Raw genomic sequence first — 56,493 nt, 5'->3', positions numbered from 1 at the left:
GCGCAAACAGCAGCACCCGCAACTCCTCCACCTCCCAGCGCAATGACTGCCAGCCCGGCTGGTCGGCCACGCCGCGCGCGGCGGCCGCGGCCAGGGCATCGGTGAACGGCTTCAGCTCCAGCATGCGCGCCTGGTCGCGCGCCGGATCACGCAGGGCGCGCTCGGCGCGCAGGCTCATGCCCTTGAGCCAGCGCGGGAACTGCGCCAGTGCCTCGGCCGGGGTGTGGCGCAGGAAGCCCGGATGCACCAGGCCGTCCAGTTGCGCGCGCAGGTCGTCGAGGTTGGCGCCGGCCCAGCCCATCAGCGGGGCTTCCAGCTTCGGCTTGAGCGCGGCCACCGCGGCCAGGATCTGCTCGGCCAGCTGCAGGCGCTGCATGGCCTCGGCGAACAGCTGGCGGCCGGCGGCCTCGGCGCGCTTCTGGAATGCGGCGTGGTCGCGGATTTCGCCGAGCCCGTCGGCCAGCACCGCGTTGAGCGCGGCCTCGACCAGGTCGGCGCGCAACTGTTCCTTTTCCTGCGCCTTGTCCTGCGGCGATCCGCCGAACTGCTCGATCGCCGCGTAGAGCAGGCCCAGCTTGGGCGAGACCGGCAGCTGCTTGCGCGCCTGCCTGGCCTTGTCGGCCAGGGCGATGCGCAGCAGGCGGTCGACGCCGCGCGGGTGTGCGGCCTCGGCCTGGGCGCGGTCGGCGAACACCCGCAGCACCGCATGCGTGCCTTCGTCCACCAGCGCCGGGAAACCGGGCACGCCGGCCTCGCCGGTGACCTGCAGCGGCAGCGGCTCCCCGGGGAACTCGCGCAGCTCGCGGGTGCTGGTGGCCAGCGCGTTGGCGGCGCGGGCGGCAAAGGCGCGCGCGGCGCGTTCGCCGAAGCGCGCGCGCAGGTCGTCCAGGTCGCGCGACTCGGCCAGCACCTTGCCGCCGCGGTCCGGCAGCTCGCGCAGGCGCAGGTTCATGCGCAGGTGCGGTTCCAGCGCGGCCTCGTCGAAGTCCAGCGCCGACACCGGGCTGCCGGTGGTACGGGTGAGGAAGCGCGCCAGCTCGCCGGCAATGGAGTCGGCGCTGGGTTGCGGGAAAGCCTCGGCGAAGGCGCGGCCGAAGTCCGGCGCCGGCACGTAGTTGCGGCGCATGGCCTTGGGCAGGGTGCGGATCAGGCCGGCGGCCTTGTCGGCGACGAAGCCTGGCGCCAGCCACGACAGCCGCGCCGGATCCAGCGCGTTGAGCAGCGGCAGCGGCACCTCCAGGGTGACGCCGTCGTCGGCCGCGCCCGGCTCGAACCTGTAGTGCAGCGGCAGGCGCGCGTCGCCCAGCGCGAAGTACTTCGGATACAGGTCGCCCTGCTGGCCCTCGCCGGGCAGCAGGTCGGCCAGCGACCAGCGCAGGGCCTGCTTCTTCTCCTGCTCCAGCTTGCGGTACCAGGCGTCCAGCGCGGTGGCCGAGTGGATCTCGGCCGGGATCCGGTCCAGGTACCAGCGCGCCTGCCAGTCCTCGTCGGCGACCAGGCCGGCGCGGCGCAGCTTGGCCTCTTCCTCGCGCGCCTGCTCCAGGGTCTTGAGGTTGGCGGCCACGAACGAGGCCCTGGTGTCGATCTCGCCGGTGACCAGGCCCTGGCGCACGAACAGGTCGTGGGCGCCGGCCGGGTCGATGCGGCCGTAGTGGACCGGGCGCTTGGGCGCCAGCACCAGCCCGAACAGGCTGATCTGCTCGGAGGCCAGCACGTTGCCCTGGGCGCGCGACCAGCGCGGGTCGAAGTGCTTGCGCGCCAGCAGGTGCGGCAGCTCGGCGATCGCCCAGTCCGGCTCGACCGCCGCCGCGGTCAGGCCCCAGACCTTCTGCGTGTCCAGCAGGGTCGCGACCAGCACCCACGGCGGCGGCTTCTTGGCCAGCGGCGAGGCGGGGAACAGCTGGAAGCGGCGCTGGCGCGGGGCCTGGAAGTCGCCCTTCTCGGTGCGGTGGCCGAGCTGGGTGGGCAGGCCGGCGATCAGGGCGCGGTGCAGCGCCTGGTAGGCGGCGGCACGCTCGCGCGCGCCGAAGCGGCCTTCCCCGGAAATGGGGTCAGAGCCACTTTCCGAGCGGGGAGGCGGCGATGGCGAGCGTGAAGCGGGGGAAAGCGGCTCCGACTCCGTTTTCCCCTCGCGCGCAAGGCGCGCGGCGCGGTGCAGCTCGCCGCGGCTGGGGCGGTTGCCCTGGCGGGCCTCGCCCGGGGCCGGCGCGCCGGCCAGCAACGGCAGCAGGGAGCGTTCCGGCTCCTCCTCGCTCCAGCCCAGCTCGTTGCACAGCAGCCTGAGCTGGCGGTGCAGTTCGCGCCATTCACGCATGCGCAGGAAGCCGAGGAAGCGCTTGGTGCACCAGTCGCGCAGTTTCGACTGGGTCAGCTCGCCATGGGCGTCGTCGTAGGCCTGCCACAGGCGCAGGATGCCGACGAACTCCGAGCGCGGATCGGCGAACTGGGCATGGGCGTTGTCGGCGGCCTCGCGCGCGTCGGCCGGGCGCTCGCGCGGGTCCTGCACGCCGAGGAAGGCGGCGATCGGCAGCATCGCGCGCAGGCAGCCATGGGCCTGTGCCGCCACCAGCATGCGCGACAGCTTCACGTCCACCGGCAGGCGCGCCATCTGCCGGCCGATCGCGGTCAGCCGGCGCTGGCCGTTGCCGGCGTCCTCGACCGCGCCCAGCTCGATCAGCTGCTGCCAGCCGTCGGCGATGGCGCGTTCGTCCGGCGGCTCCAGGAACGGGAAGTCCTCGATCCGGCCCAGGCCCAGCTGCAGCATGCGCAGGATCACCCCGGCCAGGCTGGAACGGCGGATCTCCGGGTCGGTGAATTCCGGGCGGGAGAGGAAGTCGGCCTCCGAATACAGGCGGTAGCACACGCCCTCGGACACGCGGCCGCAGCGGCCCTTGCGCTGGTTGGCGCTGGCCTGGCTGATCGGCTCCACGTGCAGGCGGTCGATCTTCGAGCGCGGGCTGTAGCGCTTGACCCGGGCATCGCCGGGGTCGATCACGTAGCGGATCCGCGGCACCGTCAGCGAGGTCTCGGCGACGTTGGTCGCCAGCACGATGCGCCGCTGCGGGCCGGGGTTGAACACCCGGTCCTGGTCCCTGGCCGACAGCCGCGCGTACAGCGGCAGCACCTCGGTGGAACGGTACTGGCGTTTCTCCAGGGCGCGGTGCACGTCGCGGATCTCGCGCTCGCCGGGCAGGAACACCAGCACGTCGCCGCGCGGGTCCTCGGCGGTGATCTCGTCGACCACGGCGGTGATCGCCGCCACCGGGTCGGCCTCGCGCTCGTGCCGCGCCGGCTTGCGGCCGGTCTGCGCCGGCGGTTCCTCCAGCGGGCCGTCCGGCGGCCGGTAGCGCACTTCCACCGGGTAGGTGCGGCCGGCGACCTCGACCACCGGCGCGTCGTCGAAGTGGCGGGCGAAGCGCGCGGTGTCGATCGTCGCCGAGGTGACGATCAGCTTCAGGTCCGGGCGCTTGCGCAGCAGCTGCTTGAGGTAGCCCAGCAGGAAGTCGATGTTGAGGCTGCGTTCGTGGGCCTCGTCGACGATGATCGTGTCGTAGGCCGACAGCCAGCGGTCGGAGGCGATCTCCGCCAGCAGGATGCCGTCGGTCATGAACTTGACCCGGGTATCGGGGCCGACGTTGTCGGTGAAGCGCACCTGGTAGCCGACCATCCCGCCCAGCGGGGTCTTCAGCTCCTCGGCCACGCGCGCGGCCACCGCACGGGCGGCGATCCGGCGCGGCTGGGTGCAGCCGATGGTCCCGGCCACGCCGCGCCCGGCGGCCAGGCACAGCTTGGGCAGCTGGGTGGTCTTGCCGGAGCCCGTCTCGCCCGCCACCACCACCACCTGGTGGGTGCGCACCAGTTCGACGATGCGTTCGGCCTCGGCGGTGATCGGCAGCGCCGGATCCAGGGTGATGGGCGGCAGGCCTTCGGCGCGCGCCTGGCAGGCCGCGACCGAGGCCGCCAGCGCCTGTTCGAAGCGTGCGCGCAGTTCGGCGTCGGCCGGCTTCCCGCGCCAGCGCGACCACAGCCCGTGCAGCCGGCCGCGGTCGCGGCTCAGGGCGCCGGAAATCGCAACCCGGCCATCGTCGAGGGCCTGGCGCAGGTCGTCGGGGATCGATTCCATCTATGGGGCCGTGTGAAACTTTGCATAACGCGGGCGGAGTTAGTGTGTATTCTGACAGTCCCCACCAGTTCCGTGGACCCAAAGCCCCAGGAGTGCAACATGGCAAAGGCCAAGCCCGCCACGAAATCCGCTTCTTCCACCAAGCCGCGCAAGGCCTCCGGCCTCAACCCGGTCGCGTCCTCCTCGCGCATCGAGATCGGCATCGACGCCAGCGACCGCAAGGAGATCGCGGAAGGCCTGGCGCGTTACCTCGCCGACGCTTTCACCCTCTACCTGAAGACCCACAACTTCCACTGGAACGTGACCGGTCCGATGTTCAACTCGCTGCATGCGATGTTCATGGACCAGTACACCGAGCAGTGGAACGCGCTGGACGAGGTCGCCGAGCGCACCCGCGCGCTGGGCTTCAACGCCCCCGGTTCCTATGCCGAGTTCACCCGCCTGACCTCGATCCGCGAGGAGCAGGGCGCCGACGGCGTTCCGGACTGGAAGGGCATGGTCCAGCAGCTGGTCGAGGGCAACGAGGCGGTGTGCCGCACCGCGCGCAGCGTGCTCAAGATCGCCGACGACGCCGGCGACGATCCGACCGTGGACCTGCTGACCCAGCGCCTGCAGACCCACGAGAAGTACGCCTGGATGCTGCGCTCGCTGCTGGAATAAGCGGCCGCCGCGGTACCCCCTCTTGCGGCCGCCCCAGGGCGGCCGCATCTGTTTTGGCGTACGCAGCGCCCCGGCGTCCGTCCATGGCGGGGCCGGCTTGTTGGCGCGGTGCATTGATCGATAGTGTAGGCACAACCCCACGCGCCGGAATGGCCTTGTCGCGCCCCTCCATCGACGGATTGCATGCCCTGCTGCGGGACCCGGCCGCGTCCCGGTTGCCGGCCAGCCTGCGCGAGCTGCTGCTGCAGGCATGGGACGCCGAGGGCACCGGGCACCAGGCCTCGCTGCCGTGGCCGGTGATCGCCGATACCCTGCGCAACCTGGTCGCCCTGGACGCCGACGAGCCGGCGCTGGCCGCCGCCCTGCTGTACGACCTGCCGGGGCTGCGTGCGGTGGTGGCCGCCAGGGTATGCGCGCAGTGGCCGGCGGTGACCGGCCTGCTCGACGGCCAGGACGCGGCCGACCAGGTCTGGGCCCTGCACGCCGGGCGCGAGGCCGGGCGCAACGGCGAGGGCCTGCGCCGGCTGCTGCTGGCGATCATCCAGGACCTGCGCGTGGTGCCGGTGCTGCTGTCGCGGCAGCTGGCGCGGATGCGCGCCGCCCAGGACCTGCCGGGCGAGGAGCAGCGCGCGCTGGCGCAGCTGACCCGCGACATCCACGCCCCCCTGGCCAACCGCCTGGGCATCTGGCAACTGAAGTGGGAACTGGAGGACCTGGCGTTCCGGGCGCTGGAGCCGGACACCTACCGCCGCATCGCCCACGAGCTGGACGAAAGCCGCGCCGACCGCGAGCGCTACATCGAATCGGTCAAGGCCCAGCTGGGCCGGGCCCTGGCCGTGCACGGGCTGGCCGCGGAGATCAGCGGCCGGCCCAAGCACATCTACAGCATCTGGCGGAAGATGCAGAAGAAGCAGCTGCCGCTGGACAAGCTCTACGACCTGCGCGCGGTGCGGGTGATGGTGGCCGACGTGGCCGCCTGCTACGCCGCCCTGGGCGTGGTCCATTCGCTGTGGGTGCCGGTGCCGGGGGAGTTCGACGACTACATCGCCCGGCCCAAGCCCAACGGCTACAGTTCGCTGCACACCGCGGTGGTCGGTCCGGAGGGACGCACGCTGGAGGTGCAGATCCGCACCCGCGAGATGCACGAGCAGGCCGAGCTGGGCGTGGCCGCGCACTGGCGCTACAAGGAGACCGGCGGCAGCGCGGCCGGCAAGGGCGCCGGCCGCGCGTTCGAGCGCAAGATCGCGTGGATGCGGCAGCTGCTGGAGCAGGCCTCGGAGAACCGCGACGAGGGCCTGGCCGTGGCGCTGGACGCCGAGCTGGTGGAGGAGCGGGTCTACGCGCTGACCCCCAAGGGCGAGGTGATCGACCTGCCGCGCGGCTCCACCCCGCTGGACTTCGCCTACCACGTGCACACCATGGTCGGGCACCGCTACCGCGGGGCCAAGGTCAACGGCCGCATCGTGCCGCTGGGCTACCGCCTGCGCAGCGGCGACAAGGTCGAGATCCTGACCGGCAAGGAGCCGGACCCCAAGCGCGACTGGCTGCTGCCGGCCAACGGCTACCTGGCCAGCGGCCGCTCGCGCGACAAGGTCCGCGCCTGGTTCCACAAGCTGGACCGCTCGCGCAACGTCCAGGCTGGCCGCGAGATGCTCGAGCGCGAGCTCAAGCGCCTGGGCCTGCAGTCCGCCGACTTGGCCCCGGTGGCGAAGAAGTTCCACGCCGAGACGGTCGACGACCTGTACATCCAGGTCGCTCTTGGCGACGTCGGCCCGCACCAGATCGGGCGCGCGCTGCACGAACTGGAGCGCGCGGCCGAAGCCGCCGCCAGCCAGGCCGCGCCGGCGCTGCCGCCGCGCCCGGCCAGCCGCCAGGCGCGCGCCAGGCCACGCCCGGGCTTCACCGTGGAGGGCGTGGGCAACCTGCTGGTGCAGCTGGCGCGCTGCTGCCAGCCGGTGCCGGGCGAGCCGATCACCGGCTACCTCACCCGCAGCCGTGGCGTGACCGTGCACCGCGCCGAATGCGCTTCCTTCGCCCGCCTGGCCGCGGCCCAGCCGCAGCGGGTGCTGCCGGTGGAATGGGGCTCCGGCGGCAGCGGCTACGAGGTCGACGTGGCGGTGCGGGCGGTGGACCGCAAGTGGCTGCTGAAGGACGTGACCACCCTGATCGCCCAGGAGGACGCGCACGTGGCCGACATCCGCTCGGACCTGCACGCCGACGGCCGCCTGCAGCTGCGCCTGCGCCTGCGGGTGAACGATTACGGCCAGCTGGCCACCCTGCTGGGCAAGCTGGACGCGCTGCCGGGCGTGGAGCGGGCGTGGAGGCTCGGTTGAGGCGCGGAAACGGGGCGGATGCACGTCGCCGCGGGCGCCGCAAGGTTTGCCGCCGACAGCCCGCTGGCATAGGCTTTTGCGCATGAACCCAGGCACTTCAGCACAGGCAGTCGCGGGCGCGCCGCCGGCCACCGGCGAGCCGGTCCCCGACTACGTCCTCGAGCTGGAGCGCGCCGCTTCCTACCTGCCGGTCGAGCAGCTGCCGCTGCTGCGCGAGGCCTGGCGGGTGGGCGCCGCGGCCCATGCCGGGCAGACCCGCAAGTCCGGCGAGCCCTACATCACCCATCCGGTGGCGGTGGCCACGGTCCTGGCCGAGCTCGGCCTGGACGTGGAGACCCTGGTCGCGGCGATCCTGCACGACACCATCGAGGACACGCCGCTGACCCGCGAGGAGCTGGCGGCGCAGTTCGGCGAGGACGTGGCCGAGCTGGTCGACGGCGTCACCAAGCTGGACAAGCTCAAGTTCCGCGACCGCCAGGAGGCGGCGGCCGAGAGTTTCCGCAAGATGCTGCTGGCCATGTCGCGCGACCTGCGCGTGATCATGATCAAGCTGGCCGACCGCCTGCACAACATGCGCACCCTGGGCGCGCAGAGCCGCGAGGCGCGGGCGCGGATCGCGCGCGAGACCCTGGAGATCTACGCCCCGATCGCGCAGCGCCTGGGCATGAGCCTGGTCAAGTCCGAGCTGCAGAACCTCGGCTTCCGCGCCCTGCATCCGTGGCGCCACGCGATCATCGAGAAGCACATCCGCAGCCAGCCGGTGGTGCGCCGCGAGTCGATGGCCCAGGTCGAGGTGCAGCTGTCGCAGGGCCTGGCCCGCGAAGGCCTGGAGCACCGCCTGGTCAGCCGGATCAAGACCCCCTGGAGCATCTACAACAAGATGCGCAGCGAGGGCAAAAGCTTCGACCAGGTGATGGACGTGTTCGGCTTCCGCGTGGTGGTGCGCTCGGTGGCCGACTGCTACCACGCCCTCGGCGCGGTGCACGCCCAGTTCAAGCCGCTGGACGGGCGCTTCCGCGACTTCATCGCCATCCCCAAGGCCAACGGCTACCAGTCGCTGCACACGGTGCTGTTCGGCCCCTACGGCTCGCCGATCGAGGTGCAGATCCGCACCGAGGAGATGGACCTGATCGCCGAGCGCGGCATCGCCGCGCACTGGACCTACAAGCACGGCGGCGACAGCCCCAACAGCGCGCAGAGCCGCGCCCACGCATGGATCGTGGAGCTGATCGAGTCGCAGCGCGCCGCCGGCTCGTCGCTGGAGTTCCTGGAGAACGTCAAGATCGACCTGTTCCCGGACGAGGTCTACCTGTTCACCCCCAAGGGCCGGATCCTGGCCCTGCCGCGCAACTCCACCGCCCTGGACTTCGCCTACGCGGTGCACACCGACGTCGGCAACCAGGCCGTGGCCGCACGCGTGGACAAGAAGCTGGTGCCGCTGAAGACCAAGCTCTCCAGCGGCCAGACCGTGGAGATCATCACCGCCAAGTCGGCCGCGCCCAAGCCGCAGTGGCTGGAGTTCGTGGTCACCAGCAAGGCGCGCACCTCCATCCGCCACCAGCTCAAGCAGCTGGAGCACGAGGACGCGGTGCAGCTGGGCCACCGCATGCTCGACCGCGCGCTGGAGGCGATGGGCAGCTCGCTGGAGCGCCTGCCGGCCAAGCGCCTGGAGTCGTTCCTGGCCGAGCACCGCTTCCCGCGCCTGGAGGCGTTCCTGGCCGAGGTGGCGCTGGGCAACTGGATGCCCAGCCAGGCGGCGCAGGCGCTGATGGCCTATGCCGAGCTGCGCGGCGGCGCCCAGTCCAAGCACTCGCAGGAGAAGATCCTGATCAACGGCACCGAGGGCGGGGTGGTCAGCTTCGCCAACTGCTGCCAGCCGATACCCGGCGACGAGATCATGGGCTACCACACCTCCGGCAAGGGCGTGGTGGTGCACCGCCTGGACTGCCCGAACCTGGCCGAGTTCCGCAAGTCGCCCGAACGCTGGGTGCCGATCGACTGGGACCCGAACGTCACCGGCGACTACGACACCTCGCTGATCGTGGACGTGGAGAACCACACCGGCGTGCTGGCGCAGCTGGCCGCGGCGGTGGCGCAGAGCCAGTCCAACATCGAGCGGGTGGACTACCTGGACCGCGACATGAACGCCGCGCAGCTGCGCTTCGCCATCCAGGTGCGCGACCGCACCCACCTGGCCGAGGTCATCCGCCGCCTGCGCCGGCTCAACGTCGTCCAGGGCGTGCGCCGCCAGTAGCGGCCGCCGCCACCCCGGGCCGGCGGCGGCGCGGGACGCTAGAATCCGCCCCTGTCCTACACCACCCGGGAATCCGCCCCCATGCTGCAGATCGTCCACACCGACCACGCCCCGGCCGCCATCGGCCCCTACTCGCAGGCCGTGCGCAGCGGCAACACGGTGTATTTCTCCGGCCAGATCCCGCTGGTGCCGGCCACCGGCGAGGTGGTCGAGGGCGGCATCGAGGCACAGGCGCGGCAGGTGTTCGAGAACCTCAAGGCGGTGGCCGAGGCGGCCGGCGGTTCGCTGGACCGGATCGTGCGCCTGGGCCTGTACCTGACCGACTTGTCCCAGTTCGCCGCGGTCAACGCGGTGATGCAGCAGTACTTCACCGCGCCGTACCCGGCCCGTTCCACCATCGGCGTGGCCGCGCTGCCCAAGGGCGTGGCGTTCGAGGCCGACGCGGTGATGGTGCTGGACTGACCGCGCAGGCGTGGCACCCCGGGTCCCCGCGCCAGCGCTGGCAGGGCAGGGCGCCACGCCGCTGGCGTCCCTGCGCGGCGTAGGCGCCCGGCTCGCCGGGAGCCTGGCCGCGCGCGGGCTGGCCACGGTCCAGGACCTGTGGTTCTGGCTGCCGCTGCGCTACGAGGACCGTACCCGCCTGACCGGGATCGCCGACCTGCGTCCCGGCGAGCCGGCCCAGGTCGAAGGCACGGTCGAGGCGGTCGAGCGCGGCTTCCGCTACCGTCCGGTGCTGCGGGTGGCGGTGGGCGACGGCTCGCGCCGCACCCTGGTGCTGCGCTTCTTCCATTTCCGCGCCGCGCAGGTGGCGCAGTTCCGCCCGGGCGTGCGCCTGCGCTGCTTCGGCACGCCGCGGCCCGGCCAGCACGGGCTGGAGATGGTCCATCCCAGCTACCGGATCCTGGCGCCGGACGAGGATCCGGGCCTGGGCGACACCCTGGACCCGGTCTATCCCGCGATCGAGGGCGTGGGGCCGGCAACCCTTCGCAAGCTGATCGCGCAGGCGCTGGAGCGGTTGCCGCCGGCCGAGGCGCTGGAACTGCTGCCGCCGGGCATGCCCGGCCTGGCCGGCCTGCCGGGGTTGCGTGAATCGCTGTTGGTGCTGCACCGGCCGGCGCCCGGCGAGGACCTGGCGGCGCTGGCCGCCGGAACCCATCCGGCGCAGCGCCGGTTGGCGCTGGAGGAGCTGCTGGCCCACCACCTGGGCCTGCGCCGGCAGCGGCTGGCGCAGCAGCAGCTGCGCGCCCGCGCCCTGGACGGCCCCGGCGAGCTGGCGCGGCGGCTGCAGGCAAGCCTGCCGTTCGCCCTGACCGGGGCACAGCGCCGGGTGTTCGAACAGATCCGCGCCGACCTGGCCGGCCCCAGCCCGATGCAGCGGCTGGTGCAGGGCGACGTCGGCTCGGGCAAGACCGTGGTCGCGGCGCTGGCCGCGACCCTGGCGGTGGAGCGTGGCGGCCAGGTCGCGCTGGCCGCGCCTACCGAGCTGCTGGCCGAGCAGCACCTGGCCAACCTGCGCGCCTGGCTGGAGCCGCTGGGCATCCGCGTCGCCTGGCTGGCAGGCAAGGTCACCGGCAAGGCGCGCGCGGCGGCGCTGGCCGACGTAGCCTCAGGCGCCGCCCAGGTGGTGGTCGGTACCCATGCGCTGATGCAGGAGGGCGTGGCCTTCCACGACCTGGTGCTGGTGATCGTGGACGAGCAGCACCGCTTCGGCGTGCAGCAGCGCCTGGCGCTGCGCGACAAGGGCCCGGCCCACGGCCACGTGCCGCACCAGCTGGTGATGACCGCCACTCCGATCCCGCGCACCCTGGCGATGACCGCCTACGCCGACCTGGATGTGTCGGCGATCGACGAATTGCCGCCCGGCCGCACCCCGGTGCAGACCGTGGCGGTCAGTGCCGACCGCCGCCCGGAACTGGTCGAGCGCATCCGCGTGGCCTGCACCGAGGGCCGCCAGGTGTACTGGGTCTGCACCCTGATCGAGGAGGCCGAGGACGCCGGCAACGGCCAGGGCCCGGGGCTGCAGGCGCAGGCGGCCGAGCGCACCTTCGAGCAGTTGACCGCGCAGCTGCCGGGCGTGCGCGTGGGCCTGGTCCACGGCCGCATGAAGGCCTCGCAGAAGCAGGCGGCGATGCGCGCGTTCAAGGACGGCCAGACCGACCTGCTGGTGGCCACCACCGTGATCGAGGTCGGCGTGGACGTGCCCAATGCCTCGCTGATGATCATCGAGAACGCCGAGCGCCTGGGCCTGGCCCAGCTGCACCAGCTGCGCGGCCGGGTGGGGCGCGGCGCGGCGGCCTCGACCTGCGTGCTGCTGTACCAGCCGCCGCTGTCGGCGATGGCGCGCCAGCGCCTGGACGTGCTGCGCCGGACCGGCGACGGCTTCGTGATCGCCGAGGAAGACCTGAAGCTGCGCGGCCCCGGCGAACTGCTGGGCACGCGCCAGACCGGCCTGGCCGCGTTCCGCATCGCCGACCTGGCGCGCGACGCCGACCTGCTGCCGAAGGTCCACCAGCTCGCCGACCGCCTGCTTGCCTCCGCGCCGGAGACCGCCGACCGCGTGATCGCGCGCTGGGTCGGCGGAGCGGCGCGCTACGCCGGCGCCTGACATCGCACGCGTGTTCCCCCGGCATTGCCCTGCGCGCGCGGCGGCGCGACACTGCGCGGCCCTCTCATGGAGAACACGATGAGCGACCGTATCCCGCTGCTGATCGACACCGACCCCGGCGTCGACGACGCGCTTGCCCTGCTGATGGCCTTCAACGACCCGCGCCACGAGGTAGTGGGCCTGACCATCGCCGCCGGCAACGTCGGCCTGCAGCACACGGTGCGCAACGCGTTGAAGCTGCGCGAGGTCGCCGGCCAGCTGCAGGTGCCGGTGTTCGCCGGCTGCGACCGCCCGCTGGTGCACGCCCCGCGCGAGGACGCGGCCCATGTGCACGGCCGCGATGGCTTCGGCGACGTCGGCTATCCCGACCCGGCCGGCCAGGCCGAGGACGAGCACGCGGCGCTGGCGATCCTGCGCCTGTCGCACGAGCACGCCGGGCGCCTGGTGCTGGTCGCGCTCGGGCCGCTGACCAACCTGGCCCTGGCCCTGCGCCTGGACCCGACCCTGCCGCAGCGCGTGGCGCGGCTGGTGGTGATGGGCGGCGCGGTCAGCGCCCACGGCAACATCACCCCGGTGGCCGAGTTCAACGTCGGCTTCGACCCGGAGGCCGCGCACGTGGTGTTGTCCGGTTTCCCGAAGTACGACCTGGCCGACTGGGAGGCCACCCTGGCCCATGGCTTCCACCACCGCGAGGTGGAGAAGTGGCTGGCCGCCGACTCCCCGCGCGCGAGGTTCTACGACGCGATCTCGCGCCAGACCCGGCTCTGGTCCGAGGACCGCCGCGGCGACCACTGGCATTCGGCCGACGCGCTGGCCATGGCCTGGGCCCTGGAGCCGGACGGTGCGCTGGAGACGGCCGAGCGTCCGGTGGCGGTGGAGACCGAAGGCCGGTTGACCCGCGGCCTGACCGCGGTGGACTGGAACCGCCAGACCGGCGCCCCGGACAATGCGCGGATCCTGCTGCGTTACGACCAGGCCCGGTTCGACGCCCGGGTGCGGGCGGCCCTGGCCGCCGGCTGAGCCGGGCGGGTTCCGCGACCTTCCCCCGGCTTGCACCAGCCGGGGGCGAGCCGCTAGAATACCGGGCTCAGTCCGCTACAGCCTACGGTGCGCCGCCATGAAGGCCGACATCCATCCCGAGTACCGCGAAGTCGTCTTCCACGACGTCACCTCCGACTTCAAGTTCCTGACCCGTTCGACCCTGGCCGCCACCGCCAAGGAGTCGGTCAAGTGGGAAGATGGTAACGAGTACCCGCTGGTCAAGATCGAAATCTCCTCGGCCTCGCACCCGTTCTACACCGGCAAGCACAAGGTCGTGGACACCAGCGGCCGCATCGACAAGTTCCAGCGCCGCTACGCGCGCTGATCCCGGGCGCGCCGCCACCGGCGGCGACCCGGCCGATGTGATGCAGATGGAGCGGCCGCACTCGTGCGGCCGCTTCGTCGTGCGCGCGTTTTGCCGCGATGGGACGGAGCGTGCCGCCTGCGCCCGGCTTCTACGACTTCCGTCCAGCGGACCGGGGCGTATGGGTATGCGATAATCCCGGCGTTCCGCGGCGTGCCGCCACGGACCCCCCTACCGCGACCCTTGCGCTCCCGCGCGAAGGATCGCGCTTACCCCAAAGAGGAGCGCACACCGTGTCCAATCTCGACCAGGTCACGTTGAATGCCGGCGACAAGTCGGTGACCCTGCCGGTGCTCAAGCCGACCCTGGGCAACGGCTGCATCGACATCTCGAAGCTGACGAAGGAAACCGGCCTTTTCACCTACGACTCCGGTTTCACCGCCACTGCCAGCTGCAAGTCGGCCATCACCTACATCGATGGCGACAAGGGCGTGCTGCTGTACCGCGGCTACCCGATCGAGCAGCTGGCCGAGCACTCCAGCTTCCTGGAGGTGGCCTACCTGCTGATGAACGGCGAGCTGCCGACCGAGGCCGAGTTCAAGAAGTTCGAGCACGAGGTCACGCATCACACGATGATGCATGAGTCGCTGAAGAACTTCCTGCAGGGCTTCAACTACGACGCGCACCCGATGGCCATGCTGGCCGGCACCGTGGCGTCGCTGTCGGCGTTCTACCACGACACCCTGGACCTGAACGATCCGGAGCAGCGCCGCCTGGCCGCCATCCGCCTGCTGGCGAAGATGCCGACCCTGGCCGCCGCCGCCTACCGCTACTCGATCGGCTGGCCGATCCGCTACCCGCGCAACAACCTCGACTACGTCAGCCGCTTCCTGCACATGATGTTCGAGGTGCCGAGCGAGCCGCTGGAGCTGAACCCGGTCGTGGCCAAGGCGCTGGACCTGCTGTTCATCCTGCACGCCGACCACGAGCAGAACGCCTCGACCTCGACCGTGCGCCTGGTCGGCTCGACCGGCGCCAACCCGTACGCCTCGGTGGCGGCGGGCATCACCGCGCTGTGGGGCCCCGCGCACGGCGGCGCCAACGAGGCGGTGCTGAAGATGCTCGAGGAGATCGGTACCCCGGACAAGGTCGACACCGCCATCGCCAAGGCGAAGGACAAGAACTCGGGCTTCCGCCTGATGGGCTTCGGCCACCGCGTGTACAAGAACTTCGACCCGCGCGCCAAGATCATCCGCGAGATGACCCACAAGGTGCTGGGCGAGCTGGGCGTCAACGACCCGCTGCTGGAAGTGGCCATGAAGCTGGAAGAGGCCGCGCTGAAGGACGAGTACTTCATCCAGCGCAAGCTGTACCCGAACGTCGACTTCTACAGCGGCATCATCTACAAGGCGCTGAAGATCCCGACCGAGATGTTCACCGTCATGTTCGCCATCGGCCGCACCGCCGGCTGGGTGTCGCACTGGCTGGAGCAGCAGGTCGACCCGGAGGCGAAGATCGGCCGTCCGCGCCAGATCTACACCGGTTCGGACGTGCGCGACTACAAGCCGTTCGCCCAGCGCTGAGCGGCGCCGTAGCGCGACCAGGAACGCCCCGCACCCGCGGGGCGTTTCCTTTTGCGCGGCCGCCGGCTCAGCCGCCGGCCAGCAGGCCGCGCACCTGGGCCAGCGAGGCGCGCGGCATCGGCCGCTCGTCCAGCGCCGACAGCGGCGCCTGGCGCAGCACCGCGCCAGGCAGCACGGTCAGCTCGAAGGCCAGGTCCTCGGCCTCGAACAGCCAGGCGGTGACCTGCAGCTCGCGGCGGCGGTCCAGGCGCACGCGGCGCCCGCGCGGCTCGGCCGGGATCCGGTGCTCGGCCAGGAAGCGGGCCACCGCCTCCGGGTCGTCCGCGTGCAGGTGCAGGGCCACCGGCGAGCCGGCGTCGGCGGTGCCGTCCAGCACCGGGCCCACCAGGCGCGGCTGGAAGGCGGCGAAGAACTCCATGGCGCGGGCCGCGGCCTCGCGCCGCACCCGCACCGCGTCGGCCTGCGCCGGGCCGAGGAAGATGCGCTGGTACTCGCGCAGCGCCTCCTCGATCTCCTGGTTGCGCGGCAGCGAGGCCTCGTCGTGGATGCCCAGGCGGCTGGCGGCCTTGCGCCGGGCCTGGTTGTAGTCGCGGATGCCGCTCTCGGCCATCAGCCGCGCCGCCTCGTTGGCGAGCCGGCGGCGGCGTTCGCCCTGCCTGGCTTCCGCATGCTGGCGCGCGCGGCCCATGGCGATTCCCCCGTCAGAACCTGGGAACGACTGTAGCGCAGCGCGGTGACGGTGCGGTCACGGCGCCGCGCGGGCGTTCAGAAGATGTCGAACGCCTCTTCGTCCATGTGCTCCGGCGCCAGGTAGTCGAGGTTGTTCTGCAACCGCTCCAGGTCCTCGACCTTGATGTACTCGGCCAGGCCTTCGCCGAAGGTCGAAACCCGCCCGGAGCCGTCGACATGGACCTTGACCATGCCCTCCGGCGGCTCGTTCGGCGTCACCGGCTGGCCCTCCAGCGCCACCTTCATGTAGTCGATCCAGATCGGCAGCGCGGCCTTGCCGCCATACTCGCGGTAGCCCAGTGACTTGAAGTCGTCGCGGCCGACCCAGACCGTGGTGGCCAGGTTGCCGCCGAAGCCGGAGAACCAGGCGTCGCGGTGGTCGTTGGTGGAGCCGGTCTTGCCGCCGACGTCCTCGCGGCCCAGCACCCGGGCCGCGGTGCCGGTGCCGCGCAGGACCACGTCGCGCATCATCGACACCAGCTGGTAGGCGGTGCGCTCGTCGATCGCCCGCGGCGCGATCTTGCCGGCCGGCGGCTGCGGCAGGGCCTCGCGCGCCGGCGCCGGCTGCGCCTGTGCCTGGCCCGGCGCGGGCAGCGCGCCGAAGTTGAAGCCGTCCACCACCTGCGGCGCCGCGGCGGAGGCCGAACCGCCGCCGCAGCCGCGGCAGGCCACCGCCGGCTCGGCCTTGAAGATGACCTTGCCGTCGCGGTCGCGGACCTCGTCGATGAACCACGGATCCACCCGCGAGCCGCCGTTGGCGAACACCGCGTAGCCGCGCGCCACCGACAGCGGGGTCAGCGAGGCGGTGCCCAGCGACATCGACAGGTTGGGCGGCAGTTCCGCCTCGTCGAAGCCGAACTGGGTGATGTAGGTGCGGGCGAAGTCCACGCCGATGGCGTCGAGCATGCGCACCGAGACCAGGTTGCGCGACTGCACCAGGGCCTCGCGCAGGCGCATTGGGCCGCGGAAGCCGCCGTCGTCGTTCTGCGGCGACCAGGTCTTGCCGCGGCGGTCGCGGAACACGACCGGGGCGTCGAGCACGATCGAGGCCGGGTTGAAGCCCTTCTCGAACGCGGCCGCGTACACGAACGGCTTGAAGCTGGAGCCGGGCTGGCGCCGGGCCTGGGTGGCGCGGTTGAACTTGTTGCCGGAGAAGCTGTAGCCGCCGACCAGGGCGCGCAACGCGCCGGTGTTGGCGTCCAGCGACACCAGCGCGGCCTGGCCGCGCGGCACCTGGTCCAGGACCAGGCCGGCGTCGCCGTCCTGGCGTACCCGCACCACGTCGCCGCGCTTGAGCAGGGCGGCCGGGTTCTTGTTCGTCCAGCGCGCCGAACCGGCGGCCAGGGTGGCGCGGCTGCCATCGGCCAGCACCACCTCGGCGCTGCCGTCGGCGGCGGTGGCGGCCACGATCGCAGGCAGCAGGTCGGCCTGCGCCGCGGTGCCGCGCAGCTCGCGCGCCAGCGCCGCGTCGTCGGCATCGGCGGGGAGCTCGACGTGGCGCTCCACCCCGTGCCAGCCGTGGCGGTGGTCGTACAGGCGCAGGCCGTCGCGCACCGCCTTGTCCGCCGCCGCCTGGAACGCGGAGTCGATGGTGGTGGTGACGCGGTAGCCCTGGGTCAGGGCCTCCGGGCCGTAGCGCTCGATCATCTCCTGGCGGACCATCTCGGCCACGTACGGCGCCGAGGCCTCCAGCGGCGGCTCGTGGGCGCCGGCGTGCATCGGCACGGCCTTGGCCTGGGCGGCCTCGGCCGCGCTGACGAAGCCCAGCTCGGCCATGCGGTCGAGGATGTAGTCGCGGCGGATCTTCGCGCGCTCGGGGTTGTTGAGCGGGTTGCCGGAGGAGGGGAACTTGGGGATGCCGGCCAGCGAGGCCATCTCGTCCAGGTCCAGCTCGTCCAGCTTCTTGCCGTAGTAGAACTCGGCGGCCGCGGCCACGCCGTAGGCGCGGTTGCCGAAGAAGCTCTTGTTGAGGTACAGGGCCAGGATCTCGTCCTTGCTCAGCTCCCGCTCCATGCGCATGGCCAACAGCATTTCCGCGGCCTTGCGCTTGAGCTTGACCTCCGGGCTCAGGTAGACCTGGCGCGCCACCTGCTGGGTGATGGTGGAGCCGCCGGGGACCTTGAGGCTGCGGGTGGTGAGCATCAGCCAGATGGCGCGCGCGGTGCCCTTGTAGTCGACGCCGCCGTGCTCGTAGAAGCGCGCGTCCTCGATCGCCAGGAACGCCTGGCGCAGGCGCAGCGGCACCTGGTCGATGGTCACCGGGTAGCGCCGGGCCTCGCCGAACACCGCCATCAGCTTGCCGTCGGCGGTATGCACGTACAGCGGCTCCTGCAGCTCGATCTGGCGCAGGGCGGAGACGTCGGGCAGGTCGGCCGCGATGCTCCGGTAGAGCAGGGCCAGGACGACAAGCCCGGCCAGGGCCAGGCCGGCGGTGGCGACCAGGGCCCAGCGGAGCACGCGGCGGAGACGGGGCATCACGGTTCCGATTGCAGATTTCGCGGCCGCAGAGTATAGATGAGCGCAGGATGCCGCCGGGGGGGCATCCTTGGGGAACCAGGTCAGGCAGCCAGACAGCCGGTAGCGGGTCGAGCGACCCATTGCCGCGGGAGGGTTGCCAAGCCTGAAAAGGCCATTTTTAATGCGCGGGCACAGCAGTTGCGTCCAAGTGCCCGTCGGCAGGGGAGAAACCGTGGGGCTCATCCCGAAAAGCCAGTCGCCGCTGATCGGCGTCGACATCAGCTCGACTGCGGTCAAGCTGCTGCAGCTGTCGCGCAGCGGCAACCGTTACCGCGTCGAACACTACGCAGTCGAACCGCTGCCACCGAACGCGGTGGTGGAGAAGAACATCGTCGAGGTCGAGGCGGTGGGCGAGGCCATCCGGCGCGCCGTCACCCGTTCCGGCACCAAGGCCAGGAACGCCGCCGCGGCGGTCGCCGGCGCGGCGGTGATCACCAAGGTGATCCCGATGCCGGCCGACCTTGACGAGGACGAACTGGAGGCCCAGGTCGAGTTCGAGGCGGTCAACTACATCCCGTACCCGATCGAGGAAGTGAACCTGGACTTCGAGGTGCTCGGCCCGATGCCGAACAACCCCGAGACCGTCCAGGTCCTGCTGGCCGCCTCGCGCTCGGAGAACGTCGAGCTGCGCCAGTCGGCGCTGGAGCTCGGTGGGCTGACCGCCAAGGTGATGGACGTGGAGGCCTTCGCGGTCGAGAACGCGTTCGCCCTGATCGCCGACGACCTGCCGGTCGGCCGCGACGGCGTGGTCGCCCTGATCGACATCGGCGCGACCATGACCACGCTCAACGTCCTGCGCGGCGGCCGCAGCCTGTACAGCCGCGAACAACTGTTCGGCGGCAAGCAGCTCACCGACGAGGTGATGCGCCGCTACGGCCTGACCTACGAGGAAGCCGGCCAGGCCAAGCGCCAGGGCGGGCTGCCGGAGACCTACGAGCTGGAGGTCCTGGAGCCGTTCAAGGAAGCGGCCGTGCAGCAGGTCAGCCGCCTGCTGCAGTTCTTCTACGCCGGCAGCGAGTTCAACCGCGTCGACCAGATCGTGCTGGCCGGCGGCTGCGCCTCCATCGCCGGGCTGCCGGAGATGGTCGAGGAGCAGCTGGGCGTGCCGACCCAGGTCGCCAACCCGTTGGCGCAGATGACCCTCGGGCCGCGCGTGCAGGCGCACGCGCTGGCCCAGGACGCGCCGGCACTGATGATCGCCACCGGCCTGGCCCTGAGGAGCTTCGACTGATGGCACGCATCAACCTCTTGCCGTGGCGCGCCGAGCGCCGCAAGCAGCGCCAGCGCGAGTTCCAGGCCATGCTCGGCGCCGCCGCCCTGGGCGGCATCCTGCTGTCGATCCTGGTGTGGTTCCACTACGACATGGAAGTCAGCGGCCAGCACCAGCGCAACGACTTCCTGCGCGCCGAGATCGGGAAGGTCAAGGAGCAGAACAAGGAAATCGCCGAGCTCGACAAGAAGAAGAAGCGGCTGCTGGACCGCAAGGCCGTGATCGAGGAGCTGCAGGCCAACCGCTCGCAGATGGTCCACCTGTTCGATTCGCTGGTGCGCACCATCCCCGACGGCGTGGTCCTGACCGCGCTCAAGCAGGAAGGCAACATCCTGACCCTGCAGGGCACCGCGCAGTCCAACGCGCGCGTCTCCAACTACATGCGCAACCTCGAGACCTCCGGCTGGATGACCAAGCCGGACCTGTCGATCATCGAGGCGCGCAAGGACAACAAGGCGCCGATGACCAGTGGCGCCCGCTCGCTGCCGTACGACTTCACCCTGAAGGTCCAGCTCGCCAACCCCGGCGCCGACGCGAACGGCGGGCAGGCAATCGATCCGGAGGCGCTGGCCGCGCAGGCCGAGGCCGAGGCGGCGGCCGCCGCCGCGGACCCGGCCGCGGCCGACGCGGCGCAGCCGGCCGGCGAGGCCGCCGAGGCGGCCGTGGACCAGGGGAACAAGCCGGCGGCCAACGCCGCGGGAGGACCGGCGTCATGAGCAAGAAGAAGGTCAAGCTCAGCGAACTCGACTTCAACAACATCGGCTCCTGGCCGCAGCAGGCCAAGGTGGTGTTCTGCGTGCTGGTCGCGATCATCATCATGGCGGTGGCCTGGTTCGCCCTGATCAGCGGCAAGCGCGACGAGCTGCTGGGCCTGGAGAGCGAGGAGGCCTCCCTGCGCCAGGAGTTCGAGCGCGAACAGGGCCGCGCCGCCAACCTGGAGCCGCTGCGCCAGCAGCTGGCGCAGATGGAGCAGGTGCTGCAGCAGATGCTGCGCCAGCTGCCCAGCAAGACCGAGATGCCCGACCTCATCGTCGACATCTCCCAGACCGCGCTGTCCAGCGGCCTGTCCAACGAGCTGTTCCAGCCGCTTGACGAGATGCCGCGCGAGTTCTACGCCGAGAAGCCGATCAGGCTGCGCATGGTGGGCAACTACCACCAGTTCGGCGCCTTCGTCAGCGGCGTGGCCTCGCTGCCGCGGGTGGTGATCCTGACCATGCACGACATCTCGCTCAAGCCGATGGAGCGCGGCGGCGGCGTCAGCCGCACCGGCGCGCTGGAGCTTTCCGGCACGGTCAAGACGTACCGCTACCTCGACGAGAACGAGATTTCCGACGTCGAGGGCGCGAATGCAAACGCGGGAGGTCGCTGAGATGCACGCCAGTCGTTTCTTGGGGATGTGCGTGCGCACGTGCGGCCTGGCGGCCCTGGTCCTGGGACTGGGCGCCTGCGGCCGCGGGATCACCAGCACGCCGGGCGAGGCGCCCAACCTGGAGCGGTGGGTCGCCGACGTGCGCGCGCGCCCGGCGCCGCCGCTGGAACCGCTGCCGGTGATGCAGCAGTTCGAGACCTTCGAGTACGCCGCGCAGGACATGCGCGACCCGTTCAGCGACGCCTGGCGGAACCCGGAAGGGGGAGCCGGCCTGCGTCCCGACCCGAACCGGCCCAAGCAGCCGCTCGAGCAGTTCCCGCTGGACAGCCTGGACATGGTCGGCACGATCGGCCAGGGCCCCGGCCTGCTCGCGCTGGTGATGGCGCCGGACAAGGTCACCCACCGCGTCCGGCCGGGGACCTACATGGGGCAGAACGACGGCCGCGTGGTCGGGGTGTACGAGGACCGGGTCGAGCTGGTCGAGCTGGTGCCGGATGGCGCGGGGGGATGGCTGGAGCGTCCGGCCTCGATCGCGCTCGAAGATCAATGATTAGGGGATAGCACGATGACCTTTTCCAACGACCGGAGTCTGTGCAAGCCGCGGCACCCGGCGACCTTCAGGGCCTGTGCACTCGGGCTGGCGCTGGCCCTCGCCGCCACCACCGGCTTCGCCGCCAACCCGGCGGCCTCCGCGCAGCCGGCCGCTGCCGCCACGGGGACGGCGGCCAAGGCCAGCGTTTCCCACATCGATTTCAAGCGCGGCGACGGCGGCGCCGGGCGCCTGGTCCTGCGCTTCGACGGCGAGGGCGTGGCCCCGGACCTGCGCACCCAGGACGGCAGCGTCGTGGTCGACGTCGCCAACGCGGTGCTGCCGGCCGAGCTGCAGCGTCCGCTGAACGTCACCGACTTCGCCACCCCGGTGCAGCGCATCGACGCCCGCCCGTACGCTGGCGGCGCGCAGCTGGTGCTGGCTACCCGCGGCGAGTACGAGTCGCTGGCCTACCAGACCGGCAACGAGTACGTGGTCGAGATCGCCCCGCGCGCCAGCGCCCCGGCGGTCGGCGCGGTCAACAGCGAGAGCCTGGCCAGCGCCCAGGCCAAGGTCGCCGGCCGCGCCTATTCCGGCCGCCCGGTGACCTTCAACTTCCAGGACGTGCCGGTGCGCACCGTCCTGCAGCTGATCGCCGAGGAGTCCAACCTCAACATCGTCGCCTCCGACACCGTGCAGGGCAACGTGACCCTGCGCCTGGTGCACGTGCCGTGGGACCAGGCGCTGGACATCGTCCTGCGCGCCAAGGGCCTGGACAAGCGCCGCGACGGCAACGTGATCTGGGTGGCGCCGCAGCCGGAGCTGGCCGCGTTCGAGAAGGCCCGCGAGGACGCCCGCATCGACCTGGAGAACCGCGTCGACCTGGTCACCGACTACATCCAGATCAACTACCACTCGGCCGGCGCCATCTTCAAGGCGCTGACCGAGGCCCGCGGCGTGGGCGGCGGCTCCGGCGGCGACGGCGGCAACCGCGAGAATGGCTTCCTGTCCTCGCGCGGCCGCCTGGTCGCCGACGAGCGCACCAACACCCTGATGGTCAGCGACATCCCGAAGAAGGTCGCGCAGATGCGCGAGCTGATCAACGTGATCGACCGTCCGGTCGACCAGGTGCTGATCGAGAGCCGCATCGTCATCGCCACCGACACCTTCGCCCGCGACCTGGGCGCGCGCTTCGGCGTGCAGGGCCGCCGCAGCGGCAACAACACCGCCGCCATCGGCGGGTCGCTGGGCGAGACCGCGGGCATCGTCAACGGCGGCGTCACCGTCCCCGGCGACCTCAACGTGAACCTGCCGGCCTCGCCCGAGAACGCCGGCGCCCTGGCCTACACCCTGCTGGGCAACAACTTCGCGCTGGACCTGGAGCTGAGCGCGCTGCAGCAGGAAGGCCGCGGCGAGGTGCTGTCCAACCCGCGCGTGGTCACCTCCAACCAGCGCGAGGCGGTGATCCGCCAGGGCCGCGAGGTCGGCTACGTGACCCTGACCGGCGGCGGCACCCAGGGCGTGGCCACCCCGAACGTGCAGTTCAAGGACGTGGTCCTGGAGCTGAAGGTCACCCCGACCATCACCAGCGACAACCGCGTGTTCATGGTGGTCAACGTGCTGAAGGACGAGATCCTGCAGTACATCGACACCTCGATCGGCCAGGTGCCGGAGATCGCCACCCGCGAGATCAACACCGCGGTGCTGGTGGACGACGGCCAGACCGTGGTCATCGGCGGCGTCTACGAGTTCACCGACAGCAACAGCGTGTCCAAGGTGCCGTTCCTGGGCGACGTGCCCTTCCTGGGCAACCTCTTCAAGAAGAAGAGCCGCCTGAAGGAGAAGGCCGAGCTGCTGATCTTCCTGACCCCGAAGGTCATGCGGGTCGAGAAGCGCGCCTGACGGCCGCCCTCTGGCACGAACGGAACGGGGCCCACGGGCCCCGTTCCCGTTTCCGGCGCCGGAGCGGCGGCGATGGAACCAGGCCGCGCCCGGATCGGTCAGAATCGGGGCATGGACAATCCCAACGCCGAACCGGCCGGCCAGCCCGGTGCCACCGACGCCGCGCACGCGGCCTTCCTGCGCCTGCGCGAGAGCCTGGCGGCGAGCATCGTCGGCCAGGACGCGCTGGTCGAGCGCCTGCTGATCGCGCTGCTGGCCGACGGCCACCTGCTGGTGGAGGGTGCGCCCGGCCTGGCCAAGACCACCGCCATCCGCACCCTGGCCGCGCACCTGGAGGCGGACTTCGCCCGCGTCCAGTTCACCCCGGACCTGCTGCCGGCCGACCTCACCGGCACCGAGATCTGGCGCCCGCAGGAGGCACGCTTCGAGTTCCAGCCCGGGCCGGTGTTCCACCCGCTGCTGCTGGCCGACGAGATCAACCGCGCCCCGGCCAAGGTGCAGTCGGCGCTGCTGGAGGCCATGGGCGAGCGCCAGGTCACCGTGGGCCGGCGGACCTACCCGCTGCCGCGGCTGTTCCTGGTGATGGCCACCCAGAACCCGATCGAGCAGGAAGGCACCTTCCCGCTGCCGGAGGCGCAGCTGGACCGGTTCCTGATGCACGTGCGCATCGGCTACCCGGACGCGGCGATGGAGACCGAGATCCTGCGCCTGGCCCGCACCCAGGCGCGCAGCGAACTGCACGCGCCGGCGGCCGCGCCGGCGCGCATGCCGCAGGCGGTGGTGTTCGCCGCGCGCGAGCAGGTGCTGGGGCTGCACATGGCCCCGGCGCTGGAGCGCTACCTGGTGGAACTGGTGCTGGCCTCGCGCGATGCCGGCCGCTACGACCCGGCGCTGGCCCGGCGCATCGCCTGGGGTGCCAGCCCGCGTGGCTCCATCGCGCTGGAGCGCTGCGCCCGTGCCCGCGCCTGGCTGGCCGGGCGCGACTACCTCACCCCCGAGGACATCCGCGCCGTCGCCCCGGACGTGCTGCGCCACCGCGTGCTGCCCAGCTACGAGGCCCTGGCCGAGGGCTGGGACGGCGATCGCCTGGTGGCGGCGCTGCTGGAGCAGGTGCCGCCGCCATGAACGTGGTGGCGCGTCCGCGCCAGGAGGCGGCCGGCGAAGGCCTCGCGCCGCGGCTGGAGGAACTGGTCGCGCTGCGCCATGAAATCCCGCGTGCGGGCACGCCCGGGGTCGGCCGCGCCGGCCTGCGCGCCGCCGCGCCCTCGAGCCTGCGCGGGCGCGGCATGGAGTACGCCGAGTCACGCGAATATGTGGCCGGCGACGACGTGCGGCGCATGGACTGGCGCCTGACCGCGCGCACCGGCCGCGCCCACACCAAGCTGTTCCAGGCCGAGCGCGAGCGCCTGGCCCTGCTGGTGGCCGACACCTCGCCGGCGCTGTACTTCGGCACCCGGGTGCGCTTCAAGTCGGTGCAGGCCGCGCGTGCCGGCGCAGTGGCGGCCTGGGCCGCACTGCGCGCCGGCGACCGCATCGCGGCCCTGCGCGGCGGCGAGGCGGCCATCCCGCCGGCGGCCGGCATGCGCGGGGTGATGCGGGTGCTGGAGGCGCTGGTGCGCTGGTACGCGCAACCGCCGCAGGACGATGCCGGGCTGGAACTGGCCCTGGAACATGCCCAGCGCCTGCTGCGTCCGGGCGCACGCGTGGTGGTGCTGGCCGATCCGCAGGCCGCCGCGCGGGTGCCACTGCAGCGCTGGGCCGCGCTGGGCCGCCACCACGAGGCCGACCTGGTGCTGCTGCAGGACGCACTGGAAACCACGCCGCCGCAGCGCGCGCTGGCGGTGGAGGCGGGCGGGCGGCGCCTGCACCTGCCGCTGCAGCGCGAACAGGCGCGGGCGCAGTGGCATGCGGCGCTGGTGTTGTCGGCCGAGGTGCTGGCACGCACGCTGCCGGCCCATGGTTGGCGCGTGCACTGCCTGGCCACCGATGCGGCGGCCAGCGACTGGATGCAGCCGTCGCGATCCGCGCCGGGCGAGGCATGACCGCCATGGATCCTGCACGGCTGCCCCTGCGCGACGTCCACCTGCCGCCCGCTCCTGGCTGGTGGCCGCCGGCCCCGGGCTGGTGGTGGCTGGGCGCGGGCCTGCTGGTGCTGCTGCTGGCGCTGGCCGGGTACCGGGCGTGGCGCTGGCGGCGCCGCCGGCGCTGGTCACGCTGGTTCCTGCGCGAAACCGGCGAGGGCGCGCCGCCGCAGCGGCTGGCGCAGCTGTCGGCGCTGCTGCGCCGCGCCGCGCGCCAGGCGCAGCCGGGCGCGGAACGGCTGCAGGGCGAGGACTGGCTGCGCTTCCTCGATGGCGCCCACGGCCAGGCATTCAGCGCCGGTCCCGGGCGGCTGCTGCTCGACGGCGCCTTCCGCCCGCAGGCGGATGCCGCCGCGGTGGAACAGGTCGCCGCGCTGGCGCACGCGCGCTTCCTGGAACTGATGGACGCGCGCCGGGGGCGGACATGAGCGCGTGGCTGGCACAGGCCTGGGACGGCTTTGCCGGATTCGCCTGGCCCTGGGCCTGGGCGGCGCTGCCGTTGCCGCTGCTGGTGCGCCTGCTGCTGCCGCCGCGGCGCGATGCCGGTGCCGCGCTGCGGGTGCCGTGGAGCGCACAGCTGCAGGACGTGGCCCCGGTCGGCGGCGCGGCGGGCGTGCGCGGCGGGCTGGCGCTGCTGGCCTGGCTGCTGCTGTGCGCTGCCGCCGCCCGCCCGCAGCAGCTGGGCGAGGCGGTCGCGCCGCAGCAGCAGGCGCGGCAGATGCTGCTGGCGGTGGACCTGTCCGGCAGCATGAGCGAGGTCGACATGATGCTGGGGATGCAGCCGGTGGACCGGCTGACCGCGGCCAAGGCGGTGATCGCCGACTTCCTGCAGCGCCGCAGCGGCGATCGCGTGGGCCTGCTGGTGTTCGGCCAGCGCGCCTACATGCTGACCCCGTTGACCCTGGACCTGGCCGCGGTGCGCGAGCAGCTGCGCGACACCGCCGCCGGCATGGCCGGGCGCGAGACCGCGCTGGGCGATGCGATCGGCCTGGCGGTGAAGCGCCTGCGCGAACAGCCCGAGGGCCAGCGGGTGCTGGTGCTGCTGACCGACGGCGTGAACACCGCCGGCGTGCTGCCGCCGCTGAAGGCGGCCGAGCTGGCCGCCACCGAACGCGTGCGCGTGCACACCATCGCCTTCGGCGGCAGCGGCGGTGGCTTCTCGCTGTTCGGCGTGCCGGTCCAGCCCGGCGAGGACGTGGACGAGGACACCCTGCGCGCGGTCGCGGAGGCCACCGGCGGCCGTTTCTTCCGCGCGCGCGACGCCGACGAGCTGGCCGGCATCTACGCCGAGCTGGAGCGCCTGGAACCGGTGGACGTGGACGCCGCCCCGGTACGCCCGCGGCGGGAGGCCTATGCCTGGCCGCTGGCCGGCGCCCTGGCCCTGGCCCTGCTGGCCTTCGCCATGCCGGCAGGCCGCCGGCGCGAAGCAGGGGGCGCGGCGGCATGAGCGCATGGCTGCCGTTGCTGCATTTCCAGCGCCCGCTGTGGCTGTGGGCGCTGCTCCTGCTGCCGCTGCTGTGGGTTGCCTGGGGCCTGCGCCGCGACCGCGACTGGCGCGGGGTGGTCGATCCGCACCTGCTGCCGGCGCTGCTGGTGCCGGGGCAGGGCCGCGCCTGGCTGCGCCTGGCCGGGGTTTCGCTGGCCCTGCTGCTGGCGATCCTCGCCCTGGCAGGGCCAGGCTGGCGCCAGCAAGGGCAGCCGCTGGTGCGCCCGCACATGCCGCTGGTGGTGGCGCTGGAACTGTCGGCCGCGATCGCCACCCCCGACCTGCCTCCCTCGCGCCTGGCGCATGCCCGGCTGAAGCTGGAGCGGCTGCTGCACCAGCGCCGCGGCGGCGAGATCGGCCTGGTCGCCTGGGCCGAAGATGCCTACACGGTGGCGCCGCTGACCGCCGACACCGGCAACATCGCCCTGTTCCTCGACGCGCTGGCGCCGGACGTGATGCCGGCGGACGGCCAGCGCGCCGACCGCGCGATCACCCAGGCCGCGACCCTGTTGCGCCAGGCCGGCTTCGAGCGCGGCCAGATCCTGCTGCTGGCCGCCGGTGCCGACGAACGCGCGCGGCAGATCGCCGCGGCCACCGCCGCTTCCGGTTACGAGGTCTCGGTGCTGGGCCTGGGCACGCCCGGGGGCGGCGCCTACCGCGATTCCAGCGGCAGGCTGCGTACTTCGCAGCGCGACGACGCGGCCCTGCGTGCGCTGGCAGCCGCCGGGCAGGGCCGCTACGCGCCGCTGGCCATGGGCGATGCCGACCTGCAGGCACTGGGCGTGCTGCAGCCGGTGGAGGTGGAAGGAACGGCCGGGACGGACGGCGCGCTGGCCTGGCTGGACCAGGGCTACTGGTTGCTGCTGCCGTTGCTGCTGCTGGGCGCGCTGGCGTTCCGCCGTGGTGCGCCGCTGCTGGCACTGGTGCTGTTGCTAGGCGCGCTGCCAGCGACGCCGGCGCTGGCGCAGGACAGCCCCTGGCTGCGTCCGGACCAGCAGGCGCAGCGGCAGCTGCAACGCGGCGTGGAGGCCTACCGCCGCGGCGACTTCGCCGCCGCCGCCGAGGCCTTCGCCGCCGCCGGCGCGCGCGGGGCCGAGGCGCAGTACAACCTCGGCAACGCGCTGGCGCGCCAGGGGCGTTACGAGGAGGCGTTGCAGGCCTACGACCGCGCCCTGGCCCAGGCGCCGGGCATGGAGGATGCGCGCGCCAACCGCCAGGTGGTCGAGGCGGCGATGCGCCGGCAGCCGCCGCAGGGCGGCGGCGGACAGTCCGGCGATGCCGGCCAGTCCGGCAAGGACCCGGCCGGGCGCGGCCGGGATCCGGCGGATGACCCGCGCGGCAATAGCCAGGCCGGCGGACAGGACGCGCCGCCGCAGCCACCGGCGCGGGAACGGCCGCGACCTGGCGGGGACGGCGAGGGCGGCCAGGAGGACGCAGCGCAAGCCCGCGCCCGCCAGGAGCAGGCCGACCGCGAGCAGCGCGAGCGCATGCGCCAGGCGCTGGAGCGGCGCGGCCAGGAAGAAGGACAGGCGCAGCCGGCGGACGCCGGCGGGGAGGAACAGCGCGCGCAGCGCGAGCAGCGCCAGGCGCACGAGGCCTGGCTGCAGCGCGTGCCGGACGATCCCGGTGGCCTGCTGCGCGCCAAGTTCCGGCTCGAGCATGAGCGCCGCCAACAGGAGGGACGATGAACGACCCGCTATACCCGCGGCGCGACCAGCGCACTTCGCGGCGGCTGCGCGGCGCCTGCCTGGCGCTGCTGTGGCTGCTGGCCGGCGTCGCCGGTGCCGAAACCCGCGCCTGGCTGGACCGCAGCCAGGTGCGCGAGGGCGAGACCGTCACCCTCAACATCCAGACCGACCAGCCCGGCGTGGCGCCGGACTACACGCCGCTGCAGGCCGACTTCGAGGTGGGCTCGCCGTTCCGCAGCGATACCGCCGGGCGTGGCGTGCTGTTTGGCGTGCGCCTGGTGCCGCGCCGCGCCGGCGCGCTGGAGGTGCCAGCGCTGCGGGTGGGCGCCGAACGCACGCCGCCGCTGGCGCTGCGCGTGGGGGGCGAGCGCCAGGATGCGCGCGGCGAGGTGTTCCTCGAGACCCGGGTCGAGGAGGAGGCACCGTGGGTGCAGCAAAGCGTCGGGGTCAGCGTGCGCCTGTACTTCGCCACCCCGCTGCTGTCCGGCGAACTGACCCAGGAGCCACCCGAAGGCGCCTCGCTGCAGCGCGTGGGCGACGATGCCACCGGGCGCGAGCGCATCGGCGGCCGCGACTACCAGTACGTGGAGCGGCGGTTCCTGCTGGTGCCCGAGCGCAGCGGCCCGCTGGAGGTGCCGGCGCCGCGGTTCCGCGGCAAGGCCGCGCCGCGGTTCTTCGACGACTTCTTCGGCACCGACCGCACCCTGGCCGCCAGCGGCCAGCCGCAGCGGCTGCAGGTGCGCGCGCAGCCGCCCGGCGCGCCGCAGCCGTGGCTGCCGCTGCGCGACCTGCGCCTGCGCTACCTGCAGCCGCCGTCCGCCGCGCGCGCCGGCGAGGCGCTGGAACTGGCGGTCGAGGCCCGCGCCGAAGGCGCCTCCGGCGCGCAGCCGCTGGACCTGCCGGTGCCGCAGGTGGAGGGCGCCCAGGTGTTCGCCGAACGCGCCGAGACCACCGAGCGCTTCGTCGACGGCCGGCCGCAGCTGACCGTGGTGCGCCGCTTCGCGGTGGTGCCGCTGCGCGCGGGGCCGCTGCGGATCCCCGGCCTGGCGGTGGACTGGTGGGATGCAGGCGCCGGGCAGGCGCGCCAGGCGACCCTGCCGGACCTGGAACTGGAGGTGGCCGCGGCCGCACCCGGGCGCGCCCTGCCGGCGCCGGACGGGGCCGTGCCGGCGCCGGCAGGCGAGACCACCCAGGCGTTGCCGGCGACCCTGGCCGGATCCGCCGAAGGCGCCGCCTGGCGCTGGCTGGCCCTGGTCCTGGGCCTGCTGTGGCTGGCCACCCTCGGCTGGGCGCTGTGGCTGCGCGCGCGCCAGCGCCGCCGCACGGCATCGCCCGTCCGCGCGGGACCCGGCGTGGTGCCGACCACCGCCAAGCTGCGCCGCGCCCTGGACACGGAAAGCTTCGGCGAGGCGGTGCGCCTGCTGCAGGCGATGGCGCGGCCGCCGGCGGCCGACCTGGACGAAGTGGTCGGCCGCCTGGCCGATCCGGTGCAGCGCGAGGCCTTGCAGGCCATGCGCCGCGCGCTGTGGGCCGGCGACGGCGATCCGGCCGGCGCGCGCCTGGCGCTGCGCGCGGCGTTCCGCGACGGGCCGCGCTGGGCCGGCGCGGCCGCGGCCGGCGCCGAACCGCCCTTGCCGCCGCTGTACCCGCCCGCGCGGGACGCCTGAGCGCGTCTGCTAACCTGCCGGTTTCGCACGTTTCCAGGAATACCGCATGACCTCCAAAGGACGCCCCTGGCCCATGCCGCTGAAGATGGGCGTGGGCTTTGCCGCCGGCCTGCTGCTGGGCCTGGTGGTGCACCTGACCGCCGGCGCCGATGCCGCTTGGGTCCAGGCGTTCACCCGCTACGTCACCACCCCGGCGGCGGGGCTGTTCCTCAACCTGATCTTCATGCTGATCGTGCCGCTGCTGTTCTCGGCGCTGGTGCTGGGCATCGCCGAGATGGGCGACATCCGCGCGCTCGGCCGGATCGGCTGGAAGACCCTGGCCTACACCGTGGTGCTGTCCGGCGCGGCGGTGCTGCTGGGGCTGGTGCTGGTCAACCTGCTGCGCCCGGGCGCCGGCGTCGACCCGACCCTGGCCTCGCAGCTGCTGGCGCAGAACGCCGAGCGCAGCCGCGACATCGTCGCCAGCATCGAGTCGCAACCGCGCGGCATCGACATGCTGCTGTCGATCGTGCCCAGCAACGTCGTGGCCGCCGCCTCGGACAACGGCTCGATCCTGGCGCTGATGTTCTTCGCGCTGATGTTCGGCGTGGGCATGGTGCTGACCGACGACGACAAGGTCGCCACCCTCAAGCGCGGCATCGAGGGCATCTTCGAGATCTCCATGACCCTGATCGGGCTGGTGATCCGGCTGGCGCCGTACGCGGTGTTTTGCTTCATGTTCAACCTCGCGGCGATCTTCGGCTTCGACCTGCTGCTGCGGCTGGGCGCGTACGTGGGCGTGGTGGTGCTGGCGCTGGGCCTGCACATGTTCGTCGGCTACGGCCTGGCGGTGCGCATGGCCGGGCGCTCGCCGCTGAAGTTCTTCCGCGACATCCAGGAAGCGGCGGTGATGGCCTTCTCCACCGCCTCCAGCAACGCCACCCTGCCGACCGCGCTGCGCGTGGCCGACGAGATCGGCCTGCCGCGCAAGGTGTCGCGCTTCGTGCTGACCGTCGGCGCCACCGCCAACCAGAACGGCACCGCGCTGTTCGAGGGCGTGACCGTGATCTTCCTGGCCCAGTTCTTCGGCGTGGACCTGAGCCTGGGCCAGCAGTTCATGGTGATGCTGGTGTGCATCCTCGGCGGCATCGGCACCGCCGGCGTGCCCTCCGGCTCGCTGCCGGTGGTGGCGCTGATCTGCGCCATGGTCGGGGTGAACCCGATCGGCATCGGCCTGATCCTGGGCGTGAACCATTTCCTGGACATGTGCCGGACCACGCTCAACGTCAGCGGCGACCTGACCCTGGCCGCGCTGGTGGCCGCCGGCGAGCCGGAGGACGGCGGCGCCGCGGCCGGCCCGGAGGCGGCCACCTGAGGGCGACGGTTGCAGGCAAAACCGTGGCGGGAACGTTCCCTCGCCGGAAATGTCGGGAAACGCTGCGTTCAGGGCGCCAAATCAAGGGCTTGCGACGGGACAGGACGGGCGCGGGATGCAACAATGGCCGGCCCGCATCCCGCGGTTGCCATCGAACTAGCCGAATCCCACATGACGAAGCCGACCCGCCGCCAGCTCGCCAATGCCATCCGTTTCCTCGCCGCCGATGCGGTCGAGGCCGCCAAGTCGGGCCACCCCGGCATGCCGATGGGCATGGCCGACATCGCCGAAGTGCTGTGGAACGACTACCTGCGCCACAACCCGTCCAACCCGGACTGGTTCAACCGCGACCGCTTCGTGCTGTCCAACGGCCACGGCTCCATGCTGCACTACGCGCTGCTGCACCTGAGCGGCTACGACCTGCCGATCGAGGAGCTCAAGCGCTTCCGCCAGCTGCACAGCAAGACCGCCGGCCACCCGGAGCGCTACGAAACCCCGGGCGTGGAGACCACCACCGGCCCGCTGGGCCAGGGCTTCGCCAACGCCGTGGGCTTCGCCCTGGCGGAGAAGCTGCTGGCGCAGCGCTACAACCGCCCCGAATTCGAGGTCGTCGACCACCGCACCTGGGTGTTCATGGGCGACGGCTGCATGATGGAAGGCGTGTCCCACGAGGCTGCATCGCTGGCCGGCACCTGGGGCCTGGGCAAGCTCACCGCCTTCTGGGACGACAATGGCATCTCGATCGACGGCGAGGTGCACGACTGGTTCACCGACGACACCCCGGCGCGCTTCGAGGCCTACGGCTGGCACGTGGTGCGCGGCGTGGACGGCCATGACCCGGAGGCGATCAAGGCGGCGATCGAGCAGGCCATCGCGGTGGAGGACAAGCCGAGCCTGATCTGCTGCAAGACCACCATCGGCTTCGGTTCGCCGAACAAGGCCGGCAAGGAGGAATCGCACGGCGCGCCGCTGGGCAAGGACGAGGTCGAGGCCACCCGCAAGGCCCTGGACTGGCCGTATGCGCCGTTCGAGATCCCGCAGGAGATCTACGACGGCTGGCGCGCCAACGGCGCCGGCCAGCTGCGCCAGGCCGAGTGGGAGCAGCTGTTCGACAAGTACGCCAGGCAGTACCCGGCCGAGGCCGAGGAACTGGTCCGCCGCTCGCGCGGCGAACTGCCGGCCGACTTCGTGGCCCAGGCCGACGCCTTCATCGCCAAGGTCCAGGCCGAGGGCGCGACCATCGCCTCGCGCAAGGCCTCGCAGAACGCGATCGCCGCGTTCGCGCCGCTGCTGCCGGAGCTGATCGGCGGCTCGGCCGACCTGGCCCCGTCCAACCTGACCCAGTGGAAGGCCAGCAAGTCGGTGACCGTGGCCGACCGCGAGGCCAACTACGTGCACTACGGCGTGCGCGAGTTCGGCATGAGCGCGATTGCCAATGGCATCGCCCTGCACGGCGGCTTCCTGCCGTTCGACGCCACCTTCCTGGTGTTCAGCGACTACGCGCGCAACGCGCTGCGCATGAGCGCGCTGATCCCGGCGCACGTGATCCACGTGTTCACCCACGACTCCATCGGCCTTGGCGAGGACGGCCCGACCCACCAGCCGGTCGAGCACCTGGCCTCGCTGCGCTACATCCCCAACAACGACGTGTGGCGCCCGTGCGACGCGGTCGAGTCGGCGGTGGCCTGGAAGCAGGCGATCCTGCGCAAGGACGGCCCGAGCGTGCTGGTGTTCAGCCGCCAGAACCTGCCGCACCAGGCACGCAGCGAGGAGCAGGTGAAGCTGGTCGAGCGCGGCGGCTACGTGCTGGCCGACGCCGAAGGCGGCAACCCCGACGTGATCCTGATCGGCACCGGTTCGGAAGTGTCGCTGGCGATGGAGGCCAAGGCGCAGCTGGACGCGGCCGGGATCAAGGCGCGCGTGGTGTCGATGCCCTCGACCACCGTGTTCGACCGCCAGGACGAGGCCTACCGCGAGTCGGTGCTGCCGAAGTCCGTGCGCAAGCGCGTGGCGGTGGAAGCCGGCGTCACCGACTTCTGGCGCAAGTACGTGGGCCTGGACGGCGCGGTCATCGGCCTGGACCGCTTCGGCGCCTCGGCCCCGGCCGGCGAGCTGTACAAGTACTTCAACATCACCACCGAGGCGGTGGTGGCCGCGGCCAGGGCGCTCTGAGTCCTGGCCATCCGTCGGCCGGGCCACGTGCCCGCCCGACGGAACCGCGATGCAAAGGGAAGGGGACGCGCAGGCGTCCCCTTTCCGTTTCCGGTCAGCGCCGGCCGAACTGCGCGACCAGCCAGGCGTCGATGGCGGAAACCCCGCCCGGCAGCGCCGGCAGGCGCGCCCAGTGCAGGCTCTCGATCTCCGGGTCCAGGGCGTGGCCGTGGCGCCGCTGCAGGCCGCGGGTCGCGAACAGCAGGCCGGTCAGCGGCCACGGCGAGCGAGGCGAGCGGATGCGCAGCCAGCCGGCGGGCTCCAGCGCGCCGGCGGCGTGGCCGGTTTCCTCCAGCAGTTCGCGCGCGGCCGCGCGCAGCGGCGGCTCGCCGGGATCGACCCAGCCGCCGGGCAGTTCCAGCACCTGGCGCGCGGCATTGCGCACCAGCAGGATCCGGCCGAGGTCGACCGCCAACACCAGGACGAAGTCCGGCGCCGCGCCCGGCGCCCGGCCGCGGCCGGCGGCGAGCAGCACGTCGCCGCGCTCATTGCAGGGCGGCGGTTCGGGGACGGGGATCGGTGCGGATGCGGACACGGTTCGCGTTGCGGGCAAGGCCACGAACAACGGTCCGGGGCGTGCGCATTGTGGCCGAAGCCGGCGCCGGCGGACATGCCGCCGGCGCTGCCCGCCCGCCACCACGTGCCGGTGGCTTGCCTGCCCGCGGATGCGGGTGCGGCTCAGTGCGCGGCCGGCTTGTCGTGCTTGCTGCCGCCGCGGCAGCGCGGCGACTCCGGCACGCTGGCGTCGGCCTCCCATTCGGCCGGGGTGTAGGTGTGCAGGGCCAGTGCATGGATCTGCTGCATCAGCCCGCCCATGGCCGCGTACACCGCCTGGTGGCGCTGCACCGGGCGCTTGCCGGCGAAGGCCTCGCTGACGATCACCGCCTTGTAGTGGGTCTCCAGGCCGCGGCTGTGCATGTGGCTCTCGTCCAGCACCTCCAGGTGCAGGGGCTGCAGGGCGGCGAGGGCCTGGCGGATCTGGTCGGCGCGGGTGCTCATGGGCGGTGGCGTGGTGGAAGTCGCTAACAGGATGGAGGCGGATTGGCCGGGTTCAAGCGGACGGCCGCCCTGCCGGCGCGGGGGGCGTGCGGCAAGGCGCATCCCGGGCAGCTTCAGGGCGCCGGCAGCGGCAGGTCGGGTGCCGGCTGGCGCAGCAGGTGGCGGCGGACCGCAGCGCGTGCCGGCGCGTCCCATTCCGGGCGCCAGGCGCAGTGCGCCGCGCTCTCCACCTCCGCGTGGTAGCCAAGGTTGCCAGTGGCGCCGAGCAGTCCGTACACCTCCCGTGCCGCCAGCACGCTGGCGCGTGCGGCCGGCGCACCCAGCCAGGCGATATGTGGGTTGTCCAGCACCAGCAGGCCGCGTGGCGCGACCAGGGCCAGCACCTGGTGCTGGTCCACCGCCAGCCGCCGCGGGTCGTCGGCGTAGGTGCCGAACGCGTCGCCCAGCCAGGGCTGCTCGCCAAAGGCGCTGGTGGCCGGCTGCGCGCCCTCCGGTGCGTGGCGCCAGGTGGGCACGCCACCAGCGCCGGATTCGATCGGCACGGTCAGGACCACGCGCGGGTCGAAGGCGCCGGCCGCCAGCGCCCCCTTGCCGTGGCGCGAGCAGCCGCTGACGCCGATCGCATCGGCGCGCAGCAGGCGGCCGTCGTCGGCGGCGATCACATCGATGACCCGGCTCACGCCCCAGGCCCAGGCCATCAGCGTGCCGGTGCCGGCGACCTCGTCGCCGTACAGGCGGTAGAACGCGCCCTCCTTGCGCCGCCCCTGGCCGGTCTCGGCACCGATGTCGGTGCTGGGGAACTCGATCCAGGCCACGCCCTCGCTGGCCAGCAGTTCCGGGCTGACCCCGGCCACCCCGGCCATCACCAGCATCGCCGGGAAAGGCCCCTCGCCCGGGGGCAGGTGCAGGCGCGCGGCGAAGCGCTCGCTGCGGCCGCCGTGGCGCACCTCGACCTCGATCCGCTCCGGGGTGACCGTGCCGGCCACCGCCTCCGGTGCCGGCCCCTTGCTGCCGTAGACCTGGGCCTCCAGCGCATGCAGGGTCTGCTGTCGCAGGCAGTGCCATTGCCCCGGTTCATGCGCGCGGCTTCCATCGGGCAGGCGCAGCGGATCGGGCAGTTCCGCCTGCAGGCCGGCTGCGGGTGGCAGGACCGGGCAGTCGCGGGCCTCGTCACCGGCCGCGGAGGCGGCCGCGCCGTGCCAGGCCAGCAGCAACAGGCCCGCAAGCAGGGGCCGACTCGGGTTCCAGCGCATGCGTTCTCTCCATCCCCGGTACGGGGGGATCATGCCAGCGCCCGGAGGGCTTGACGCGGGCTTGCGTTTACGCTTGTAATCCAATCTCGATTACAGGCGTAAACGGAGGTCCGCATGGCGCACGAACCGATCCCCGTAACCGATGCAGAGGCCACGGTCATGGAAGTGCTGTGGCAGTCCAGCCCGCGCAGCTCCGAGGACGTGGTCGCGGCGGTGGCACCGGCCACCGGCTGGGCCGAGCCCACCATCAAGACCCTGCTCAACCGCCTGCTCAACAAGGGCGCGATCAGCGCCGAGCGCGAGGGCCGGCGCTACCTCTATTCGCCGGTGCTGAGCCGCGAGGCCTGGGTGGAGCAGCAGAGCGAAGGCCTGCTGGCCCGCCTGTTCGGCGGCCGGGTGGCGCCGTTGGTGGCGCATTTCAGCGAGCGCGGCCGGCTGTCGGCCACCGACATCGCCGAGCTCAAGCGCCTGGTGTCGCGGCTGGAGGAGGGCGGGGACGATGGACGCTGAGCTGGTCCTGCTGTTGCGCGCCACCCTGGCCCTGACCGTGGCCGGCGCGCTGGTGCTGGCGCTGCGCCGTCCGGCGCGCGCGCTGTGGGGCGCGCAGGGAGCCTACCTGCTGTGGACTTGCGTCCCGGTCGCGGTGCTGGCCGCGTCGTTGCCGAAGGGCACCACGCTGCCGCTGCCGGTGGCCGCGGCCTGGCTGGAGCCGGTGCAGGCCGGCGTGGCCGCCGCGGCCGCAGCCACGTCGCCGGCCTGGCGGGCCTGGCTGCTGCCGCTGTGGCTGGCCGGCGTGCTCGCCAGCGCCGCGCTCATGGCCTGGCAGCAGTGGCGTTTCCGGCGCGCGCTGGGGCCGCTGCAGGCGCGCGCGTACGGGCTGTTCCAGGCCCGCGGCAACCACCCGGCGCTGCCGGCGGTGGTGGGCCTGCTGCGGCCGCGGATCGTGCTGCCGGCCGATTTCGAGCGGCGCTACAGCGCGGCCGAGCGCGAGCTGGTCCTGCAGCACGAACGCCTGCACGTGCGCCGCGGTGACCTGCCGGCCAATGCACTGGCCGCGCTGCTGCGCTGCCTGTTCTGGTTCCACCCGCTGCTGCCGGCCGCGCTGCGGCGCTTCCGCCACGACCAGGAACTGGCCTGCGATGCCGCGGTGATCGCGCGCCATCCCCGCCAGCGGCGCGTGTACGGCGAGGCCATGCTCAAGGCGCAGCTGCCGCACGCGCCGCTGCCGCTGGGTTGCCACTGGCCGCCGCTGCATGCGCTCAGGGAGCGGATCGAACTGCTGCGGCGCCCGGCGGCGTCACCGCGGCAGCGGCTTGCCGCCGCGCTGGCGGCGTGCGTGCTCGCCTGCGGCATCGGCGGCCTGGCCTGGGCCGCGCGGCCGGCCGCGGCCGCCGCGCAGGAGGGGGACTGGCTGCCGGTACCGGCAGCCTTCATGCCGCCGCCGCGCTATCCGAAGGAGGCCGCCGAGGCCGGGATCGCCGGCGAGGTGAGCCTGCTGCTGGACCTGGCCGCCGACGGCAGCGTGGCGGCGGTGGAAGTGGAGCGCGCCGCGCCGGCCGGGGTGTTCGAGGCCGCGGCGGTGGAAGCGGCGCGGCAGTGGAAGTTCAGGCCGGACGCGGACGACGGCGTGGCCAGGGTCCGCCGCGTGCGCGTGCCGATCAGTTTTGCCCCGGACAAGCGGGCCACGGACCAGGGAGGCCAGGAATGACGATGCGGTTCCATCACGCTTGCGGCGGCGGACGTGCCGCGCGGTGGCTGTGCGGCGGCCTGCTGGCGCTGGCCGCGGCCGGTTGCGCCAGCCGCGGCGGGATCGACGAGGCCCAACCCGATGCCAGCGCCGGCGTGGGCCAGCGCATGATCGTGCCGACTACCGACACCCGTTACGAGCTGGCACCCCACCAGGGCTTCGTGTTCCCGCGGATCCTGGCCAACGACAGCCCGGCGTTCCCGGCGCACTACCGCCCGCCCAGTCCGTTCTCCGCGACCCTGTGCGTGTCGCTGGCGGTGGGCGAGGACGGCGAGGTGCGCAACGTGCACCTGGTCGGCGCGCCGGGCTGCATCGCGCCCGAGGAAGCACCGGAACCGCTGGGCACGGCGGTGCTCGAAGCGGTCGCGGCCTGGGAATTCGAGCCGGCATTGCTGTGCGAATACCCGGACGCGGCCACCCGCAACCGCGACTGGAACGGGGGCGGCTGCACCGGCGCGGTGAGCGCGGTCAAGCCGGTGCCGGTCACCCTGGCCTGGGCCTTCACCTTCGAGCTGCAGCAGGGCCAGGCGCGGGTTTCCAACCGGCGGTCCTCGCCCTGACTACTGCCCCAGCATTTCCGGGCGGAACAGGCGGCGCCGGCTGGTTTCATCGCCGGACAGCATGAAGCGGCCGTCGCCGCGGTAGTGCACGGTGCGCGGGCGCTGCGGCCGCGCCGCCACGTGCGCGCGCACGACCTGCCACACGAACAGCGGGTAGTCGTCGTTGAGGTGGGTGCGGCGCAGGCGGCATTCGAAGCTAGCGTGGCATTCGCCGATCAGCGGCGCACCGACCAGCTCGGCCGCATGCGCGGTCAGGCCGAAGCGCTGGAACTTGTCGACCTGCGCGCTGCTGCAGTTGCCGATGCCGACCACCGCGTCCAGCAGCGGCGCGGTGGGCAGGTTGATCACGCACTGGCGGCTGCGCCGTGCCAGCGCATGGCTGGTGTTGGCGTCCCAGATGTAGGTGCCGACCAGGTCGTAGCCGAGCATCATGTGCCAGCCGCAGGTCATGATCGCGCGCTGGCCCTTCCACGCGGTGGTGACCAGCACCACCGGGCCGGGCTCGAGGAAGCGCCGGATCTTCTCCACCGGGAACGCGGTCTTGCGGGGCAGGGCCATGCTCGGCTCCTTCGTGGACGCCGCCAGCCTGCGCACGCGCGCGGCAACGGCGCGTCAATCCAGCACGTGGATGGCGTCGGCCAGGCGCCGCACTTCGTCGGGATGGTGGCTGACGTAGAGCATCGGCAGGCGCACCTCGTCGCGCACCTTCCGCAGCCACGGGATCAGTTCCTCGCGGCGCGCCGGGTCCAGCGCCGACAGCGGCTCGTCGAACAGCAGCACCGCCGGCTGCGACAGCAGGGCGCGGCCGATCGCCACGCGCTGCGATTCGCCGCCGGACAGGTGGCGGGTGCGCCGGTCCAGCAGGTGGCCGATGCCCAGCAACTCGACCACCGCGTCGAAGGCGAAGCCGGCCTGGCCGCCGCGGTGGCGGCCATAGAGCAGGTTGCGGCGTACGTCCAGGTGCGGGAACAGGCGCGCGTCCTGGAACACGTAGCCGACCTGGCGGCGATGGGTGGGCACGTCGATGCCGCGCGCGCTGTCGTACAGCACGCGGCCGTCGATCTCGATGTAACCCGATTCCGGCCGCACCAGCCCGGCGATGGCATTGAGCACGCTGGTCTTGCCGGCACCGGACGGGCCGGCGAGCGCCAGCACCCGCGCCTGCTCGTCGATCCGCACGTGGCGCTGGAAGCGGCCGCGGCGCAGATGGATGTCGACCTTCAGCATGGCGCGGCTCCGCGCATGGGCTGGTCCATGCTCATTCCTCCTCGCCCCCGCGCTGGCGCCGCACCAGCCATTCGGAGAACAGCAGCGCGCCCAGCGAGATCACCAGCGCCACCGCGGCCAGGCGCCAGATCCCCGATTCGCCGCCCGGTACCTGCATCAGCCCGTAGATCGCCGAGGACAGGGTGCGGGTCTCGCCGGGGATGGCGGAGACGAAGGTGATGGTGGCGCCGAACTCGCCCAGCGCCTTGGCGAAGCCCAGGGCGGCGCCGGCCACCAGGCCCGGCCAGGCCAGCGGCAGGGTCACGGTGAGGAATACCCGCCACGGCGCCGCGCCCAGGGTGGCCGCGGCCTGCTCCAGGCGCCGGTCCACGTTCTCGATCGACAGCCGGATCGCGCGCACCATCAGCGGGAAGCCCATCACCGCGCAGGCCAGCGCCGCGCCGGTCCAGCGGAAGGCGAGGCTGATGCCGAAGGTGTCCTCCAGCCAGTGCCCGGCCGGGCCCTGCTGGCCGAACAGCACCAGCAGCGCGTAGCCCATCACCACCGGCGGCAGCACCAGCGGCAGGTGCACCAGCGCGTCCAGCAGCGACTTGCCGGGGAAGCGCCGGCGCGCCAGCAGCCACGCCACCGCCACCCCGAACGGCAGGCTGGCGAGGGCGGCCACGGCGGCCACTTTCAGGCTCAGCGCGATGGCGGTGATCTCGTCCTGGGTGAAGCCGGGCAGGGCCATGCTCAGTCCTGGGGATGGAAACCGTGCCGGGCGAAGATCGCCCGCGCCTGCGGCCCGGCCAGCCAGCGCACGAATCCGCGCGCGGCGGGCGTGGCCGGCGCCACCGCGGCGACCGGGTAGATGATCGGCGGATGGCTGCCGGCGGGGAAGGTCGCCACCACCTGCACCCGCGGCTCGGCGCGGGCGTCGGAGGCGTAGACCACGCCCAGCGGGGTCTCGCCGCGGGCCACCAGCATCAGCGCCACGCGCACGCTCTCCGCCTCGGCCAGCCGGCCCTGGACCGCCGGCCAGTGGCCCAGCGCCTGCAGCGCCTGGCGCGCGTACTTGCCGGCCGGCACCGTCTGGGTCTGCGCGACCGCCAGCCGGCCCTTGCCCAGGGCCGCCGCCAGGGCGCCGGGCCGGGCCAGGTCCACCGCCGGCGCCGCCGCGGTGCGCGGGGCGACCAGCACCAGGGTATTGCCCAGCAGTTCCTGGCGGCTGCCGGGATCGATCCGCCCGCGTTGCTGGAGGTAGTCCATCCAGGCATCGTCGGCGGAGAAGAACACCTGCGCCGGCGCGCCCTGCTCGATCTGCCGGGCCAGGGTGGAGCTGGCCGCGTAGGACACGCGCACCGGCACGCCGGTGGCCTGGCGGTAGGCGGCGGCCGCCTCGTCCAGCGATTCCTGCAGGCTGGCCGCGGCGAACACCGTCAGCGGCGCGTCGCCGGCCGCGGATGCGCCGCTGCCCGCCGCCAGGCCGGCGACGGCCAGCGCGGTGGTGGTACACAGGCGCAGCAGGAGGCTCGGCTTGGACATGGCGTTTCTCCGGTGGGGTTGCGGCGAAAGCGATGCGGTCGGGCCGGGCGGCGGCCGGGTTATCCGGGATCGCCCAGGGTGGCTTCCAGCACCTCGGCCAGGCGCGCCGCACCCAGGCGCAGCTGCGCCTCCTGGGTCGGCAGGTGCGCGTCCACGTAGGCATCGTCGACCACGTGGCCCTGCGGGTACACCCCGGGGGCGAGGCCGGTGCGGCAGGACTGCTCGACCCAGGGCAGCGGGAAGCCGGGGCGCGGCGGGCGGCCGACCGGTTCGACCGCCGGCGCGGGCAGGGTGCGCAGGCGCTGCAGCCAGGCCTCCTCGTCCAGCCGCCGGGTGGCGAGCAGGCCGCTGTCCCACAGCGAGTGCAGGTTGCTGCCCTTGCCGCGGTAGTTGACCTGGTAGTTGTTGCCGCCGCGGTCGTGGCGGTAGCCGGCGTGCAGCGGCTGGTGCGCGTCGCCGGCCAGGTGCACGACGAACTTCAGCGCCTGCAGGCGCTCCGCGTCGCTGCGGCTACGGTCGGCGAGGATGCGCGCCTGCGCCTCGAGCGCCTCGTTCACGCAGTTGCCGTCGGGGCAATGGGCCTGGCGCTCGTAATGGCAGTCGGCCTCGCCGATGTTGACGTAGTGCCAGGCGGCGGTGCGCCGGCCCAGCACCGGATCGGACCCGCGCAGGTTGTCGGCCCAGTTGGCGATTCCGGCCAGGCCGGGTTCGGGCTCGCCGCGCAGCAGGCGCTGGGCTTCGGCGCGCGCGGCCGGCGAGAGCTGTTCCTCGGCCAGGCGCGCCACCAGGCGGTGGCCGAGCAGTCCCCAGGCCTGCGCCGGCAGGGCCACGGACAGCAGCAACAGGAAGCCCGGCAGCCACGCGGAGTGGCGCCGGGCGCGGATCGGACGGGTGGAAGCGGTGCGGGACGTCATCGGCCAACTTTAACCGACTGTCCCGCACCACCGCCTTTCCCCGCCAAGGGAAGCGTTGTCGCTCAGAACTTCATGACGTAGGACGCGCCGTACACCAGCGGGTCGATGTTGGCGGTGCCGAGCTTGGCGCCGTCGACCTTGACGTCGGTGTCGATGTCGGCCCAGCGCACGTCGACGCGCACCGAGGCCTTCTCGCTGACCTTGAAGTCCAGGCCGGCGTGCGCGGCCAGGCCGAAGGAATCGTCCAGCTTCAGCTTGGTGCCGGCCAGGGCGCCGGTGGTGTCCTCGCTGAAGAAGGTGGTGTAGTTGATGCCCACGCCCAGCAGCGGCGAGACCTTGCCGGCGCTGTTGAAGTGGTACTGCAGGGTGATGGTCGGCGGCAGGTGCTTGGTCTGGCCGACCTTGCCCACGCCCTTGACCGCGATCTCGTGCTTGAACGGCAGCGCACCCAGGACCTCGACGCCGAGGTTGTCCTTGACGAAGTACTCGAAGGTCACGCTGGGCTTGGCGTCGCTGTCGATGGCCAGCGGCAGGGTACCGTCGGCCAGCTTGCCGTTGTCGGACTTCGGGTCGACCTGGTGCAGGCCCACGCCCAGGGTCCAGTCGCCGGCGGACTGGGCGAAGGCCGGGGCGGCGGCGACGGCGGCAAGGGAAGCGGCAAGCAGCGGGAGAAGCTTGTGTTTCATCGGTAACACTCTGCGTGTTGGGTGTGGCGGGAAGTCTCCGCCCGGTCCCCGGGGCGCGCCTTGATTCCAGTCAAGCCGGGCGCAGGTGGCGCCGGTGCCGGTGCGCTAGAATGGCCATCCGCTGCATTACCCCCTTCATCCACCACGGGCCGCGCCCCGGCGCGGCGTCAGGAGTCATCAGAATGGCGATCAAGGTAGGCATCAATGGCTTCGGCCGCATCGGCCGCAACGTTCTGCGTTCTGCCGTGCAGAACTTCGGCGACGACATCGAGATCGTGGCGATCAACGACCTGCTGGAGCCCGACTACCTGGCCTACATGCTGAAGTACGACTCCGTGCACGGCCGCTTCAAGGGCGAGGTGCAGGTCGAGGGCAACACCCTGGTCGTCAACGGCAGGAAGATCCGCCTGACCCAGGAGCGCGACCCGGCCAACCTGAAGTGGGACGAGGTGGGCGCCGAGGTGGTGATCGAGTCCACCGGCCTGTTCCTGGACAAGGACAGCGCGGGCAAGCACCTGGCCGCCGGCGCGAAGAAGGTGATCATGTCGGCCCCGTCCAAGGACGACACGCCGATGTTCGTCTACGGCGTCAACCACGACACCTACGCCGGCGAGGCGATCATCTCCAACGCCAGCTGCACCACCAACTGCCTGGCGCCCCTGGCCAAGGTGATCCACGACAAGTGGGGCATCAAGCGCGGCCTGATGACCACCGTGCACGCCGCCACCGCCACCCAGAAGACGGTCGACGGCCCGTCCAACAAGGACTGGCGCGGCGGCCGCGGCATCCTCGAGAACATCATCCCGTCCTCCACCGGCGCGGCCAAGGCGGTGGGCAAGGTGATCCCCTCGCTCAACAAGAAGCTCACCGGCATGAGCTTCCGCGTGCCGACCTCGGACGTGTCGGTGGTCGACCTGACCGCCGAGCTGGAGAAGCCGGCGACCTACGAGGAGATCAAGGCCGAGATCAAGGCGCAGAGCGAGGGCGCGCTGAAGGGCATCCTCGGCTACACCGAGGACAAGGTGGTGGCCACCGACTTCCGCGGCGACACCCGCACCTCGATCTTCGACGCCGACGCCGGCATCCAGCTCGACCCGACCTTCGTCAAGCTGGTGGCCTGGTACGACAACGAGTGGGGCTACTCCAACAAGTGCCTGGAGATGGCCCGCGTGGTGGCCGGCAAGTAAGCCGCACCGCAAGCGCTGCAAAGGACGAGCCCCGGCCCTGCCGGGGCTTGTTTTTTGCGCCGGCGGCGGCTGCCTAGAGCGCCTGCAGGATCAGCGAGTGCCAGCCGCTGCGGTAGGTCTCGTAGCCCGGCGAGGCCGCGTGCGCGACGCAGTGCGGGCGGCCCTGGAACTCCACCACCCGTGCCGCGAGCGGCTGGCGCAGCAGTTCGTCGCGCCCGGGGAAGTCGATCACCTCCTGCAGGATGCGCCCGGCCGAGTCGGCCAGCACCCGGCCCTGGCCGTCGACGATGCATGCCCGGCTGCGCGTCCATTCCTGCTGCGACAGCGGAGTGCGCTGCACCACCGTCTGCGCCAGCGCGTCCCAGCGGAACACGATGCCGAGCACGCCCAGCAGGCGGCCGTCGACGCGTCCGCCCTCGCGCACGCCGCAGGCGTAGACCAGCACCCGCTCGCCGCCGGCCAGCGCACTGGCATGCACCTCCTGGAAGCCGAATTCCTCGCCGCTGGCGCAGCGCCTGGCGCTTTCGAACCAGGGCGCGTCGCGCACGTCCATGCCGGCGGAGCGGTACTGGCCGGGGCGGCCGTTGGCCAGCACGCACCCGTCCAGGCCGACCAGCACCAGGTCGAAGTACACCGTGTACGAATCCAGGATCTGGCCCATGCGCCGCGAGGCGTGCGCCAGTTCCTCCGCGGTGGCGCCCGGGCGCGCGGCCGCGACCACCGCCGCGTCGGTCGCCCACCAGCGCACGTCGCAGCTGCGCTCGTAGAGGTTGCGGTCGATCAGGTCGATGTTGACCAGGGCCAGCCCGGCCAGGCGCGTATGCCGCACCTCGTCCTCCAGCCGCGCCAGGGTAGCCTGCATGTCGGCGCGGGTGGCCTCGGCGCGGCGGTCGATCTCGCCGGCGGTCTCGGCCACCCGGCGCGAGAGCGCATCCATCTCCTGCGCGATCACCGCGAAGCCGCGCCCGGCCGCGCCCATGCGCGCCGATTCCACGCGCGCGTTCATCGAGATCACCAGGGTGGTGCGGTTGATTTCCTCGATCCGCCGCAGCGATTGCCGCAGCTCGCCCAGCATGCGGCCGGACAGGCCAGCCACGGAACGGATGTGGTCGTCGACGCTGGCCTGGGCAGGCGTGGCTGGCGTGTTCATGCGGGGATGGGGGACGGTTTCATATGAAAGATGACCGGGCTTCATCGGCCCGCCGCGACCGGACTTGAGCCGGGCCGCCGGCAAGCCAGGACGCTCCGGTAGCATGCCCGCAGCGCCTGCCGGGGAGGGGCGGCCCATCCATGACGGGGGATAGCTTGGAAGCGATCATCGTGCTGGTGGTGTTGGCGGTACTGGCGGTGCCGGTGCTGCTGGGCGTGCTGGGCCTTGCAGTGCTCGGCCTGCGCCGGCGGGTGGCGGAACTGGAGCGTGCGCTTGCCGCCCTGCGCCCGCCGGCGCCGACGGGCATGGCGGCCTCGCCACCACCCGCGGAAGCCGCGCATGCACCGGCGGCCGCGGCGGGTTCCGTGGCGGCGCCCGTGCCGTCCACCGCGGCCGGCTTACGCCCGTCCGCGGCACCGCCACCGCTGCCACCGGCCGGAACGGCAGCGGCGCATGCCGGCGGCGACGCGGGCGCGCCGCGCGTCCCCGCGGAGAACGTGCTGCTGCGCGTGGTCAAGCGCTGGTTCACCGTGGGCAACGTGCCGGTGAAGATCGGCGTGCTGGTGGCGCTGGCCGGCGTGGCGGCGCTGCTGAAGTACGCTTCCGACCAGGGCCTGTTGCAGTTGCCGGTGGCGCTGCGCCTGTCCGCCGTGGCCGCGGCGGCGCTGCTCGCACTGGGCTTTGCCTGGCGCCGGCGCGAGGGCAACCGGGTCTTTGCCCTGAGCGTGCAGGGCGGGGCGATCGGCACCCTGCTGCTGGTGGTGTTCGCGTCGTCCAGGCTCTACGGCCTGGTCGACGCCGGCCCGGCGTTCGCCCTGAGCGTGGTCCTGGTCGCGGGCGCGGCCCTGCTGGCGGTGCTGCAGAACGCGCAGGCGCTGGCCGCGTTCGCCCTGCTGGCCGGCTTCCTGGCGCCGGTGTGGTTGTCCACCGGCGGCGGCAACCACGTCGCCCTGTTTTCCTACTACGCGCTGGTCAACGCCGCGGTGGTGGCGATCGCCTGGTTCAGGTCCTGGCGCCTGCTCAACCTGCTTGGCTTCGCGTCCACCTTCGGCATCGGCAGCCTGTGGGGCGCCAGCGCCTACGTGCCGGAGAAGTACGCCAGCACCCAGCCGTTCCTCGCCCTGTTCTTCGCGTTCTACCTGGTGGTGCCGCTGCTGTTCGCGCGGCGCCGGCCGGCGGGACGGCGCGACCTGGTCGACGGTTGCCTGGTGTTCGGCACCCCGCTGGTGGCGTTCTCGCTGCAGGCGGCGCTGCTGGAAGGCCAGCGCATGCCGCTGGCGTTCTGCGCGCTGGGCCTGGCCGTGCTGTACGCGATGCTGGCGCGGGCGCTGTTGTGGCGCTCCGGCTACGAGCTGCTGGCGCAGTCCTGGGCGGTGCTGGCAGTGGGCTTCGCCACCCTGGCGGTGCCGCTGTGCCTGAGCGCGCGCGCCACCGCCAGCGTGTTCGCGCTGGAGGGCGCCGGGCTGGTGTGGCTGGGCCTGCGCCGGCAGCGCTGGCTGCCGCAGGCCAGCGGCGTGGCGCTGCAGCTGTTGGCGGCGTTGGCGTTGCTGCTCGGGCTGGACAATGCGCACGGGGACCTGCGTGCCGTGTCCAATCCGACGGCGATGGGCATGTTCCTGCTGGCGCTGGGCGGCTGGGCCAGCGCCTGGGCGGCACGTGCCCATGGCCGGACCGTGCCGGCGGCACTGTTCTTCCTGTGGGGCACGGCGTGGTGGGCCGGCGACTGCGCGCACGAGATCGCGCGCTTCGCCGCTCCGGCCTTGCGCGCCGACCTGGCCCTGGTGCTGGCCGGCGCGACCGGCTGGCTGGCGGCGGAAGTCCATCGCCGCCGCCCGGCCGCATTGCTGGCCCAGACCCTGCTGGCGGCGGTCGTGCTGGCCGCGCTGGTGCTGTTCTGGCAGTCGGAGCGGCACCAGCATCCGCTGGGCGGGAGCTTCGGTACGCTGGCGTGGCTGGTGTTCGGCCTGCTGGGCCTGCGTGGGCTGGCCTGCCTGCGCCTGGATGCCGGCCGCAGTGCTGGCGCCGCGCAGTTGGCCTGGTGGCTGCTGTGGGCCCTGCTGGCATCGCTGGAGGGGCGCTGGGTCGCGCTCGAGGCCAGCCTCGGCCAGGGCTGGGAGTTCGCGCTGGCGGCCCTGCCGTGGCTGGTGCTGATCGCGCTCGCGCAGTGGCGCTGGGACTGGCTGGCGCTGCCGCGCGATGCCGCGGTCGCCGCACCGATGCGCACGCCGGTGTCGTGGTCCGGTTTCGCGGTCGCCGCCGCGATCTGGCTGGCGATGCTCAAGCGCCCGCTGTCCCCGGCGCCGCTGCCCTGGCTGCCACTGCTCAACCCGGGCGAGCTGGTGCAGCTGGCGACCCTGGGCCTGGGTGCGGCCTGGCTGGGCAGCAGGCATGCCGGGGCGCTGCTGGCCGGCGGCGGCTTCCTGCTGCTGAGCGCCTCCACCCTGCGCTGCGTGCATTACTGGGGTGGCATCGGCTGGACCCCGGGCCTGCTGTCCAGCGCCCTGGCCCAGACCAGCCTGACCGTGGCCTGGAGCGTGCTGGGCGTGCTCGGCTGGGTGCTCGGTTCGCGCCGCGGCCAGCGCGGCCTGTGGCTGGCCGGCGCGGTGCTGATGGGTGTGGTCCTGGCCAAGCTGGTGCTGGTCGACCGCACCCACCTGGGCAACCTGGCCGGCATCGTGTCTTTCATCGCCTACGGCGTGCTGTGCATGATCGTCGGCTACCTCGCCCCGGCGCCGCCGCGCGCCGGGGACAACGTGGAGACGGACGCATGAGCAAACGATCCTGGTACGCACTGGCGCTGGTTTCCGTGCTGGCCGGAGGCGCACAGGCCAGCGCCCCGGCGCAGGACTATGCGCGGCAGTGGCCGCTGGCCCTGGGCCAGGACAACGCCGGGGCCTACCGGGTACTGCTCGACGAGGCGGTGTACCTGGGGGCGCACGAGCGCGGCCTGCGCGACGTGGAGGTATTCAACGCCCAGGGCCAGGCGGTGGCCGCGGCGGTGCTGTCGCCGGCGCAGCCGTTGGCGCAGGCGCCGCGTACCACGGGGCTGCCCTGGTTCCCGTTGCCGGCGCAGGACGGCGCCGGCAACGACATCCACCTGATCGCCGAGCGCGACGACGAGGGCAACATCCGCCGGGTGCAGGCGGGGTTCCCGGCGCGTACGCCCGCCGGCGGCGCCGGCAGCTGGCTGGTCGATGCCAGCCGCGTGCGCGAGCCGGTGCGCGCGCTGCTGCTGGAGTGGAAGACGCCATCGCAGCCGCTGCAGGCCGGCTACAAGGTCGAGGGCAGCGACGACCTGCGCAGCTGGCGCACGCTCAACGGCAGCACCACCCTGCTGGACCTGGAGCGCGGCGGCGAACGCCTGCGCCAGGGCCGCATCGCCCTGGATGGCCAGGCCCGCTACCTGCGCCTGCTGCCGCTGCGCGCCGGCCCCGGGCCGGAGCTTACCGGGGTCGCGGCCGAGCTGGCGCCGGCGGAGGCGCAGCTGCAGTGGGATTGGCAGGAGCTGCGCGGCGAGCGTCGCAGCGTGGCCGGGCGGGAGGGTTTCGAGTTCCGCCTGCCCGGACGCTTCCCGGTGGAGCGCGCCGACGTGCGCCTGCCGGACAACGCCGCGGTGCAGTGGACCCTGTACAGCCGCGAGGACCCCGACGCTTCCTGGACCTGGCGCGCCGGCCCCTGGGTTGCCTACCAGGTGGGCGACGACCGCGCCGGGGCGCGCTCGGAACCGCGCACGCTGGCCGCGGCGGTGCGCGACCGGTACTGGCGACTGGTCCCGACGACCCCGGTGGGCGAGGGCATGCCGGTGCTGCGCCTGGGTTACCGGTCCGAGGTACTGGTGTTCCTGGCCCAGGGCCAGCCGCCCTACACCCTGGCCGCCGGCAGTGCCCGCCGCCAGCGCGGCGAGGCGCCAATCAAGCCGCTGCTGGACGCGCTGCGCGCCCAGCGTGGCCCCGACTGGGAGCCGGCCCCGGCCTACCTGGCCGGCGAGGCCCAGGAGCTGGCCGGCGAGCGCGCCCTGGAGCCGCTGGTCGAGCACGACTGGAAGAGCTGGCTGCTGTGGGCGCTGCTGGTCGGTGGCGCGGTGCTGGTGGCGCTGCTGGGAATGAGCCTGCTACGGCAGCCGCCGCGGGCGCCCTGAGCGCCGGGTTTGCCGCCGCCACGTCCCGTCCCGGAAAATGCCCGCACCCGCGCGCCGCGCCGGCGCGACCCACCTTGATCCCCCACACAGAGACGTGAGCATGACGATCATCCGGATGACCGACCTCGACCTGACCGGCAAGCGCGTGCTGATCCGCCAGGATCTCAACGTGCCGATCGACAACGGTCGCATCACCTCCGAGCAGCGCATCACCGCCTCGGTGCCGACGCTCAAGCTGGCACTGGAGAAGGGCGCCGCGGTGATGGTCACCTCGCACCTGGGGCGGCCCAAGGAAGGCCAGTGGAGCGAGGCTGATTCGCTGGCGCCGGTGGCTGCGCGCCTGTCCGAGCTGCTGGGCGTGGACGTACCGCTGGTGAAGGACTGGGTCGACGGCGTCGAGGTCAAGCCTGGCCAGGTCGTGCTGCTGGAGAACTGCCGCATGAACGTCGGCGAGGGCAAGGACGACGAGGCGCTGGCGAGGAAGTACGCGGCGCTGTGCGACGTGTTCGTGATGGACGCCTTCGGCACCGCGCACCGCGCCCAGGCCTCGACCCACGGCGTGATCCGCTTCGCCCCGGTGGCCGCCGGCGGGCCGCTGCTGATGGCCGAGCTGGATGCACTGGCCAAGGCGCTGGACAACCCGGCGCGCCCGCTGCTGGCCATCGTCGCCGGCAGCAAGGTCTCGACCAAGCTGGAGCTGCTGACCAACCTGGTCGGCAAGGTCGACCAGCTGATCGTCGGCGGCGGCATCGCCAACACCTTCATCGCCGCGGCCGGCTACAACGTCGGCAAGTCGCTGTACGAGGCCGACCTGCTGGAGACGGCGAAGAAGATCGCCGCCGATGCCCAGGCGCGCGGCGCGCAGATCCCGTTGCCGGTGGACGTGGTGGTGGCCCCGGCGTTCGCCGCCGACGCCCCGGCCACGGTCAAGCCGGTCGACCAGGTCGGCGCCGAGGACATGATCCTGGACATCGGCCCGCAGACCGCCGCGCAGTACGCCGGGCTCATCAAGTCCGCCGGCACCGTGGTCTGGAACGGCCCGGTGGGCGTGTTCGAGTTCGATGCCTTCGGCAAGGGCACCGAGACCCTGGCCCGCGCCATCGCCGAATCGAAGGCGTTCTCCATCGCCGGCGGCGGCGACACCCTGGCGGCGGTGGACAAGTACGGCATCGAAAAGGACGTCAGCTACATCTCCACCGGCGGCGGCGCCTTCCTCGAGTTCCTGGAAGGCAAGACCCTGCCGGCCGTGGCCGCCCTGCAGGCGCGCGGCGGCTGAGGCCTGGCGCGACCCAGCGCCCCCTGTGACCGGAAGCCGGCGCCGCGAAGGCGCCGGCTTTTCCTTTTGCGCACCGGACTTTTTATCCGCTGCTCCCGCCGAATGCGTTCTCCGGGCGCGTAGCTTCGGACGGCGCCGCGACAGGCCAGGCCTGCGGTGGTCGCCCGGGCGCACGTCCATGCGCGCACCCGCTACCGCGGCCAAGGCCTGCCCGGCCTGGCAGGTCCTGCTGGCGCTTCGGGGGGCTTGGCCCGGCCACTCCTGGCCAAATGGCGCCTACGGTCTCGCCAGGCCTGCGGAACTTGACCGGGCGTCAACGAAGCTGGCCGACCTGACGCTCACCGAGGACGCCGTATCCGCGCATGCCGGGGCAAGTGGCACATGGACGTGCCACGGCCGCGCGTACGGACAGGACGTCCGTCCGCGCGGTGCACCGGCATGCGTGGATGCGGCGGCCCCCTCCGAAGCCAGCGCCCTTGCCCTTGCTCTTGCTCTTGCTGTTGCTGGAGCTGGAGCTGGAGCTGGAGCCGGCCAGGTTCCCTGCTAGAGTTCGCGCCATGCCTACCGAACGACCAATCGACCGCCTGCTGGCGATCATGGCCCGCCTGCGCGACCCGCAGGGCGGCTGTCCCTGGGACCTGGAACAGGATTTCTCCACCATCGCCCCGTACACCATCGAGGAGGCGTACGAAGTCGCCGACGCGATCGACCGCAAGGACCTGGCCGCGCTGAAGGACGAACTGGGCGACCTGCTGCTGCAGGTGGTGTTCCATGCGCAGATGGCCGCCGAACAGGGCGCGTTCGCGTTCGACGACGTGGCCAACGCGATCAGCGACAAGATGGTGCGCCGCCACCCGCACGTGTTCGGCGAGGCCAGCTTCGCCGATGCCGAGGAGCAGACCCTCAACTGGGAGGCGATCAAGCGCGCCGAGCGCCAAGCCGCCGGCGAGCAGGACACCTCGGCCCTGGCCGGCATCTCCCGCGGCCTGCCGGAATGGCAGCGCGCGGTGAAGCTGCAGTCGCGCGCCGCGCGCACCGGCTTCGACTGGCCCGGCCCGGAGCCGGTGCTGGAGAAGCTGCAGGAGGAGATCGCCGAGGTGCGCGCCGAGTTCGCGCGCGGCGACGTGGCCGCCAACCGCGAGCGCCTGGAGGACGAGATCGGCGACCTGCTGTTCGTCGCCGCCAACGTCGCCCGGCACGCCAAGGTCGATCCGGGCGCCGCGCTGCGCCGCGCGAACCACAAGTTCGAACGCCGCTTCCGCGCGATGGAGGCACTGGCCGCGGCCGCCGGCACGCCGCTGCCGACCCTCACCCTGGAGCAACAGGAAGCGCTGTGGCAACAGGTCAAGCAGGCCGAACGCGAGGGCGCGGGGGCGGCGTGACCACCTTCGCGCTGTTCGTGGCCACCGCCATCGCCGAGATCCTCGGCTGCTGGCTGGTGTGGTCATGGCTGCGCAATGACGGTAGCGCCTGGCTGCTGCTGCCGGCGGCACTGAGCCTGGCGGTCTTCGCCTGGCTGCTGACCCTGCATCCGACGGCCACCGGGCGCGTGTACGCCGCCTATGGAGGGGTCTACATCGGCACCGCGCTGGCCTGGCTGTGGGCGGTGGACGGCGTGCGCCCCACCCGCTGGGACCTGCTGGGCGTGGCCCTGTGCCTGGCCGGGATGGCGGTGATCATGTTCGCGCCCAGGCAGGCCTGAGTACGCCGCATGCGGTTCAGTGCGAGGCCGCGCTGCCGCCGTCGTAGAACACCAGGAAGGCCGCGCCCACGATCAGGGCGAAGGCCGCGTAGTGGTTCCACTTCAGCGGCTGGCCCAGGTACCAGGCCGAGAAGCCGGCAAACACCACCAGGGTGATGATCTCCTGGATGGTCTTGAGCTGGACCACCGAGTACACCCCGCTGCCCATGCGGTTGGCCGGGACCATCAGGCTGTACTCGAAGAAGGCGATGCCCCAGCTGGCCACGATCGCCATGAACAGCGGCGCGCTCTTGTACTTGAGGTGGCCGTACCAGGCGAAGGTCATGAACACGTTGCTGGCCAGCAGCAACAGCACCGGGACGAGGTAGTTCGACAGGGGCAGGGCGGGCATCGTCGGGCCGCAGGGCAGGGATGAGGCGCGCAGGATAATCCACCGCCGCGGCCCGGGCGGGCCGCGGCAGTGGCCTCAGTACTGGCGCAACGCCAGCATCGGCAGCGTGCGCAGGATGGCGCGGGTGCCCGACCAGCCGGCCACCAGGCTCAGCGCGATGCCGATCGCGCCGCCGGCCAGCAGCGCGGGCCACGGTGGCGACAGTGCCAGCTCGAACAGCTGGCGCGAGACCAGCACGCCGATCACCGCGGCGGCCGATACCGCCAGCAGCGCCGCGGCCAGGCCCAGGGCGCCGAACTCCACCAGCACCGCGCCGCGCAGCTGGCCGTGGCGCGCACCGAGGGTGCGCAGCACCGCGCTGTCGTAGCGACGCTCGCCGGCCGTGGCCTGCAGCGCCGCCAGCAGCACCAGCACGCCCGCGGCCAGGCTGAAGCCCATCACCAGCTGCACCGCCTGGGCCACGCGTTCGATCACCTCGCGTACCCGCTCCAGCAGTGCATCGATCTCCAGCACCGAGACGTTCGGGAATTCGCGCACGACCGGCGCCAGCGCGGCGGTGCGTCCCGAGGGCAGGTGGAAGCTGGAGATCAGGTTGTACGGCGCGTCGCCCACCGCGCCTGCATTGAGCAGCACGAAGAAGTTGACCCGGAACGAATCCCAGTCGGCCTTGCGGATGCTGGTGACGGTGAAGGTGCGTTCCTGTTCGCCCAGCTGCAGGGTCAGGCTGTCGCCCAGGCCGATGCCGTAGCGGCCGGCCCAGCCCTGTTCGATCGAGGCCTCGGCGGCGTCGGTGGTCTCGCTCCAGAACGCGCCTTCGAGCAGGGTGTTGGCCGGCGGGAACGTGTGGCGCCAGGAGAAGTTCACCGGGCGGTCGGCGTCGTTGCCGTCGTCGCCTTCGTCCACCGCGGTCCGCTGCGGCGGCTTGCCATTGATCGCGACCAGGCGCCCGGTGCCGAACGGCTGCAGGTCCGGATCGGCCACGCCCATTCCACGCAGCGCCTGTTCCACCGCCTCGGCCTGGTCGCGCTGCACGTTGAGCAGGAAGTGGTTGGGCGTGTCCGGCGGCAGGCGCTCCCGCCACTGTCCGAGCAGGCCGGGACCGACCACCGCCAACAGCAGCAGCGCGCACAGCGACAGCGACAGGCCCACCAGCTGCACCACGGCCAGGCCGCGGCGTCGCGCCAGCGCGGCCAGCCCAAGCCGCCACGGGCCGTGCAGGCGCGACTGCAGGCGGCCCAGCAGCCACAGCAGGCTCGCGCCCGCGGCAGCCGCGAGCAGGGCAAGCACCGCCAGCCCGCCCAGCACCCAGGCGGCCAGCTGCACGTCCCCGGTGGCGTACACGGCCAGCGCGACGGTGGCTGCCAGCGCCGCCAGGTAGGCCAGCAGGGAAGTAGCCGGCAGCGCGGCGAAGCTGCGGTTGAGCACGCGCATCGGCGGCACCCCGCGCAGGCGCAGCAGCGGCGGCAGGCCGAAGCCGAGCAGGATCAGCAGGCCGATGCCGGCGCCGGCCAGCATCGGCGTGGCCTGTGGCAGGGGCAGGCGCGCGGGCACCAGGCTGCCCAGCGCCTCGACCAGGGCGACCTGGGCCAGCATGCCCAGGCCAACCCCCAGCACGCAGGCCGGGATCGCCAGCAGCACCAGCTGCAGGGCGAGCGAAGCGAGGATGTCGCGCTGGCGCGCGCCGAGGCAGCGCAGGATCGCCACCGCGTCCACCCGGCGCAGGGCAAAGCGGTTGGCGGCCAGCGCGGTGGCCACGCTGGCCAGCAGCACTGCCAGCAGCGCGGCCAGGGCGAGGAAGCGGCCGGCGCGGTCGAAGGCATTGCGCAGGCCCTGCTGCGCGTCCTCCACCCCGACCAGGCGCTGGCCGGGCTGCAGGCGCGGTTGCAGCCATTCGCGCATGCCCGCGATCGCCGCCGGCGGGCCGGCGAACATCAGCCGGTAGCCGGCGCGGCTGCCTGGGCCGAGCAGGCCGGCGGCCTCGACGTCGTCGCGGTGCACCAGCAGCGGCGGCGCCATCTCCATCAGCCCGCCGGAGGCATCCGGTTCGGACAACAGCACGCGGGTGATGCGCACCTGGCTGCTGCCCAGCTCGATGCTGTCGCCCACCTCCACGCCCAGGCCGGCCAGGATGCGCGGATCGGCATAGGCCTCGCCCGGCGGTGGGCCGCCGGCATCGGCAACCTGCAGGCCTGCCGTATCGCTCGCCACGCGCAGGCGGCCGCGCAGCGGATGGGCACCGTCCACGCCCTTGATCGTGGCCATCTGGCTGGAATCGCCATGGAACAGCACGCTGGGGAAGGTCACCAGACGCGCGACCGCCAGGCCACGCGCGCGCGCTTCGGCGGTGAATTCGGCGGGCGGGTCGGTGCGTCCCTGCACGCCCAGGTCGCCGCCGACCACCTCGGCCGCGCTGGAGGCCAGCGCCAGGGTGACCCGGTCGACCAGGGTGCCGACCGCGGTCATCGCCGCCACGCCCAGCACCAGCGCGGCGAACAGGGTCAGCAGGTCGCCGGAAAGGAACTCGCGGCGCAGCGAGCGCGCCGCGTGGCGCAGCACGTTCATGCGCCTTCCCCGCCTTCGTCCAGCCGCACCAGGCGGCCGCGGTCGAGCCGGTAGACGTGGTGGCAGCGCCGTGCCAGGGCCAGGTCGTGGGTCACCATGACCAGGGTGGTGCGGTTGCTGCGGTTGAGCTCGAACAGCAGCTGGCTGACGTGCTGGCCGGTGGCCTGGTCGAGGTTGCCGGTGGGCTCGTCGGCGAACAGGATCCGCGGCCTGGCAACGAAGGCGCGGGCCAGGGCCACGCGCTGCTGCTCGCCGCCGGAAAGCTGCCGCGGATGGTGCCGGCGGCGGTGCTCCAGGCCGACCGCGGCCAGCACCTCGGCCACCCGCGCCGGATCCTCGCGCCCGGCCAGTTCCAGTGGCAGGGCCACGTTCTCCTCGGCGGTCAGCGAGGGCAGCAGGTGGAAACTCTGGAACACGAAGCCGACCTCGCGCGCGCGCAGCGCGGCGCGGGCTTCCTCGTCCAGCTGGTCCAGGCGCTGGCCGGCGAGGGCGATGCTGCCGCGGGTGGGCAGGTCCAGCCCGGCCAGCAGGCCCAGCAGGGTGGTCTTGCCCGAGCCGGAGGCGCCGACGATGGCGACGCTGTCGCCTTCAGCCACGGTCAGGTCGACGCTGTCGAGAATGCGGACCTCGCCCTCGGGGCCGGCCGCGGACTTGCCCACGCCGCGGACCTCGATGGCGCTGGCTATGCTGGTCAGGGTCTGGGTATCGATGGGAGGCTCCGGATGCGCAAGTTCAGGTGGGGGACGGCCATGGGCCGCGCGCTGGCGGTCCTGCTGGCGGCGCTGCTGCTGCCAGGTCCGCTGCTGGCCGCGCCGCAGGCCCGGGCCAGGGGCCCGGTGCTGGTGGTCGGTGACAGCCTCAGCGCAGAGCACAACATACCCAGAGGCACCGGCTGGGTCAGCCTGCTGGAGCGGAAGCTGCAGGCCGAGCCGTCCCTGGCACGGCCGGTGGTCAACGCCAGCATCAGTGGCGAGACCAGCGCCGGCGCCCTGACCCGCCTGCCTGCGCTGCTGGAAAAACACCGTCCTTCGGTGCTGGTGATCGAGCTGGGCGGCAACGACGCCCTGCGCGGCCTGGCCCCGGCCCAGCTGGAGGCCAACCTGCGGCGCATGGTCGAGCTTGGCACCGCCGCCGGCGCCCGGGTGCTGCTGCTGGGCATCGACGTCCCGCCCAACTACGGCCCGGCCTACCGCGAGCGCCTGCGCCGCACCTACGAGGGCCTGGCCCAGCGCCAGGGCGTGGCCCTGGTCCCGTTCTTCCTGGAGGGCGTGGCCCTGGAGGAAGGGCTGATGCAGGCTGACGGCCTGCACCCCACCGCCGCGGCCCAGCCGCGGCTGCTGGACAATGTCTGGCCGGCGCTGCGGCCGTTGCTGTAGCGGTCGCCGCCTTCACGCCCCATCCACCGGGGCTGCGGCATGTTTCACAAAGCTGAAAACCCGATACGGAGCGTCCGAAACATGCGTCAGGGCAA

General features: G+C 72.7%; 48 protein-coding genes (2 of these 48 cut by a window edge). 32 read left to right on the top strand and 16 right to left on the bottom strand.

Going from position 1 to position 56,493, the window contains the following annotated elements; genetic code table 11:
• On the bottom strand, window positions 1-4,123 hold the 5' portion of the coding sequence (gene hrpA / locus PSEJ31_RS0115005) for an ATP-dependent RNA helicase HrpA (protein WP_028915924.1). The gene continues 71 nt to the left of window position 1, outside the view; the window shows 4,123 of its 4,194 coding nt (coding positions 1-4,123); its start codon is at window positions 4,121-4,123; its stop codon lies beyond the left edge, outside the window.
• 99 nt (window positions 4,124-4,222) lie between these two features.
• Here hrpA and PSEJ31_RS0115000 point away from each other — a divergent pair, with 99 nt between their 5' ends.
• The 8 genes from PSEJ31_RS0115000 (at window position 4,223) to PSEJ31_RS0114965 (ending at window position 14,903) form a co-directional block, all read left to right on the top strand.
• The gene (locus PSEJ31_RS0115000) at window positions 4,223-4,783 is read left to right on the top strand and encodes a Dps family protein (RefSeq protein WP_028915923.1); all 561 of its coding nucleotides are present in this window, start codon (window positions 4,223-4,225) and stop codon (window positions 4,781-4,783) included.
• Window positions 4,784-4,932: 149 nt separating this feature from the next.
• Window positions 4,933-7,116, top strand: coding sequence for a bifunctional (p)ppGpp synthetase/guanosine-3',5'-bis(diphosphate) 3'-pyrophosphohydrolase (locus PSEJ31_RS0114995; RefSeq protein WP_232211038.1), 2,184 nt, complete (start codon window positions 4,933-4,935; stop codon window positions 7,114-7,116).
• An 82-nt stretch (window positions 7,117-7,198) separates the two neighbouring features.
• Window positions 7,199-9,370: a bifunctional (p)ppGpp synthetase/guanosine-3',5'-bis(diphosphate) 3'-pyrophosphohydrolase gene (locus PSEJ31_RS0114990; protein WP_028915921.1), complete on the top strand. Its 2,172-nt coding sequence runs from the start codon at window positions 7,199-7,201 to the stop codon at window positions 9,368-9,370.
• An 81-nt stretch (window positions 9,371-9,451) separates the two neighbouring features.
• Entirely contained in the window at window positions 9,452-9,832 is a 381-nt protein-coding gene (locus tag PSEJ31_RS0114985; protein ID WP_019399241.1) for a RidA family protein, read from the top strand.
• 10 nt (window positions 9,833-9,842) lie between these two features.
• Complete coding sequence (gene recG, locus PSEJ31_RS0114980; RefSeq protein WP_028915920.1) at window positions 9,843-11,975, top strand: ATP-dependent DNA helicase RecG; 2,133 nt, start codon at window positions 9,843-9,845, stop codon at window positions 11,973-11,975.
• A 78-nt stretch (window positions 11,976-12,053) separates the two neighbouring features.
• Window positions 12,054-12,995 carry a nucleoside hydrolase gene (locus PSEJ31_RS0114975; RefSeq protein WP_028915919.1) on the top strand — a complete coding sequence of 314 codons (942 nt, stop codon included), beginning with the start codon at window positions 12,054-12,056 and terminating at the stop codon, window positions 12,993-12,995.
• Between the two features lie 97 nt (window positions 12,996-13,092).
• Complete coding sequence (locus tag PSEJ31_RS0114970) at window positions 13,093-13,341, top strand: type B 50S ribosomal protein L31 (RefSeq protein ID WP_028915918.1); 249 nt, start codon at window positions 13,093-13,095, stop codon at window positions 13,339-13,341.
• 272 nt (window positions 13,342-13,613) lie between these two features.
• The gene (locus PSEJ31_RS0114965; RefSeq protein ID WP_028915917.1) at window positions 13,614-14,903 is read left to right on the top strand and encodes a citrate synthase; all 1,290 of its coding nucleotides are present in this window, start codon (window positions 13,614-13,616) and stop codon (window positions 14,901-14,903) included.
• 67 nt (window positions 14,904-14,970) lie between these two features.
• Here PSEJ31_RS0114965 and PSEJ31_RS0114960 read toward each other — a convergent pair whose 3' ends face one another.
• Together PSEJ31_RS0114960 and PSEJ31_RS0114955 are read right to left on the bottom strand one after the other, a co-directional pair.
• Complete coding sequence (locus tag PSEJ31_RS0114960) at window positions 14,971-15,591, bottom strand: hypothetical protein (protein ID WP_028915916.1); 621 nt, start codon at window positions 15,589-15,591, stop codon at window positions 14,971-14,973.
• A 77-nt stretch (window positions 15,592-15,668) separates the two neighbouring features.
• Entirely contained in the window at window positions 15,669-18,107 is a 2,439-nt protein-coding gene (locus PSEJ31_RS0114955; RefSeq protein WP_028915915.1) for a penicillin-binding protein 1A, read from the bottom strand.
• A gap of 214 nt (window positions 18,108-18,321) precedes the next feature.
• Here PSEJ31_RS0114955 and PSEJ31_RS0114950 point away from each other — a divergent pair, with 214 nt between their 5' ends.
• From PSEJ31_RS0114950 to tkt, 13 genes are all read left to right on the top strand, one after another.
• Window positions 18,322-19,380, top strand: coding sequence for a pilus assembly protein PilM (locus tag PSEJ31_RS0114950; RefSeq protein WP_019397032.1), 1,059 nt, complete (start codon window positions 18,322-18,324; stop codon window positions 19,378-19,380).
• A complete protein-coding gene (locus tag PSEJ31_RS0114945) occupies window positions 19,380-20,135 on the top strand; it encodes a PilN domain-containing protein (protein ID WP_019397031.1) in 756 nt (251 codons plus the stop codon). Before PSEJ31_RS0114950 ends, PSEJ31_RS0114945 begins: the two co-directional genes overlap by 1 nt.
• A complete protein-coding gene (locus tag PSEJ31_RS0114940) occupies window positions 20,132-20,788 on the top strand; it encodes a type 4a pilus biogenesis protein PilO (RefSeq protein WP_019397030.1) in 657 nt (218 codons plus the stop codon). Before PSEJ31_RS0114945 ends, PSEJ31_RS0114940 begins: the two co-directional genes overlap by 4 nt.
• 31 nt (window positions 20,789-20,819) lie before the next feature.
• Window positions 20,820-21,338, top strand: coding sequence for a pilus assembly protein PilP (locus PSEJ31_RS0114935; protein ID WP_232207870.1), 519 nt, complete (start codon window positions 20,820-20,822; stop codon window positions 21,336-21,338).
• A 15-nt stretch (window positions 21,339-21,353) separates the two neighbouring features.
• Window positions 21,354-23,219: a type IV pilus secretin PilQ family protein gene (locus tag PSEJ31_RS0114930; RefSeq protein WP_028915914.1), complete on the top strand. Its 1,866-nt coding sequence runs from the start codon at window positions 21,354-21,356 to the stop codon at window positions 23,217-23,219.
• A 111-nt stretch (window positions 23,220-23,330) separates the two neighbouring features.
• Window positions 23,331-24,344: a MoxR family ATPase gene (locus tag PSEJ31_RS0114925; RefSeq protein WP_019397027.1), complete on the top strand. Its 1,014-nt coding sequence runs from the start codon at window positions 23,331-23,333 to the stop codon at window positions 24,342-24,344.
• On the top strand, window positions 24,341-25,261 hold the full coding sequence (locus tag PSEJ31_RS0114920) for a DUF58 domain-containing protein (RefSeq protein WP_019397026.1): 921 nt from the start codon (window positions 24,341-24,343) through the stop codon (window positions 25,259-25,261). The genes PSEJ31_RS0114925 and PSEJ31_RS0114920 overlap by 4 nt, the downstream gene beginning before the upstream one ends.
• Window positions 25,262-25,266: 5 nt before the next feature.
• Window positions 25,267-25,728 (top strand): DUF4381 family protein, encoded by a 462-nt coding sequence (locus tag PSEJ31_RS0114915; RefSeq protein ID WP_028915913.1) that lies wholly within the window; start codon window positions 25,267-25,269, stop codon window positions 25,726-25,728.
• Window positions 25,725-26,747, top strand: a complete 1,023-nt coding sequence (locus tag PSEJ31_RS0114910; RefSeq protein ID WP_019397024.1) for a VWA domain-containing protein — start codon at window positions 25,725-25,727, stop codon at window positions 26,745-26,747. The genes PSEJ31_RS0114915 and PSEJ31_RS0114910 overlap by 4 nt, the downstream gene beginning before the upstream one ends.
• Complete coding sequence (locus PSEJ31_RS17360) at window positions 26,744-28,474, top strand: tetratricopeptide repeat protein (protein WP_019397023.1); 1,731 nt, start codon at window positions 26,744-26,746, stop codon at window positions 28,472-28,474. The genes PSEJ31_RS0114910 and PSEJ31_RS17360 overlap by 4 nt, the downstream gene beginning before the upstream one ends.
• Window positions 28,471-30,141 (top strand): BatD family protein, encoded by a 1,671-nt coding sequence (locus PSEJ31_RS0114900; RefSeq protein ID WP_084220889.1) that lies wholly within the window; start codon window positions 28,471-28,473, stop codon window positions 30,139-30,141. The genes PSEJ31_RS17360 and PSEJ31_RS0114900 overlap by 4 nt, the downstream gene beginning before the upstream one ends.
• Window positions 30,142-30,187: 46 nt before the next feature.
• Window positions 30,188-31,495 (top strand): dicarboxylate/amino acid:cation symporter, encoded by a 1,308-nt coding sequence (locus tag PSEJ31_RS16225; protein WP_147208126.1) that lies wholly within the window; start codon window positions 30,188-30,190, stop codon window positions 31,493-31,495.
• Between the two features lie 171 nt (window positions 31,496-31,666).
• A complete protein-coding gene (tkt, locus tag PSEJ31_RS0114890) occupies window positions 31,667-33,667 on the top strand; it encodes a transketolase (protein WP_028915911.1) in 2,001 nt (666 codons plus the stop codon).
• Between the two features lie 94 nt (window positions 33,668-33,761).
• On the opposite strand, the gene PSEJ31_RS16780 is transcribed toward tkt, so the two are convergent.
• From PSEJ31_RS16780 to PSEJ31_RS16220, 3 genes are all read right to left on the bottom strand, one after another.
• Window positions 33,762-34,241 (bottom strand): NUDIX hydrolase, encoded by a 480-nt coding sequence (locus PSEJ31_RS16780; RefSeq protein WP_147208128.1) that lies wholly within the window; start codon window positions 34,239-34,241, stop codon window positions 33,762-33,764.
• A 143-nt stretch (window positions 34,242-34,384) separates the two neighbouring features.
• The gene (locus PSEJ31_RS0114880; RefSeq protein WP_019399795.1) at window positions 34,385-34,705 is read right to left on the bottom strand and encodes a BolA family protein; all 321 of its coding nucleotides are present in this window, start codon (window positions 34,703-34,705) and stop codon (window positions 34,385-34,387) included.
• 113 nt (window positions 34,706-34,818) lie between these two features.
• Complete coding sequence (locus PSEJ31_RS16220) at window positions 34,819-35,958, bottom strand: hypothetical protein (RefSeq protein ID WP_037035352.1); 1,140 nt, start codon at window positions 35,956-35,958, stop codon at window positions 34,819-34,821.
• Window positions 35,959-36,087: 129 nt separating this feature from the next.
• Between PSEJ31_RS16220 and PSEJ31_RS0114870 the strand changes: the two genes are divergently transcribed.
• The 3 genes from PSEJ31_RS0114870 to PSEJ31_RS0114860 are packed head-to-tail and all read left to right on the top strand — an operon-like array spanning window position 36,088 to window position 38,265.
• Window positions 36,088-36,468, top strand: a complete 381-nt coding sequence (locus tag PSEJ31_RS0114870) for a BlaI/MecI/CopY family transcriptional regulator (RefSeq protein WP_026010759.1) — start codon at window positions 36,088-36,090, stop codon at window positions 36,466-36,468.
• On the top strand, window positions 36,458-37,666 hold the full coding sequence (locus tag PSEJ31_RS0114865; RefSeq protein ID WP_028915909.1) for a TonB family protein: 1,209 nt from the start codon (window positions 36,458-36,460) through the stop codon (window positions 37,664-37,666). The genes PSEJ31_RS0114870 and PSEJ31_RS0114865 overlap by 11 nt, the downstream gene beginning before the upstream one ends.
• A 2-nt stretch (window positions 37,667-37,668) precedes the next feature.
• Window positions 37,669-38,265: a lipoprotein gene (locus PSEJ31_RS0114860; RefSeq protein WP_028915908.1), complete on the top strand. Its 597-nt coding sequence runs from the start codon at window positions 37,669-37,671 to the stop codon at window positions 38,263-38,265.
• On the opposite strand, the gene PSEJ31_RS0114855 is transcribed toward PSEJ31_RS0114860, so the two are convergent.
• The 6 genes from PSEJ31_RS0114855 to PSEJ31_RS0114830 all read right to left on the bottom strand — a co-directional run bounded on the left by PSEJ31_RS0114855 (window position 38,266) and on the right by PSEJ31_RS0114830 (window position 42,616).
• Window positions 38,266-38,823, bottom strand: coding sequence for a flavin reductase family protein (locus tag PSEJ31_RS0114855; protein WP_028915907.1), 558 nt, complete (start codon window positions 38,821-38,823; stop codon window positions 38,266-38,268).
• A 54-nt stretch (window positions 38,824-38,877) separates the two neighbouring features.
• Window positions 38,878-39,492 (bottom strand): ATP-binding cassette domain-containing protein, encoded by a 615-nt coding sequence (locus PSEJ31_RS0114850; protein WP_019399801.1) that lies wholly within the window; start codon window positions 39,490-39,492, stop codon window positions 38,878-38,880.
• A 31-nt stretch (window positions 39,493-39,523) separates the two neighbouring features.
• On the bottom strand, window positions 39,524-40,216 hold the full coding sequence (gene modB, locus PSEJ31_RS0114845; RefSeq protein WP_164544163.1) for a molybdate ABC transporter permease subunit: 693 nt from the start codon (window positions 40,214-40,216) through the stop codon (window positions 39,524-39,526).
• 8 nt (window positions 40,217-40,224) lie between these two features.
• Complete coding sequence (modA, locus tag PSEJ31_RS0114840) at window positions 40,225-41,016, bottom strand: molybdate ABC transporter substrate-binding protein (RefSeq protein ID WP_028915905.1); 792 nt, start codon at window positions 41,014-41,016, stop codon at window positions 40,225-40,227.
• Window positions 41,017-41,075: 59 nt separating this feature from the next.
• Window positions 41,076-41,930 carry a S1/P1 nuclease gene (locus PSEJ31_RS0114835; RefSeq protein ID WP_156924958.1) on the bottom strand — a complete coding sequence of 285 codons (855 nt, stop codon included), beginning with the start codon at window positions 41,928-41,930 and terminating at the stop codon, window positions 41,076-41,078.
• Window positions 41,931-41,992: 62 nt separating this feature from the next.
• Window positions 41,993-42,616, bottom strand: coding sequence for an OmpW family outer membrane protein (locus PSEJ31_RS0114830; RefSeq protein ID WP_019399805.1), 624 nt, complete (start codon window positions 42,614-42,616; stop codon window positions 41,993-41,995).
• Between the two features lie 182 nt (window positions 42,617-42,798).
• Between PSEJ31_RS0114830 and gap the strand changes: the two genes are divergently transcribed.
• The gene (gene gap, locus PSEJ31_RS0114825) at window positions 42,799-43,803 is read left to right on the top strand and encodes a type I glyceraldehyde-3-phosphate dehydrogenase (RefSeq protein WP_019399806.1); all 1,005 of its coding nucleotides are present in this window, start codon (window positions 42,799-42,801) and stop codon (window positions 43,801-43,803) included.
• A gap of 73 nt (window positions 43,804-43,876) precedes the next feature.
• Here gap and PSEJ31_RS0114820 read toward each other — a convergent pair whose 3' ends face one another.
• Window positions 43,877-44,953 (bottom strand): methyl-accepting chemotaxis protein, encoded by a 1,077-nt coding sequence (locus tag PSEJ31_RS0114820; RefSeq protein ID WP_028915903.1) that lies wholly within the window; start codon window positions 44,951-44,953, stop codon window positions 43,877-43,879.
• 155 nt (window positions 44,954-45,108) lie between these two features.
• Between PSEJ31_RS0114820 and PSEJ31_RS0114815 the strand changes: the two genes are divergently transcribed.
• The 5 genes from PSEJ31_RS0114815 to PSEJ31_RS0114795 all read left to right on the top strand — a co-directional run bounded on the left by PSEJ31_RS0114815 (window position 45,109) and on the right by PSEJ31_RS0114795 (window position 52,069).
• Entirely contained in the window at window positions 45,109-47,724 is a 2,616-nt protein-coding gene (locus PSEJ31_RS0114815; RefSeq protein ID WP_028915902.1) for a DUF2339 domain-containing protein, read from the top strand.
• Entirely contained in the window at window positions 47,721-49,091 is a 1,371-nt protein-coding gene (locus tag PSEJ31_RS0114810) for a DUF3999 domain-containing protein (protein ID WP_037035351.1), read from the top strand. The genes PSEJ31_RS0114815 and PSEJ31_RS0114810 overlap by 4 nt, the downstream gene beginning before the upstream one ends.
• Before the next feature lie 100 nt (window positions 49,092-49,191).
• On the top strand, window positions 49,192-50,367 hold the full coding sequence (locus PSEJ31_RS0114805; RefSeq protein ID WP_026010763.1) for a phosphoglycerate kinase: 1,176 nt from the start codon (window positions 49,192-49,194) through the stop codon (window positions 50,365-50,367).
• 557 nt (window positions 50,368-50,924) lie between these two features.
• Complete coding sequence (gene mazG / locus PSEJ31_RS0114800; protein ID WP_019399811.1) at window positions 50,925-51,749, top strand: nucleoside triphosphate pyrophosphohydrolase; 825 nt, start codon at window positions 50,925-50,927, stop codon at window positions 51,747-51,749.
• Window positions 51,746-52,069, top strand: a complete 324-nt coding sequence (locus tag PSEJ31_RS0114795; protein WP_028915901.1) for a YnfA family protein — start codon at window positions 51,746-51,748, stop codon at window positions 52,067-52,069. The genes mazG and PSEJ31_RS0114795 overlap by 4 nt, the downstream gene beginning before the upstream one ends.
• 16 nt (window positions 52,070-52,085) lie before the next feature.
• Here PSEJ31_RS0114795 and PSEJ31_RS0114790 read toward each other — a convergent pair whose 3' ends face one another.
• The 3 genes from PSEJ31_RS0114790 to PSEJ31_RS0114780 all read right to left on the bottom strand — a co-directional run bounded on the left by PSEJ31_RS0114790 (window position 52,086) and on the right by PSEJ31_RS0114780 (window position 55,681).
• The gene (locus tag PSEJ31_RS0114790) at window positions 52,086-52,460 is read right to left on the bottom strand and encodes a DMT family protein (RefSeq protein WP_028915900.1); all 375 of its coding nucleotides are present in this window, start codon (window positions 52,458-52,460) and stop codon (window positions 52,086-52,088) included.
• Between the two features lie 75 nt (window positions 52,461-52,535).
• Window positions 52,536-55,022 carry an FtsX-like permease family protein gene (locus PSEJ31_RS0114785; protein WP_028915899.1) on the bottom strand — a complete coding sequence of 829 codons (2,487 nt, stop codon included), beginning with the start codon at window positions 55,020-55,022 and terminating at the stop codon, window positions 52,536-52,538.
• On the bottom strand, window positions 55,019-55,681 hold the full coding sequence (locus PSEJ31_RS0114780) for an ATP-binding cassette domain-containing protein (protein WP_232211037.1): 663 nt from the start codon (window positions 55,679-55,681) through the stop codon (window positions 55,019-55,021). Before PSEJ31_RS0114780 ends, PSEJ31_RS0114785 begins: the two co-directional genes overlap by 4 nt.
• Before the next feature lie 63 nt (window positions 55,682-55,744).
• Between PSEJ31_RS0114780 and PSEJ31_RS0114775 the strand changes: the two genes are divergently transcribed.
• Together PSEJ31_RS0114775 and PSEJ31_RS0114770 are read left to right on the top strand one after the other, a co-directional pair.
• Window positions 55,745-56,398, top strand: coding sequence for an arylesterase (locus PSEJ31_RS0114775; RefSeq protein ID WP_026010765.1), 654 nt, complete (start codon window positions 55,745-55,747; stop codon window positions 56,396-56,398).
• An 81-nt stretch (window positions 56,399-56,479) separates the two neighbouring features.
• Window positions 56,480-56,493, top strand: the start of a protein-coding gene (locus PSEJ31_RS0114770; RefSeq protein WP_026010766.1) for a response regulator transcription factor. The gene runs 703 nt beyond the window's last position; 14 of the gene's 717 nt are visible here — the first part of the coding sequence; the start codon lies at window positions 56,480-56,482; its stop codon lies off the right edge, out of view.

This window comes from Pseudoxanthomonas sp. J31 (assembly GCF_000510725.1).
In the GTDB taxonomy this organism is placed as follows: Bacteria; Pseudomonadota; Gammaproteobacteria; order Xanthomonadales; family Xanthomonadaceae; genus Pseudoxanthomonas.
This window is presented reverse-complemented; position numbering and strand designations above follow the sequence as displayed.

Coding starts and splice junctions, on each gene's coding strand:
- tkt (WP_028915911.1), top strand. CDS start 31,667: ATGACGAAGCCGACCCGCCGCCAGCTCGCCAATGCCATCCGTTTCCTC.
- PSEJ31_RS0114880 (WP_019399795.1), bottom strand. CDS start 34,705: ATGAGCACCCGCGCCGACCAGATCCGCCAGGCCCTCGCCGCCCTGCAG.
- PSEJ31_RS0114985 (WP_019399241.1), top strand. CDS start 9,452: ATGCTGCAGATCGTCCACACCGACCACGCCCCGGCCGCCATCGGCCCC.
- PSEJ31_RS0114920 (WP_019397026.1), top strand. CDS start 24,341: ATGAACGTGGTGGCGCGTCCGCGCCAGGAGGCGGCCGGCGAAGGCCTC.
- PSEJ31_RS0114790 (WP_028915900.1), bottom strand. CDS start 52,460: ATGCCCGCCCTGCCCCTGTCGAACTACCTCGTCCCGGTGCTGTTGCTG.
- PSEJ31_RS0114915 (WP_028915913.1), top strand. CDS start 25,267: ATGGATCCTGCACGGCTGCCCCTGCGCGACGTCCACCTGCCGCCCGCT.
- modA (WP_028915905.1), bottom strand. CDS start 41,016: ATGTCCAAGCCGAGCCTCCTGCTGCGCCTGTGTACCACCACCGCGCTG.
- PSEJ31_RS0114975 (WP_028915919.1), top strand. CDS start 12,054: ATGAGCGACCGTATCCCGCTGCTGATCGACACCGACCCCGGCGTCGAC.
- PSEJ31_RS0114925 (WP_019397027.1), top strand. CDS start 23,331: ATGGACAATCCCAACGCCGAACCGGCCGGCCAGCCCGGTGCCACCGAC.
- PSEJ31_RS17360 (WP_019397023.1), top strand. CDS start 26,744: ATGAGCGCATGGCTGCCGTTGCTGCATTTCCAGCGCCCGCTGTGGCTG.
- PSEJ31_RS16220 (WP_037035352.1), bottom strand. CDS start 35,958: ATGCGCTGGAACCCGAGTCGGCCCCTGCTTGCGGGCCTGTTGCTGCTG.
- PSEJ31_RS0114810 (WP_037035351.1), top strand. CDS start 47,721: ATGAGCAAACGATCCTGGTACGCACTGGCGCTGGTTTCCGTGCTGGCC.
- PSEJ31_RS0114830 (WP_019399805.1), bottom strand. CDS start 42,616: ATGAAACACAAGCTTCTCCCGCTGCTTGCCGCTTCCCTTGCCGCCGTC.
- PSEJ31_RS0114785 (WP_028915899.1), bottom strand. CDS start 55,022: ATGAACGTGCTGCGCCACGCGGCGCGCTCGCTGCGCCGCGAGTTCCTT.
- gap (WP_019399806.1), top strand. CDS start 42,799: ATGGCGATCAAGGTAGGCATCAATGGCTTCGGCCGCATCGGCCGCAAC.
- PSEJ31_RS0114970 (WP_028915918.1), top strand. CDS start 13,093: ATGAAGGCCGACATCCATCCCGAGTACCGCGAAGTCGTCTTCCACGAC.
- PSEJ31_RS0114910 (WP_019397024.1), top strand. CDS start 25,725: ATGAGCGCGTGGCTGGCACAGGCCTGGGACGGCTTTGCCGGATTCGCC.
- PSEJ31_RS0114805 (WP_026010763.1), top strand. CDS start 49,192: ATGACGATCATCCGGATGACCGACCTCGACCTGACCGGCAAGCGCGTG.
- PSEJ31_RS0114850 (WP_019399801.1), bottom strand. CDS start 39,492: ATGCTGAAGGTCGACATCCATCTGCGCCGCGGCCGCTTCCAGCGCCAC.
- PSEJ31_RS16225 (WP_147208126.1), top strand. CDS start 30,188: ATGACCTCCAAAGGACGCCCCTGGCCCATGCCGCTGAAGATGGGCGTG.
- PSEJ31_RS0114955 (WP_028915915.1), bottom strand. CDS start 18,107: ATGCCCCGTCTCCGCCGCGTGCTCCGCTGGGCCCTGGTCGCCACCGCC.
- PSEJ31_RS0114860 (WP_028915908.1), top strand. CDS start 37,669: ATGCGGTTCCATCACGCTTGCGGCGGCGGACGTGCCGCGCGGTGGCTG.
- PSEJ31_RS0114900 (WP_084220889.1), top strand. CDS start 28,471: ATGAACGACCCGCTATACCCGCGGCGCGACCAGCGCACTTCGCGGCGG.
- PSEJ31_RS0114835 (WP_156924958.1), bottom strand. CDS start 41,930: ATGACGTCCCGCACCGCTTCCACCCGTCCGATCCGCGCCCGGCGCCAC.
- PSEJ31_RS0115000 (WP_028915923.1), top strand. CDS start 4,223: ATGGCAAAGGCCAAGCCCGCCACGAAATCCGCTTCTTCCACCAAGCCG.
- PSEJ31_RS0114775 (WP_026010765.1), top strand. CDS start 55,745: ATGCGCAAGTTCAGGTGGGGGACGGCCATGGGCCGCGCGCTGGCGGTC.
- PSEJ31_RS0114945 (WP_019397031.1), top strand. CDS start 19,380: ATGGCACGCATCAACCTCTTGCCGTGGCGCGCCGAGCGCCGCAAGCAG.
- PSEJ31_RS0114865 (WP_028915909.1), top strand. CDS start 36,458: ATGGACGCTGAGCTGGTCCTGCTGTTGCGCGCCACCCTGGCCCTGACC.
- PSEJ31_RS0114960 (WP_028915916.1), bottom strand. CDS start 15,591: ATGGGCCGCGCGCGCCAGCATGCGGAAGCCAGGCAGGGCGAACGCCGC.
- PSEJ31_RS0114855 (WP_028915907.1), bottom strand. CDS start 38,823: ATGGCCCTGCCCCGCAAGACCGCGTTCCCGGTGGAGAAGATCCGGCGC.
- mazG (WP_019399811.1), top strand. CDS start 50,925: ATGCCTACCGAACGACCAATCGACCGCCTGCTGGCGATCATGGCCCGC.
- PSEJ31_RS0114990 (WP_028915921.1), top strand. CDS start 7,199: ATGAACCCAGGCACTTCAGCACAGGCAGTCGCGGGCGCGCCGCCGGCC.
- PSEJ31_RS0114995 (WP_232211038.1), top strand. CDS start 4,933: ATGGCCTTGTCGCGCCCCTCCATCGACGGATTGCATGCCCTGCTGCGG.
- PSEJ31_RS0114940 (WP_019397030.1), top strand. CDS start 20,132: ATGAGCAAGAAGAAGGTCAAGCTCAGCGAACTCGACTTCAACAACATC.
- PSEJ31_RS0114820 (WP_028915903.1), bottom strand. CDS start 44,953: ATGAACACGCCAGCCACGCCTGCCCAGGCCAGCGTCGACGACCACATC.
- PSEJ31_RS0114930 (WP_028915914.1), top strand. CDS start 21,354: ATGACCTTTTCCAACGACCGGAGTCTGTGCAAGCCGCGGCACCCGGCG.